General features: G+C 71.4%; 49 protein-coding genes, 1 tRNA gene and 1 pseudogene (2 of these 51 only partly in view). 27 read left to right on the top strand and 24 right to left on the bottom strand.

Features of this window, described 5'->3' with window-relative positions:
• A protein-coding gene (locus tag CPCC7001_RS05520) for an HDIG domain-containing metalloprotein (protein WP_006911617.1) crosses the window boundary here: on the bottom strand, positions 1-2,009 show its 5' portion. Its footprint begins 73 nt before the window's first position; the window shows 2,009 of its 2,082 coding nt (coding positions 1-2,009); its start codon is at positions 2,007-2,009; its stop codon lies off the left edge, out of view.
• A 137-nt stretch (positions 2,010-2,146) separates the two neighbouring features.
• Between CPCC7001_RS05520 and folD the strand changes: the two genes are divergently transcribed.
• Positions 2,147-3,028: a bifunctional methylenetetrahydrofolate dehydrogenase/methenyltetrahydrofolate cyclohydrolase FolD gene (gene folD / locus CPCC7001_RS05515; RefSeq protein ID WP_006909781.1), complete on the top strand. Its 882-nt coding sequence runs from the start codon at positions 2,147-2,149 to the stop codon at positions 3,026-3,028.
• A 12-nt stretch (positions 3,029-3,040) separates the two neighbouring features.
• On the opposite strand, the gene CPCC7001_RS05510 is transcribed toward folD, so the two are convergent.
• Complete coding sequence (locus CPCC7001_RS05510) at positions 3,041-4,399, bottom strand: hypothetical protein (RefSeq protein ID WP_006911439.1); 1,359 nt, start codon at positions 4,397-4,399, stop codon at positions 3,041-3,043.
• A 153-nt stretch (positions 4,400-4,552) separates the two neighbouring features.
• Between CPCC7001_RS05510 and crtE the strand changes: the two genes are divergently transcribed.
• From crtE to CPCC7001_RS05495, 3 genes are read left to right on the top strand one after another with little or no spacing between them, the layout of a single operon-like run.
• A complete protein-coding gene (gene crtE, locus CPCC7001_RS05505; protein ID WP_006910604.1) occupies positions 4,553-5,518 on the top strand; it encodes a geranylgeranyl diphosphate synthase CrtE in 966 nt (321 codons plus the stop codon).
• Positions 5,515-6,075: a divergent PAP2 family protein gene (locus CPCC7001_RS05500; RefSeq protein WP_083782582.1), complete on the top strand. Its 561-nt coding sequence runs from the start codon at positions 5,515-5,517 to the stop codon at positions 6,073-6,075. The genes crtE and CPCC7001_RS05500 overlap by 4 nt, the downstream gene beginning before the upstream one ends.
• 42 nt (positions 6,076-6,117) lie before the next feature.
• Positions 6,118-7,575, top strand: a complete 1,458-nt coding sequence (locus tag CPCC7001_RS05495; protein WP_006910350.1) for an ATP-dependent RecD-like DNA helicase — start codon at positions 6,118-6,120, stop codon at positions 7,573-7,575.
• On the opposite strand, the gene CPCC7001_RS05490 is transcribed toward CPCC7001_RS05495, so the two are convergent.
• From CPCC7001_RS05490 to CPCC7001_RS05465, 6 genes are all read right to left on the bottom strand, one after another.
• Positions 7,572-8,282, bottom strand: coding sequence for a GAP family protein (locus CPCC7001_RS05490; RefSeq protein ID WP_006909040.1), 711 nt, complete (start codon positions 8,280-8,282; stop codon positions 7,572-7,574). The two genes, CPCC7001_RS05495 and CPCC7001_RS05490, sit on opposite strands and share 4 nt — an antisense overlap.
• Positions 8,282-8,530, bottom strand: a complete 249-nt coding sequence (locus tag CPCC7001_RS05485; protein ID WP_006911386.1) for an acylphosphatase — start codon at positions 8,528-8,530, stop codon at positions 8,282-8,284. Before CPCC7001_RS05485 ends, CPCC7001_RS05490 begins: the two co-directional genes overlap by 1 nt.
• 2 nt (positions 8,531-8,532) lie before the next feature.
• Positions 8,533-10,032: a cobyrinate a,c-diamide synthase gene (locus CPCC7001_RS05480; RefSeq protein ID WP_006910414.1), complete on the bottom strand. Its 1,500-nt coding sequence runs from the start codon at positions 10,030-10,032 to the stop codon at positions 8,533-8,535.
• 36 nt (positions 10,033-10,068) lie between these two features.
• Complete coding sequence (locus CPCC7001_RS05475) at positions 10,069-11,379, bottom strand: glucose-6-phosphate dehydrogenase assembly protein OpcA (protein ID WP_006910053.1); 1,311 nt, start codon at positions 11,377-11,379, stop codon at positions 10,069-10,071.
• A gap of 50 nt (positions 11,380-11,429) precedes the next feature.
• Positions 11,430-12,953, bottom strand: a complete 1,524-nt coding sequence (zwf, locus tag CPCC7001_RS05470) for a glucose-6-phosphate dehydrogenase (RefSeq protein ID WP_006910241.1) — start codon at positions 12,951-12,953, stop codon at positions 11,430-11,432.
• 186 nt (positions 12,954-13,139) lie between these two features.
• Positions 13,140-14,318, bottom strand: coding sequence for a phycobilisome linker polypeptide (locus CPCC7001_RS05465; RefSeq protein ID WP_043369601.1), 1,179 nt, complete (start codon positions 14,316-14,318; stop codon positions 13,140-13,142).
• A 208-nt stretch (positions 14,319-14,526) separates the two neighbouring features.
• On the opposite strand from CPCC7001_RS05465, the gene CPCC7001_RS05460 reads away from it, so the two are divergent.
• Positions 14,527-15,045: an SRPBCC family protein gene (locus CPCC7001_RS05460; RefSeq protein WP_043368655.1), complete on the top strand. Its 519-nt coding sequence runs from the start codon at positions 14,527-14,529 to the stop codon at positions 15,043-15,045.
• 342 nt (positions 15,046-15,387) lie between these two features.
• Here CPCC7001_RS05460 and CPCC7001_RS05455 read toward each other — a convergent pair.
• Positions 15,388-15,460, bottom strand: a tRNA-Glu gene (locus CPCC7001_RS05455).
• A gap of 61 nt (positions 15,461-15,521) precedes the next feature.
• Complete coding sequence (locus CPCC7001_RS05450; RefSeq protein ID WP_006910594.1) at positions 15,522-16,679, bottom strand: histidine kinase; 1,158 nt, start codon at positions 16,677-16,679, stop codon at positions 15,522-15,524.
• A gap of 127 nt (positions 16,680-16,806) precedes the next feature.
• On the opposite strand from CPCC7001_RS05450, the gene CPCC7001_RS05445 reads away from it, so the two are divergent.
• The 3 genes from CPCC7001_RS05445 to pepN all read left to right on the top strand — a co-directional run bounded on the left by CPCC7001_RS05445 (position 16,807) and on the right by pepN (position 20,673).
• On the top strand, positions 16,807-17,334 hold the full coding sequence (locus CPCC7001_RS05445; RefSeq protein WP_225867179.1) for a hypothetical protein: 528 nt from the start codon (positions 16,807-16,809) through the stop codon (positions 17,332-17,334).
• Positions 17,335-17,384: 50 nt separating this feature from the next.
• The gene (locus CPCC7001_RS05440) at positions 17,385-17,873 is read left to right on the top strand and encodes a cAMP phosphodiesterase (protein ID WP_198006456.1); all 489 of its coding nucleotides are present in this window, start codon (positions 17,385-17,387) and stop codon (positions 17,871-17,873) included.
• A 64-nt stretch (positions 17,874-17,937) separates the two neighbouring features.
• A complete protein-coding gene (gene pepN, locus CPCC7001_RS05435) occupies positions 17,938-20,673 on the top strand; it encodes an aminopeptidase N (protein WP_006909152.1) in 2,736 nt (911 codons plus the stop codon).
• On the opposite strand, the gene CPCC7001_RS05430 is transcribed toward pepN, so the two are convergent.
• Positions 20,654-22,009 carry a glycoside hydrolase family 10 protein gene (locus tag CPCC7001_RS05430; RefSeq protein WP_006911047.1) on the bottom strand — a complete coding sequence of 452 codons (1,356 nt, stop codon included), beginning with the start codon at positions 22,007-22,009 and terminating at the stop codon, positions 20,654-20,656. The genes pepN and CPCC7001_RS05430 overlap by 20 nt on opposite strands.
• Positions 21,964-22,971, bottom strand: a complete 1,008-nt coding sequence (locus CPCC7001_RS05425) for a ribose-phosphate pyrophosphokinase (RefSeq protein WP_006909731.1) — start codon at positions 22,969-22,971, stop codon at positions 21,964-21,966. The genes CPCC7001_RS05430 and CPCC7001_RS05425 overlap by 46 nt, the downstream gene beginning before the upstream one ends.
• A 69-nt stretch (positions 22,972-23,040) precedes the next feature.
• Between CPCC7001_RS05425 and CPCC7001_RS14000 the strand changes: the two genes are divergently transcribed.
• The gene (locus tag CPCC7001_RS14000) at positions 23,041-23,598 is read left to right on the top strand and encodes a hypothetical protein (RefSeq protein WP_156796686.1); all 558 of its coding nucleotides are present in this window, start codon (positions 23,041-23,043) and stop codon (positions 23,596-23,598) included.
• Here the strand turns inward: CPCC7001_RS14000 and CPCC7001_RS05415 are convergent.
• Positions 23,595-24,629 (bottom strand): LCP family protein, encoded by a 1,035-nt coding sequence (locus tag CPCC7001_RS05415; RefSeq protein ID WP_198006455.1) that lies wholly within the window; start codon positions 24,627-24,629, stop codon positions 23,595-23,597. The two genes, CPCC7001_RS14000 and CPCC7001_RS05415, sit on opposite strands and share 4 nt — an antisense overlap.
• A 179-nt stretch (positions 24,630-24,808) precedes the next feature.
• Here CPCC7001_RS05415 and CPCC7001_RS05410 point away from each other — a divergent pair, with 179 nt between their 5' ends.
• Positions 24,809-25,954 (top strand): Coenzyme F420 hydrogenase/dehydrogenase, beta subunit C-terminal domain, encoded by a 1,146-nt coding sequence (locus tag CPCC7001_RS05410; protein WP_006911818.1) that lies wholly within the window; start codon positions 24,809-24,811, stop codon positions 25,952-25,954.
• Positions 25,951-27,486, top strand: a complete 1,536-nt coding sequence (gene malQ / locus CPCC7001_RS05405) for a 4-alpha-glucanotransferase (protein ID WP_050757075.1) — start codon at positions 25,951-25,953, stop codon at positions 27,484-27,486. Before CPCC7001_RS05410 ends, malQ begins: the two co-directional genes overlap by 4 nt.
• Here malQ and CPCC7001_RS05400 read toward each other — a convergent pair.
• Both CPCC7001_RS05400 and CPCC7001_RS05395 read right to left on the bottom strand, forming a co-directional pair.
• Positions 27,474-28,313 carry a helix-turn-helix domain-containing protein gene (locus CPCC7001_RS05400; protein WP_006910183.1) on the bottom strand — a complete coding sequence of 280 codons (840 nt, stop codon included), beginning with the start codon at positions 28,311-28,313 and terminating at the stop codon, positions 27,474-27,476. The two genes, malQ and CPCC7001_RS05400, sit on opposite strands and share 13 nt — an antisense overlap.
• An 89-nt stretch (positions 28,314-28,402) precedes the next feature.
• Positions 28,403-29,131: a pseudouridine synthase gene (locus CPCC7001_RS05395; RefSeq protein WP_006911504.1), complete on the bottom strand. Its 729-nt coding sequence runs from the start codon at positions 29,129-29,131 to the stop codon at positions 28,403-28,405.
• A gap of 73 nt (positions 29,132-29,204) precedes the next feature.
• Here CPCC7001_RS05395 and CPCC7001_RS05390 point away from each other — a divergent pair, with 73 nt between their 5' ends.
• Positions 29,205-30,212 (top strand): RpoD/SigA family RNA polymerase sigma factor, encoded by a 1,008-nt coding sequence (locus CPCC7001_RS05390; protein ID WP_006911573.1) that lies wholly within the window; start codon positions 29,205-29,207, stop codon positions 30,210-30,212.
• Here CPCC7001_RS05390 and CPCC7001_RS05385 read toward each other — a convergent pair.
• The 4 genes from CPCC7001_RS05385 to CPCC7001_RS05370 form a co-directional block, all read right to left on the bottom strand.
• Complete coding sequence (locus CPCC7001_RS05385) at positions 30,197-31,120, bottom strand: M48 family metallopeptidase (protein WP_043368653.1); 924 nt, start codon at positions 31,118-31,120, stop codon at positions 30,197-30,199. The two genes, CPCC7001_RS05390 and CPCC7001_RS05385, sit on opposite strands and share 16 nt — an antisense overlap.
• Positions 31,120-35,214 carry a hypothetical protein gene (locus CPCC7001_RS05380; protein ID WP_156796685.1) on the bottom strand — a complete coding sequence of 1,365 codons (4,095 nt, stop codon included), beginning with the start codon at positions 35,212-35,214 and terminating at the stop codon, positions 31,120-31,122. Before CPCC7001_RS05380 ends, CPCC7001_RS05385 begins: the two co-directional genes overlap by 1 nt.
• An 80-nt stretch (positions 35,215-35,294) precedes the next feature.
• The gene (locus CPCC7001_RS05375; protein WP_006911611.1) at positions 35,295-35,765 is read right to left on the bottom strand and encodes a hypothetical protein; all 471 of its coding nucleotides are present in this window, start codon (positions 35,763-35,765) and stop codon (positions 35,295-35,297) included.
• A gap of 27 nt (positions 35,766-35,792) precedes the next feature.
• A complete protein-coding gene (locus CPCC7001_RS05370; protein WP_006910599.1) occupies positions 35,793-37,385 on the bottom strand; it encodes an AarF/ABC1/UbiB kinase family protein in 1,593 nt (530 codons plus the stop codon).
• A gap of 218 nt (positions 37,386-37,603) precedes the next feature.
• On the opposite strand from CPCC7001_RS05370, the gene CPCC7001_RS05365 reads away from it, so the two are divergent.
• The 3 genes from CPCC7001_RS05365 to CPCC7001_RS05355 all read left to right on the top strand — a co-directional run bounded on the left by CPCC7001_RS05365 (position 37,604) and on the right by CPCC7001_RS05355 (position 40,556).
• Positions 37,604-38,959: a lysine decarboxylase gene (locus CPCC7001_RS05365; protein WP_006910142.1), complete on the top strand. Its 1,356-nt coding sequence runs from the start codon at positions 37,604-37,606 to the stop codon at positions 38,957-38,959.
• A 125-nt stretch (positions 38,960-39,084) separates the two neighbouring features.
• A complete protein-coding gene (gene cbiT, locus CPCC7001_RS05360) occupies positions 39,085-39,714 on the top strand; it encodes a precorrin-6Y C5,15-methyltransferase subunit CbiT (RefSeq protein ID WP_006909456.1) in 630 nt (209 codons plus the stop codon).
• A complete protein-coding gene (locus CPCC7001_RS05355; protein ID WP_006909037.1) occupies positions 39,711-40,556 on the top strand; it encodes a phosphatidate cytidylyltransferase in 846 nt (281 codons plus the stop codon). The genes cbiT and CPCC7001_RS05355 overlap by 4 nt, the downstream gene beginning before the upstream one ends.
• Here the strand turns inward: CPCC7001_RS05355 and CPCC7001_RS05350 are convergent.
• The 5 genes and pseudogenes from CPCC7001_RS05350 to rimI all read right to left on the bottom strand — a co-directional run bounded on the left by CPCC7001_RS05350 (position 40,553) and on the right by rimI (position 46,586).
• On the bottom strand, positions 40,553-41,188 hold the full coding sequence (locus CPCC7001_RS05350) for a DUF2993 domain-containing protein (protein WP_043368650.1): 636 nt from the start codon (positions 41,186-41,188) through the stop codon (positions 40,553-40,555). The genes CPCC7001_RS05355 and CPCC7001_RS05350 overlap by 4 nt on opposite strands.
• Positions 41,181-42,110, bottom strand: coding sequence for an alpha/beta fold hydrolase (locus tag CPCC7001_RS05345; RefSeq protein WP_006909623.1), 930 nt, complete (start codon positions 42,108-42,110; stop codon positions 41,181-41,183). Before CPCC7001_RS05345 ends, CPCC7001_RS05350 begins: the two co-directional genes overlap by 8 nt.
• Positions 42,107-43,283 (bottom strand): annotated as a pseudogene (locus CPCC7001_RS05340) (iron-containing alcohol dehydrogenase). The gene CPCC7001_RS05345 and the pseudogene CPCC7001_RS05340 overlap by 4 nt, the downstream one beginning before the upstream one ends.
• Before the next feature lie 95 nt (positions 43,284-43,378).
• A complete protein-coding gene (locus CPCC7001_RS05335; RefSeq protein ID WP_006910091.1) occupies positions 43,379-45,910 on the bottom strand; it encodes an ATP-dependent Clp protease ATP-binding subunit in 2,532 nt (843 codons plus the stop codon).
• Between the two features lie 175 nt (positions 45,911-46,085).
• A complete protein-coding gene (gene rimI / locus CPCC7001_RS05330) occupies positions 46,086-46,586 on the bottom strand; it encodes a ribosomal protein S18-alanine N-acetyltransferase (RefSeq protein ID WP_071778272.1) in 501 nt (166 codons plus the stop codon).
• 116 nt (positions 46,587-46,702) lie between these two features.
• On the opposite strand from rimI, the gene lysA reads away from it, so the two are divergent.
• The 12 genes from lysA to CPCC7001_RS05275 all read left to right on the top strand — a co-directional run.
• On the top strand, positions 46,703-48,121 hold the full coding sequence (lysA, locus tag CPCC7001_RS05325; RefSeq protein ID WP_006910298.1) for a diaminopimelate decarboxylase: 1,419 nt from the start codon (positions 46,703-46,705) through the stop codon (positions 48,119-48,121).
• Between the two features lie 20 nt (positions 48,122-48,141).
• Entirely contained in the window at positions 48,142-48,972 is an 831-nt protein-coding gene (locus tag CPCC7001_RS05320) for a diadenylate cyclase (RefSeq protein ID WP_006910049.1), read from the top strand.
• Positions 48,969-49,745 (top strand): isoprenyl transferase, encoded by a 777-nt coding sequence (locus CPCC7001_RS05315; protein WP_006910852.1) that lies wholly within the window; start codon positions 48,969-48,971, stop codon positions 49,743-49,745. The genes CPCC7001_RS05320 and CPCC7001_RS05315 overlap by 4 nt, the downstream gene beginning before the upstream one ends.
• Before the next feature lie 109 nt (positions 49,746-49,854).
• Positions 49,855-50,742: a biotin synthase BioB gene (gene bioB / locus CPCC7001_RS05310; protein ID WP_369699358.1), complete on the top strand. Its 888-nt coding sequence runs from the start codon at positions 49,855-49,857 to the stop codon at positions 50,740-50,742.
• Entirely contained in the window at positions 50,739-51,683 is a 945-nt protein-coding gene (locus CPCC7001_RS05305; RefSeq protein WP_006911307.1) for a rhodanese-related sulfurtransferase, read from the top strand. Before bioB ends, CPCC7001_RS05305 begins: the two co-directional genes overlap by 4 nt.
• Before the next feature lie 13 nt (positions 51,684-51,696).
• A complete protein-coding gene (locus tag CPCC7001_RS05300; RefSeq protein WP_006911508.1) occupies positions 51,697-52,698 on the top strand; it encodes a DUF952 domain-containing protein in 1,002 nt (333 codons plus the stop codon).
• Positions 52,695-53,219, top strand: a complete 525-nt coding sequence (locus CPCC7001_RS05295) for a hypothetical protein (protein WP_006910562.1) — start codon at positions 52,695-52,697, stop codon at positions 53,217-53,219. Before CPCC7001_RS05300 ends, CPCC7001_RS05295 begins: the two co-directional genes overlap by 4 nt.
• A gap of 21 nt (positions 53,220-53,240) precedes the next feature.
• Positions 53,241-53,390 (top strand): hypothetical protein, encoded by a 150-nt coding sequence (locus tag CPCC7001_RS15490; protein ID WP_006909478.1) that lies wholly within the window; start codon positions 53,241-53,243, stop codon positions 53,388-53,390.
• A gap of 156 nt (positions 53,391-53,546) precedes the next feature.
• The gene (locus tag CPCC7001_RS05290) at positions 53,547-54,173 is read left to right on the top strand and encodes a nitroreductase family protein (protein ID WP_006909183.1); all 627 of its coding nucleotides are present in this window, start codon (positions 53,547-53,549) and stop codon (positions 54,171-54,173) included.
• Positions 54,174-54,240: 67 nt separating this feature from the next.
• On the top strand, positions 54,241-54,513 hold the full coding sequence (locus CPCC7001_RS13995) for an SDR family oxidoreductase (protein WP_071778271.1): 273 nt from the start codon (positions 54,241-54,243) through the stop codon (positions 54,511-54,513).
• 204 nt (positions 54,514-54,717) lie between these two features.
• Positions 54,718-55,254, top strand: coding sequence for a GNAT family N-acetyltransferase (locus CPCC7001_RS05280; RefSeq protein WP_071778270.1), 537 nt, complete (start codon positions 54,718-54,720; stop codon positions 55,252-55,254).
• Positions 55,255-55,380: 126 nt separating this feature from the next.
• Positions 55,381-56,343 carry the 5' portion of a glutamate decarboxylase gene (locus CPCC7001_RS05275; protein WP_043368647.1) on the top strand. The gene runs 426 nt beyond the window's last position, so the window shows 963 of its 1,389 coding nt (coding positions 1-963); the start codon lies at positions 55,381-55,383; its stop codon lies off the right edge, out of view.

Raw genomic sequence — 56,343 nt, 5'->3', positions numbered from 1 at the left:
ACGAAGGCGCGGATCAGCAGCTCCAGCTCGGCCCGGCCGATGCCGCTGTTGTCCAGCTGGCCATCCCGCAGCCGGGCCTCCAGGATCCGCCGCACCATCTCCCGCGCCTCGGCCTCGTTGGTGCCGGGCGGCAGGGACCGCAGCGCCGCCTCGCAGCCGTCGGCCAGCATCAGGATCGCCGTCTCCCGGCTGCGGGGCCTGGGGCCGCGGTAGCGGAACAGCTGCTCCGGCACCGAGGGGTCCCGCTCGCGGGCCTGGTGGAAGAAGTAGCCCATCTTGAGGGTGCCCTGGTGCTCGGGGATGAAGTCGGCCAGGGGCCGCGGCAGGCGATAGCGCCGGGCCAGCTTCAGGCCCTCGTCCACGTGGGCCTGCAGGATCGCCGCGCTGGCGAAGGGGTCGTCGAGGCTGTCGTGGGGGTTGACCCCCTCCTCCTGGTTCTCGATGAACCACTGGGGGCCGTGCAGCTTGCCCACGTCGTGGTACAGCGACCCGGTGCGCACCAGATCCACATCGGCGCCGATGCTGCGGGCCCCCTCCTCCGCCAGCCCCGCGATCATCAGGGTGTGCTCGAACGTGCCCGGCGCCTCGCAGGAGAGACGCCGCAGCAGCGGCCGTTCCAGATCGGCCAGCTCCAGCAGCCGCGTGCGTGTCATCAGCCCGAAGAACGTCTCCACCAGCGGCGCCAGCAGCAGGCCGGCCATCAGCAGGCCGCCCAGCAGCAGGGCCTCGCTCAGCAGGTCGAACTGGCCGGGCTCGCCGCGGCCCTGCAGCAGCAGCCACTGCAGCAGAACGGCTCCGGCCGGCAGCAGCACCGCCAGCTGCAGCAGTTCCGCCCGGGTGCGCTGGCGGCCCGCCAGCACCGCCGCCACCGCCGCGGTGCCGGCGGCCAGCAGCAGCCGCAGCCCCAGCAGGCCACTCAGGGGGATGGGCCACAGCAGGGTGGCGGCCGCCAGCCAGGCCAGCCCGCAGGCCGTGCCCAGCCCCTGGGCCAGCAGCAGGGTGGGCGGCACCAGCAGCACCATCGGGCTGGCCAGCTGGTTCAGCCACAGGTGCAGCCCCTGCACCGCCAGCAGGGTGCCCAGGGCCAGCATCGCCTGGCGCGGTTCCAGGCTGCTGCGCCAGCGCCGCAGCAGCAGCACCATCGTGCCGGCGACGGCCAGGCTCTCGAGGAAGTGGCCCAGCCAGGCCAGGGGCCGCGGCCGCCGGTTCACCAGCCCGAAGTGATCGAGCACATCGAAGGCCTGGGGATTGATCGGCTCGCCCTGGTGCACCACCAGGTCGCCTTGCTCCACGGCGATGGTGGGGATGCCCTGCTGGCTGATCAGGGCCTCGATGCGCCGCTGGCTCAGGGCCGGATCGCTGCGCAGGTTGGTGTGGCCCTGCAGGGTCTGCACCAGCAGGCGGGCCCCGAGGCTGCGGCCCTGGTCGGAGAGGTTCTCCAGCTGCATCGTGGCCGCCTCCACCAGCTGCCCTTCGGACAGCCCCGGGGCCAGCCCTTGGCTGAGCATGCGCAGCTGGGCCTGGCGCACCTCCCGCGCCCAGGCCGTGAACTGCAGGCTGTCGAGCCCCCGCAGCCAGCGCCGCTGGCCCTCCGTGAGGGTCACCGGCTCCACGCGCGGCTGGTCGGTGACCAGCAGCTGCTCGATCGCCTTGATCTGCTGATCCAGCGAGCGACGCAGCCGTTCACTCGCCTGCTGGTCCACCACCTGCACCGTGGTGCGGGGCAGCATCTGCTGGCGCCGTTCCTCCAGGGCGGTGCTGTCCACCACCTCGGCGGCCTCCGGTGCCCGCACCGTGAAGGGGGCCAGCATGCCGGGGCGCAGGTTCGGCTCCGCCAGCCAGCGCCAGCTGCTGAGCAGCGCCACCAGGGCGCACACCACCAGCACCGCCGCCGCGTCCCGCAGCCGCCACCAGGCGGCAGGCTGGCGCGGCCGCTCGGCGCGGAGCCACTGCCGCCAGAGGCGACGCAGCCGGCGGAGGATGGGGATCGTCGACAGCCGCCAGCCCATGCATCGACGCTAGCGACCACGGCCCCGCCGGCAGGGCGGCTGCGGCCTGGCGTTGCAAGCTGGAGACGGGTCTCTCCCCCACGGCAGCCCGACCCATCTCCCCAGGCCACCGCCACCCCACACCCCAGCACCGCTCCATGGCCATCCGTCTTGATGGGCGCCAGCTCGCCGGCCTGATCGAGCAGCGCCTCGCCGCCGTGGTCGGCGCCCGCCAGGCGGCGGTGGGCAGGCCGCCGGGTCTCGCCGTGCTGCGGGTGGGGGACGACCCCGCCAGCGGCGTGTACGTGGCCAACAAGGAAAAGGCCTGTGGCCGCGTGGGCATCCACAGCCTCGGCTCCCATCTGCCCGCCACCACCAGTGCCGCGGAGGTGCGGGCCACGATCGAGCGGCTCAATGCCGACCCGGCGGTGGACGGCATCCTGCTGCAGCTGCCGCTGCCGGCCGGCCTCGAGGCCGCCCCGCTGCTGCTGGCCATGGACCCGGAGAAGGACGCCGACGGCCTCCACACCCTCAACCTCGGCCGGCTGCTCAAGGGGGAGCCCGGGCCCCGCAGCTGCACCCCCGCCGGCGTGATGGCGCTGCTCGACCACCAGGGGGTGGAGCTGGCCGGCCGGCGGGCGGTGGTGGTGGGCCGCAGCATCCTGGTGGGTCAGCCCATGGCCCTGATGCTGCAGGCCGCCGATGCCACCGTGACGGTGGCCCACTCCCGCACCCGCGACCTCGAGGCCCTCTGCCGCCAGGCCGACGTGCTGGTGGTGGCGGCGGGCCGCCCCCGCATGATCGGGGCCGAGCACGTGCAGCCCGGAGCGGTGGTGGTGGATGTGGGCATCCACCGCAAGCCGGAAGGGGGACTCTGCGGCGATGTGCGCTTCGAGGAGGTGGAGCCGCTGGCGGCGGCGATCACGCCGGTGCCCGGCGGCGTCGGCCCGATGACCGTGACCATGCTGCTGGTGAACACGCTGGTGGCCTGGTGCCGCCGCCATGGCCTCGACCACGGCCTGGCTGATCTGGTGGTCTGACGGCGCAGGGGCTCAGCGCTGCCGCTTCAGCTGCCGCTTGAGCCCACGTTTCAGCCGCTGCAGCAGCCCGGCCGGCTGGGGCGCCTCGCCCAGCAGCTGGCTGCCCTGGGCCGCGATCGCCGCCAGTTCGCCCCGCAGGCGGTTGCGCTCCTGCGCCCCGAGCTGCTCGGCATTCAGCCGGCTGAGCAGCTTGCGGCTCTGGCGCAGGGCCTTGAACAGCCGCTGGGGGCTCTGCTCCTGGCGCAGCTCCACCCGCAGCGTGTCCAGCACCTCCTGCACCGCCAGGGCCCGGGGCCTTCGCTGCCCTGGCGCGCCCGCCCGCCGGGCCACACCCCGCAGCCAGGCCTTCGGCAGGGTCCGCAGCGGCGCGGCCATTCCGGCGTCGTCGCCCGGATCGGGCCCCTCCCCGTCCCGCCCGCTGCCCAGCCCCCAGTCCTGCCCCAGCCGCAGCAGCGCCTCCACGGGCATCGAGGGCGCCACCGGGGCGCTGAAGGGAAAGTGCTTGGCCATCCCGGCATCCAGTTCCCGGCGCTGGTCGATCAGCAGGAAGCCCAGCTGCCGCCAGGCGCCCTGCAGGCGAGGCGGGAGGGCATCCAGCTGGGCCGTCAGCCCGGTGAACAGGGGCTCGGCGTCGCCCACGCTGGAATAGCGCCTGGGCTGCCCCAGAACGTCCTCCAGGTAGGCCTCCGCCAGGGCCAGTTCCGCCAGTTCCCGCTCCAGCTGGGCCGGATCCCCCAGCCGGTAGGCCTCCTGGATCCAGTCGTCCGCCAGGCCGAGGCGCTGGTGCTGCTCCCGCAGCTTCAGGCGCCGCTCCACCCAGCCGTAGGCCAGCTTGGTTTCGGGCGCCATCTGCAGGCTCGCCTCGAGGAACTCGAGATCGGCCCGGCTCACCTCCGGCGGCAGGATCGCCACCAGGGGTTCGTGGAAGCGGGCGTAGCGCTTGGGATCCTCCGCCAGCAGGCTGCGCATCGCCGCCAGCCGCCGGTTGCCGTTGATCACCACCCCGTCGGCGTCCACCAGCAGCGGCTCGGTCTGCACCGCCAGCCGCCGCAGCTCCTGCAGGATCGGCCCCCGGGCATCGCCGGCCTTGGTGAGCAGCAGGCTGTGCAGCAGGGCCTGGGTGTCGGGCCGGTCCTCCTCGCTGTGGAGCCGCCGCAGGCGGGCGGGGTCATCGCCGAGCCGTTCCTCCAGGTCGGCCAGCAGCCGGCCGTTGTCCACCCGGTACACCAGCAGCTCCTGGGCCAGGGGCGCCGCCGGCACCGTGCGGGCGCCGTCATGGAGCGTCACCCAGTGGTCGCGCACGGCCGTGGCGGCGGCGGCGGCGATCCGTTCGCGGCGCCGGGCCGCGGGGAGCAGGGAAGGCAGGGCCATGGTGCAGCCGTTGCGGTGCGGGTTCAGTGTCACCCACGTCCCCTGGCCCGCGGCCCGTGCTCCCGGCCCGGTCTTGCCGAGTGTGTGGCCTGGGCCATCGGCGCCGGCCAGCGCGGCTTCGCCTGAGAGAATCCCCGCAGATCCCATCTCCCCATGACCGCGGCGGTGCGCACGACCTCCGGCAACGCCGCCGGCGGCGACCCAGTGATCAGCGGCACCCAGGCCCCGGCCGGGTTCGATTTCCCCGCCTACCTGGAGGCCGCCCGCCTGAGGGTGGAGGCGGCGCTCGATGCTGCCCTCGGGCCGGAACGGCCGGAGTCGCTGCGGGAGGCGATGCGCTACTCCCTGCTGGCCGGTGGCAAGCGTCTGAGGCCCATCCTCTGCCTGGCGGCCTGTGAGCTGGCCGGCGGGGAGAGCGAGCGGGCCATGCCCACGGCCGTGGCCCTGGAGATGATCCACACCATGTCGTTGATCCATGACGACCTGCCCGCCATGGACGACGACGATCTGCGCCGCGGCCGGCCCACCAACCACAAGGTGTACGGCGAGGCCAACGCCATCCTCGCCGGCGACGCCCTGCTCACCCGCGCCTTCGAGATGGTGGCCCTGCGCAGTTCGGGGGTGCCGCCGGAGCGGCTGCTGGCGGTGGTGGGGGAGCTCTCCCTGGCTTCCGGGGCCCCCGGCCTGGTGGGCGGCCAGGTGGTGGATCTGGAGTGCGAGGGCAAGACCGTGGACCTCGACACCCTCGAGTACATCCACCTGCACAAGACCGGTGCCCTGCTGCGGGCCTGCGTGCTCTGCGGGGCCCTGATCGCCGGAGCCCCCGACGCCCTGCTCACCGCCCTGCGCACCTACGCCCGCGGCATCGGCCTGGCCTTCCAGATCATCGACGACATCCTGGATGTCACCGCCAGCAGCGAGGTGCTGGGCAAGACCGCTGGCAAGGATCTCACCGCCGACAAGACCACCTACCCCAAGCTGCTCGGGCTGGAGGAATCGCGCCAGCGGGCCCAGGCCCTGGTGCTGGAGGCCAAGGAGGCCCTGGCCCCCTTCGCCGCCGGAGGGCGCGCGGCGCCCCTGCTGGCCCTGGCCGACTACATCACCAGCCGTGACCGATGAGGGGAGTGCCGGGTCTGCTCAGCGCTCCCCATGACAGCCAGCCCCTGGTGGCGTTGCTCAGCAACGACGCCCTCTGGTGGGGCCTGGCGGCCTGCGGGCTGGCCCAGCTCTCCAAGCTGGCGATCGAACTGCTGGTGCACCGCCGCTGGCGGCCCGCCGTGCTGTTCGAAACCGGCGGCATGCCCTCCAGCCACTCCGCCCTGCTCACCGGCACCACGGCGGCGATCGGCTGGCAGCAGGGCTTTGCCGATCCCCTCTTCGCCCTGGCGGCCACCCTCTGCTTCGTGGTGCTCTACGACGCCTCCGGCGTGCGCCGCGCCGCCGGCCTCACGGCCCAGCGGGTGAATGGCCTGCCCGAGCGCCTGTGGGAGCCGTCCCAGCCGGAGCCGTCCCAGCTGCGGAAGCCGCTCAAGGAGAACCTGGGCCACACCCGCCTGGAGGTGCTGATCGGCAGCCTGATGGGGCCAGCCATCGCCCTGCCCGGGCTGGTGCTGCTCGGTTCGCCGCTGGACCTGGCCCAGCGCTGGGGTCTGCCGCTGCCCTTCCCCCTGGCCTGAGCCACCCGTTTGGGCCCCTCCTCCCCCTCCCCGCCCCTCCCGTTGACGCCCGGCCAGCTGCAGGCCAGCGAGCGCTTCGCCGCCTGGCTGGCCCAGCCGGCCGAGGGGGTGCCCTTCGTGCTCAGTGGCTACGCCGGCACCGGCAAGACCTTCCTCTCCATGGCCTTCCTGGCCCAGGTGGAAGCCCGCGGCCTGTGCTGGACCGTGGTGGCTCCCACCCACAAGGCCGTGGGGGTGCTGCGCAGCCATCTGGCCCGCGCCGGCCTCATGCCCACCTGGTATCCCTCCACGATCCACCGGCTGCTGCGGCTCAAGCTGCGGCGCCAGGGCGATCGGGAGCGCTGCGAGGAGACGGAGCAGACCGCCGGCGCCCTCGAACATCTGGGCCTGGTGCTGATCGACGAGGCCTCGATGGTGGACACCACCCTGCTGGAGATCGCCCTGCGCTGCGCTCATCCCTTCCGCACCCGGCTGGTGTTCGTGGGGGATCCGGCCCAGCTGCCGCCGGTGGGGGAGCCCAGCAGCGCCGTATTCAGCCTCGGCAGGGCGGCCACGGCCCACCTCACCGAAGTGGTGCGCCATCAGGGGCCGGTGCTGCGGCTGGCGCGGGGCATCCGCGAGCAGGTGCTCCCCTGCCGCCTGCCCCCCGAGCTCCCGCCGGTGCGCGCCGCCGCCGGCGAGGTGGCGCTGCTGCGGCGGCCCCAGTGGCTGGAGGCCGCCCAGGAGGCCCTGCGCCGCAGCGTGGCGGCGGACGATCCCGACCAGGCCCGCATCCTCTGCTACACCAACCGCTCGCTGGAGCAGCTGGTGCCGATCGCCCGCCGGGCCCTGCACGGCGCCATGGCCGACCAGCTGCCGGTGCTTCCCGGCGAGGTGCTGATCACCCGCAGCGCCGTGATGGCCCCGGCCTGCCGCGAAGGGGAGGAGGCCGGGGAGGAGCCCGACATGGTGCTTGGCTCCAACCGGGAGGTGGTGGTGCGCGATGTCACCCCCGAGCGCTGCGATCTGGCCGAGTTCGGGCTCACCGGCGCCGATCTGGGCGGCGCCGCCGTGCCGGTGATCGCCACCCTCAATGCCGCGGTGGACAGCGGCGACAGCCAGCTCAACCTGCGGCTGCTGCCCCCCCTGGGCTCCTCCGACCGGGCCGCGATCGAGGCGGTGCTGACCCAGCTGCGCCAGCAGGCCCGCCTGGCGGGGAAGCAGGCGGGCCGGGCCCTGTGGCGCCGCTTCTTCCTGCTCCGGGATGCCTTCGCGGCCCTGGGCCCCGCTGCGGTGCTCACCGTCCACCGCAGCCAGGGCAGCACCTTCGGCCAGGTGTTCGTGGACGGGGATGTGTTCCTGCCCCGCGATCCCCTGCTGCGGCGCCAGCTGCTCTATGTGGCCGTGAGCCGGGCCAGCACCTCGGTGGCGCTGGTGGCCCGGGCCACAGCCGATGTCCGCTCCGACGGCGAAGAGCAGGCGCTGTGGGCCCGCTGGCTGGAGGACGGGAACGGGGCCTAGAGCTGCAGCTGCAGGCCCTCGATTCCCTGCCAGCCCAGGTACACCGCCAGGGCCAGGCTCACCAGCCCCACCACGGCATCACCGCGGGCCAGCAGCCAGCTTTTCCCCCGCTGCAGCTGCGGCAGCATGCGCTCGGGGCCCAGCAGCAGCAGAGCCAGCAGCGGCCCCAGCAGCAGCAGGCCGCTCGTGAGGCTGAACAGCACGGTGGCCCCGATCTCCTGGGCCGGAGCCAGCCCGGCCTCCAGCACACTGGCGGCCGTCCTGGCGAACAGGAACAGGTCGTCGGGGCTGGCGATCTGGAAGGCCGAACTGAGCAGCAGCAGCAGAGGCAGGGGCAGGGCGCAGAAGCGGTCGAGCTTGTCGGCCCAGCCCGGTGTACCGCCTTCGGCGCTGCGGCCCAGCAGTTCCCGCAGCCCCAGGGCCAGCAGCCCGCCGGCCGCGATCAGGTCGAGGCCGGTGCGGTGGGCGCTGCCCCGCTCCATGGTGAGCAGCAGCCCGTGCCCCACCGTGAGCAGGCCGGCCACCACCAGGCCGCTGGTGGCCAGCCAGGCCAGCACGAACCCACTGCCTCGCAGCCGGGGCTTCTCCCCCAGCAGCACCAGCAGCAGCAGCACGATGTGGGCGGGGGAAAGGGCCACCGCCAGCCCGAAGGCCGCCAGCTCCCCCACCAGATGGGGCGTGGAGCCATGCACGGCGGCCAGCGTCATCAGCGGCGCACCTCGAACCAGTCCTCTCCCGTGGTGCCCACGGGCAGGGTGCTCACGCAGCGCACCTCGGCGTGGGGAGGGCCGATCTCACACCAGAGCCGCAGGTCATTGAGCTGCTGGCTGCCGCCCTCGGCCTCCAGCTCCACCCGGCCGTCGGGGAGGTTGCGCACCCAGCCGCCCAGGCCGAGATCCTGGGCGCGGGCGCAGCAGGCGGCCCGGTAGCCCACCCCCTGCACCCTGCCCTCCACGATCAGGCGCCAGCGCTCGACCGGAGCCCTGGATCCGGCAGCGCCCGCACTGACATCGCGCCGCTGGCCGGTGCCGGAGCGGCGTTCGCGGCTGCGGCGGCCAGCCGGAGTGGAATCCGCGGGCATCCAGCCCAGTGAAGATGCAGCCAGCTGGCGTGCAGGGTCGGTGTGGTCCATCCTTCGCTCCGGCGGGGGCTGCCCCAGCCTTCAAGCTGCCACAGCTCACCCCCGCCCGTCACGGTCTCCAGCTGCCAGCGGTGGAACTCATGGCCGCGGAAGCACTCGCCCCGGCGCACCAGCAGGCCGTCACCGCAGGCCTGGGCCTCGCGGTAGCCCAGGCTGAGGGCCCCGCGCCGTGCCGCGAACGGCAGCACCCCCGCCATCGGGTGCGCCCGCCCGGCCGGATCGCACAGGCTTTCGCCCAGCAGCAGCAGACCGCCGCACTCCGCCGCGATCGGCAGCCCCGCCCGCGCCGCCTGGCGCAGCGCCCCGAGGCTGCGACGGGCGGCCGCCAGCCCGGCCGCATGGAGTTCCGGATACCCCCCCGGCAGCAGCAGGGCCCTGGAGCCCGCCGGCAGCGGCTCATCGGCCAGGGGGCTCCAGGGCCGCGGATCCAGGCCGACGCCCCGCAGCAGTTCCTCCGCTTCCGGGTAGCGGAAGTGGAAGGCGGCGTCCTGGGCCACCGCGATCGGCAGCGGCTCCGAGGCCGAGCTCCGGGCCGCGGTTGGGGAGATGGGCAGCGATCCGAGCAGCCAGGCGATCGGATCCCCATGCTCTTGACCGTTTTCATGCCCGTGCCCTGGCCCGGAGCCGCTGGCCGGGGCCGCCGGGGCCAGCAGGGGCCAGAGACGCTCCAGATCCAGATGGCGCTCCGCCAGCGCCGCCCAGGCCTGCTGGCGCTCCGGCAGGTCGGCCTGCTCCTGGGGCGGCAGCAGCCCCAGATGGCGCGACGGCCACTCCAGCACCGGATCGCTGGGCAGCACGCCCAGCAGGGGCACGGCAATGGCCTCGAGGGCTTCCGCCAGCAGCTGCCGGTGGCGTTCGCTGCCCACCCGGTTCAGCACCACCCCGGCCAGACGCACCGGCGGCGGGCCATGGTCGCGGAAGCCCCGCACCAGCGCCGCCAGTGAGCCGGCCTGGCGGGAGGCCTCCACCACCAGCACCACCGGCAGATCCAGCAGGGCTGCCACCGCCGCTGAGCTGCCCTCACTGCCGGGTCCTCGCCCATCGAACAGGCCCATCACCCCCTCCACCACCGCCAGATCGGCCCGGCTGCCGTGCCACTGGAAGCAGCGCCGCACCCAGGGCTCGCCACAGAGCAGGGGGTCGAGATTGCGGCAGGTGAGCCCGCTCACCTGGCTGAGCAGCTGGGGATCGAGATAGTCGGGCCCCACCTTGAAGGGCTGCAGCCGCAGGCCCCGCCGCCGGGCCAGGGCCGCCAGGCTGAGGGTGAGCAGGGTCTTGCCGCTGCCGCTGCAGGGGGCCGCGATCAGGCAGGGCAAGGGCTGAAGGTGCGCAGGGCGGTGAGGTGCGGGGCGCTAGCTGGGGAGCAGCTTGGCAGCGATCGGCGCCGCGGCCGCCAGCAGCGGATTGGTGGTGTCGTGGCCGCCGGAGAGGAGGCGGGCCAGCTCCTCCTCCTCGCTCTCGTTCGGCAGCGGCACCACATCCTCCGCCAGTTCCATCGAGGCCATGCCGCCGGCCTCCAGCCGCATGCAGCCCCCGGATTCGGAGCAGAGGATCACGCACAGCGGCGGCCGCCCCTCCGGGGCGCAGATCAGGCGCAGGCCCACCAGCGCCCCCGGGTGGATCTTGGGGCTGCCCACCGGCACGGGCATGAGCCGGAACTGCAGCGCCGAGCCATCGCGGCGGCGGAACTCGGCCCCGATCCCCTTCTCCCGGCGGGTGCCGGCCCAGTCGGTCTCCACGCCATAGGACTCCACCAGCTCCCAGCCGAGCCGGTCGGCCAGCCAGGCCGCCAGCAGCAGGCCCTTGAGCGGATGGTCGCCCTCCACGTCGATGTCCAGCTGCACCACGTGATCAAGGGCGTTGCGGCGGGACGGCGGATCGAACACCATCGCCAGCGACTCGCGCCAGCTGCGCAGCCGCAGCCAGTTGAGGTCGTTCACGGCCTGGCCGCTGGCGATCCGGTCCACCAGCACGTCGATGCAGCGGCGCGGCTGGCCCAGGGAGCTGTCCACCACCAGCCGGCGCGGCGGCGGTGCCAGGGCCTCCAGCAGTTCCGGCGCCTCGTCGAGGCTGCTGTTCCACCACACCCAGCAGGGCAGGTCGTCGCTGATCAGGGGCAGCACCAGATCGAGCTTGCTCTTGAGCACCTCCCGGCCGCCCCGCAGCACCACCACGTCACCGCAGGCCGGTCCGCCGCCGCCCTCGTCCGGCAGGGGGCAGTAGGCCGCCACCAGGGTTTCCAGCGGCCGCGCTTCATCCAGGGTGGGGGCCAGGGTGATCAGCCGCCGCGGCATGTGGGCGCTGATGGCTCCATCCACGAACTGGCCGCGCAGATCCTCCGCCCTGGCATCCCCCGGCTGCTGGCCCAGCCGCCAGGCCAGCCGCTGGTCCATCACCGCCGTGCTGAAGGGCAGGTCCAGGGCCGGCACGGCCTCCTTGGCGGCGGCGATCAGGTCATGGTCGAGCAGGCCGGTGAGGGGGCCGCTCACCCGGCCGGTGCGGATCAGATGCTGCTGCAGCCAGGAGGGCTCGTACACCACCAGGCTGAAGGTGGCGGCGCCGCTGGTGTGCTGCAGATCCTCCCCCCACAGCTTTTCCAGGTAGGGAACCACATCGGACGGGGGCAGGGCCGTGGGGGCCTGGAGCGTGAGCTGGGCGGACATCAGCGGGGGCTGGCGGTGGGTGGGGAAGGGGGCATTGAGGCGAAGGGAGCTCAGGGCCGACGCCAGACCAGGTCGTCGTCGGCCAGCAGGTTGTCGGCGGCGGCCGGGCCCCAGGTGCGGGCCTCGTAGGGATGCACCGGCAGCTGCCAGGGCGATTCCTCCAGCACCTCCAGCAGCGGGGTGTAGAGCCTCCAGGCCGCTTCCACTTCGTCGCTGCGGGTGTAGAGGGTGGGTTCCCCCAGCATGGCGTCGGCCAGCAGCCGCACGTAGCCCTCGTCGCTCGGTTCGCCGAAGGAGTCGTCGTAGCTGAAGGCCATGTCCACCGGGCGGCTGCGCATGCCGGAACCGGGGGCCTTCACCTCGAACTTGATCTCCGCCCCCTCATCGGGCTGGATGCGCAGGATCAGCTGGTTGGGCGTGGGGGCGCCGGCCGCGGCGTCGAACAGGTGCACCGGCGCCTCCCGGAAGGTGAGCACCACCTCCGACAGCCGCTTGGGCAGGCGCTTGCCGGTGCGCAGGTAGAACGGCACCCCCTGCCAGCGCCAGTTGTTGATGAACAGCTTCATGGCCACGTAGGTCTCCGTGGTGCTGTTCGGGTCCACCCCCGGCTCCTCCCGGTACCCGGCGATCGGACTGCTGCGGCTGCCGCCGGGGCCGTACTGCCCCCGCACGCAGCACTTCCAGGGTTCACCGGGGTTGGCCAGCTGGGCGGCCTGCAGCACCTTGGCCTTCTCGTTGCGGATCGCCTCGGCGTCGAAGCGGCCGGGGGGTTCCATGGTGGTGAGAGCGAGCATCTGGGTGAGGTGGTTCTGCACCATGTCCCGCAGGGCACCGGAGGTTTCGTAGTAGCCGGCACGCTCCTCCACGCCCACCGTCTCGGCCGCTGTGATCTGCACGTTGGCGATGTAGTTGCGGTTCCAGATCGGCTCGAAGATGGTGTTGGCGAAGCGGAGCACCAGGATGTTCTGGACCGTTTCCTTGCCCAGGTAGTGGTCGATCCGGAAGATCTGCTTCTCCTTGGCGCAGCCCAGCACCACCCGGTTCAGATCCTGGGCGCTGGCGTAGTCGGTGCCGAAGGGCTTCTCGATCACCACCCGGCTGCGGTCCGGGTCGCTGAGCAGGCCGGCCGCGGCCAGGGCGCGGGTGCCGCTGCCGTAGAAGGCGGGCGACACCGAGAGATAGAAGGTGCGGTTGCCCCGCGTGGCGCGGGCCCGGTCGATGGCATCGAGCCGCTCGCCCAGCTGCACGATCGTGGCCGGATTGGAGAGGTCGGCGGGCTCGTAGAACAGCCCGGCCGCGAACTGCTCCCAGGCCTGGGGATCGGCGGCGATCGCGTCGGCCAGGGAAGCGGCCATGCGGGAACGGAATTCCTCGTCGCTCCAGGGCCGCCGGGCACACCCCAGCACGGCGAACTCGCTGGGTAGGCGCCGCTGGCGGTACAGCTCGAACAGGGCCGGCACCAGCTTGCGATGGGTGAGGTCTCCACTGGCGCCGAAGATCACGATGATCTGCGGCGGGATCACCCGTTCCTGGCGGAGACCCACCCGCAACGGGTTGGTGAGAACGGCGGCCATGGAGCACAGGCTGACCCCTCTGGTTTAACGGCGCCGGCGGGCTTTCCCATGCCCCCGGTGGCTTTGTGACCGTCTGTGTGTGCGAACACAAAAAAAGCCCGCCGGAGGCGGGCCTCGATCGGCCCACTCCCGGCGGGGGCAGGGCCTGGGGCAGGAGCGGGGGCCGGTGGCCCCGCTGGGGTGGGGTCAGTAGGTCTCGACGTGCCAGCGATCGGCCTTCTTGAGCTGGGGACGCAGTTCGCTCCAGTCGATGCCCTTGGCGGCGGCGGCGGCGGTCATCGCCTCGTCGATGCCGGGCTCCATGCCCCGCAGACCGCACATGTACACGTGGGTCTTGGGGTCCTCGATCATCGAGAAGATCTCGTCGGCGTTCTCCAGCACCCGGTCCTGGATGTACATGCGTCCGCCCTTGGCGTTCTTCTGCTCACGGCTGATCGCCTTGGTGTAGCGGAAGTTGTCGGGGAACTGGCTCTGGTAGTGCTCGAAGTCGGCGTCGTAGAGCAGGTTGGGGGTGGTGGGCACCCCCATGATCAGCCAGGCCTTGCCGCGGAAGGTCCAGCCGTTCTTCTCGCGCTCGGCGGGCTCGAACATGCGACGCAGGTAGGCCCGCATCGGCGCGATGCCGGTGCCGGTGGCCAGCATGATCACGTTGGCCTCCTCGTCATCGGGGAGCAGCATCTCCTTGCCCACCGGGCCGGTGATCTTCACCTTGGCGCCGGGCTCGATGTCGCACAGGAAGGTGGAGCACACGCCGTTGATGGTCTCGCCGTCCTTCTCGTACTGCAGCTGGCGCACGCACAGCGACACGGTGTGGCCGACCATGTTGTCGCCGTGGCGGGTGCTGGCGATCGAATAGAGGCGCAGCTTGTGGGGTTTGCCGTTGGCATCGGTGCCGTCGGGGATGATGCCGATGCTCTGGCCCTCCACGTAGTGAAGCTGGGGATCACCGCCGGCCAGGTCGAAGGTGATGTGGTTCACCCGGCCGATGGCACCCTCCGCCAGGAGGCTGTAGTTCTCGGTGACGGTTCCGATGAACGGATCCTTGGGCTTGTAGAGGTTGACCGGAACGGCGGCGTGGGACACAGCGGCTGGTTTCGATGGAGCGGTGGGGGCTGGGGCTGCGGCCGGAGTGGCCTGGGCTTCGGACGGCGCGGAGGAGGGCGCTTCCGGCAGCGTCCCGGCGACATCCACGGCTTTGATGCGACCGCCCTGACGGGCGATGGTCCGCATCGTGCTCTGGAGCTGGGCGAAGGGAACGGTGAAACGACGCTCAGCCTGACGTTGCCGGCCGATCCCGAAGGATTCGACCACCACGGTGACCATGCGGCTGTCGGACTGAGAAGCGCTGCCCGTTGAAACACGCATGATGGCTGGGTCCCTGGCAAAAATCCGGCTGATCATAGGAAACACACCAAGTCGTCGATCCCGGCCGGATCCGCTTAGGTTTGTGCCCCAGCACACACAGCACCCGTTGGCGCAGCTCCTTGCATCGCCCTCCGTTGCCCAGGTCCCGGCCCCTGCCCAGGTCCCGTCTGCTGAGACCAGTCCCTCCAAGACCAGTCAGCCCGTGCCGATGACCGCGCTCCCCGGCAGTTGCAGTCTCGACACCATCCAGCAGGAGATGGAGCGCCTCGAGCAGGGGGCCCGGCGCCTGGCGGTGCAGTTGCGCCTGGCCCTGGAGCCCGACTGGATCTGGGGTGTGCTCACCGACTACCCCAACCTCAGCCGCTTCATCCCGAACCTGGCCAGCTCGCGGCAGCTCTGGCGCCGCGGCAACCGCGTCTGCCTCGAGCAGGTGGGCACCCAGCAGTTCTGCGGCATGCGCTTCACCGCCACCGTGGAACTGGAACTGGTGGAGGACCGGGAGGCCGGCGAACTCCGTTTCGCGATGAACCGCGGTGATTTCCGCCGCTTCGAGGGGGTGTGGCGGATCGGCCAGGACGCCGGGGTGAGCATCCTGCTCTATGAGCTGATCGTGCAGGGGCGTCCCGGGATGCCGATCGGACTGATCGAGCAGCGTCTGCGTACCGATCTGGCCAACAATCTGCGCGGCGTGCAGATGGAGGCGATGCGGCGGGCCGGCCTGGCCTGACTGCGCCTCTTCGGCGTCACCCTTGGATCCCGCCGGAAACGCCATGGGCCGCCATGGCTGTGGCAACGGAACCCGTTGAGCGACTCCCCGGTCGAGCTATTCCCCAGTCGGGCTAATCCCCGGTGGTGCTATTCCCCGGTCGAGACAGTCCGCGACCCTGCACCAAACCTCTCTTTCACAACTTCAGCTCTGCTTCCCGAGCCCTACGTCCGGGACGCGACAAATCTGCATCGGATCGGCAAGAACAACGGGTGTTGAACGATGCATGCAACAGGTTTTCAGACGTCGTACACAGATCCTGAACGGCTCGCCTGAGCAGGTCTTCAGGCGCACCGTTCTGCATACCCCCAAGGGGATTCGAACCCCTGTCGCCTCCGTGAAAGGGAGGTGTCCTAGGCCTCTAGACGATGGGGGCGAGGCCACAGCAGGAGGGGCGTCAGAACTGGTTTCTGAGCCTTTGTGCTGATGGGAGGAAACTACGGGCCAGGGTGACCCTTCGTCAAGGCGGACTGGCCCTGGCCGCTCCACACCGGCACGGTCACATGAAAGCAGGCCCCCTCGCCCGGTTCGGACACCACCCAGATGCGCCCGCCATGCACCTCGGCAATCCGGCGGCACACGGAGAGCCCCACCCCGTAGCCCGAGGTGGTGTCGGCTGTCTGGGGCAGACGCACCCGCTCCAGGAAGATCCGCTGCTGCTGCTCCGCCGGTATCCCGGGACCGCTGTCCCCCACGCTGAGCTGCACCCACTGGTCGGTGCGGTGCAGCAGGGTGAGCGTCACCTCTCCCCTCTCGGGGGTGTACTTGAAGGCGTTCTCCAGCAGGTTGAGCAGCACCTGACGCAGCCGCCGCTCGTCGCCGTACACGTCCGGCAGGTCGGCGGGGATGTCGGTGATCAGCCGCAGCGAGCGGCCCACCCAGAGTTTCTCGAGTTCGAGGATCGCCTCGGCGGCCAGCTTGCCGAGGCTGAGCCGCTTGGGATTGAACAGGGCCTCCCAGCGGGTGGTGCCCACCTCCAGGAGGTCCTTGGAGAGCTCTTCGATGTCATCGAGGCGGCGCCCCACCACCTCCTGGTAGCGGCGCTCGTCGATCTGCCCGAGCCGGTGACTCTGGAGGGCCAGCTTGGCGGCGGTGAGCGGCGTACGCAGCTCGTGGGCCACCATGCGCAGCAGCCGTTCCTGCACCCCGATCCGCTCGATCAGGGCTTCGTTCTCCTGCCGCAGCACCAGCAGCTGGTCCTCCAGCTGCAGCTCGCGCCTGGAGTGGTGGGCCTCCATGTCGATGGTCTCGGCCTGGATCCCCAGGTCGTTCACCACGGCAAGCTGCTGCCAGCGCGGCAACCAGTTCTGCAGCCGCTGGCTGATCGGGCTGCCGGCGAACACCTGCTTGGGAGCGGGGGCGAGTTTCACCAGGGCCGGGGTCGCCAGCAGCCGGTGCAGCTCCAGCAGCTCCGGCTGGCGGCGCGGATCGGCCACTTCCAGGGTCACCTCGAAGCCCAGGTCGTCCCGTTTGAGCAACTGCAGCAGGGTGCGCAGATCCTGCCCGGCCAGCTGCTGGCGTGTCGCCACGAGGAGCAGGCGCAGCGCCTGGCGCTCACCGCCTGGCGCGCTCGTTGGCGAAGGGGTCTGGCTCACGCCGCAAGGCTATGGGGTCTGGGCAGTTCCGGCCCGTCCTGGCTATGAGGTGGGGGAGTCTCCTGCCCGGGCCCGCCAGCCTGTGATGGATCCGCGGCTCCGATCCCTGTCCCGGGCCCCCGATTCCATGTCCAGTGCTGTCTCCAGCCGCATCCAGCTCGACAGCAACCTGCGCCGCTGGTTTTCCCGCAACCTCGGGCTCTGGCGTTCGCGCCGCCTCTTCTACTTCGCCGACGGGGACACCCTGCAGGTGGACATGCTGCTGCGGGTGGAAGCCTTCTCAGAGCCGATCGAGGGTGAAGCGGCCTACCGCTTCACCTGGTGGCCGGAGCAGGACGGTGAGGTCTTCCCACGCAAGCCGGGCTTTGCGGCCAGCGGCACGATGGAGGCCTATCTGTGCGGTCACCAGTTGCGCCGCAGCCGCGGCTACCTCTGCGGCAGCCCCACCGAGAGCCAGATCCGCCAGGTGGATGAGCACGAGCTGATCTTCGAATCCCACGACCAGGAGTGGGCCATCCTCGAGCACATCCGTCTGGTGGATCAGGACCGCTACCGCGCCCGCTCGATCTATTCCTGGAAGGACGGGGATCTGGAGCTGGCCGAAACCCACCACGAGCTGCGGCTGGAGGCCGCCGGGGAGTCGCTCGCCAGCTGAGAGGGCCACTCGGCAGCGGTGGTGCAGCATGGACCGGTGCTCCCTGTGGCGTGGCTGTGCGAATCCGTTCCCGCTCCTGGTGGCTGGCCTCTCTGCTGGTGCTTCCCCTGCTGTGCGCCGGCCTGCCCGCCCTGGCGGCGACGCCGTCCTCCGCCCCCGCCGCCGCTGCGGCCAAGGAGGCCGACATGGCCCTCTATTCCCGCATCGCGGCCGTGAACGTGTGCATCTCCCGCGCCGCCGGCATCGCCTTCGACACGGCGGTGGGGGTGGCGGGCGAAACCATGGCCCAGGTGATCGAGCACCAGCACGGGGGCGTGATCGAGCAGGTGGGCCGTGAGCCCCTGGCCCTGGATGCCCTGCGCAAGGGATCGATCAACTCCGCGGTTCTCGGGGCGGCCGAGGTGTGTCCCGAGGAGGTGCCCGAAGGGGTGAGGAAGGAGGTGGAGGCGGCGCTGCAGCGCTCCGGTGGCGCCGAGGCGATCCCGCCCCCGCCCCAGCCCGGCCCCGTCCCGAAAGCCGCCGCCACGCCGACCCGCTGACACCCCCCCGGGCTGGGTGGGGTCTCCCCCGCCCGAGCCTCCTTCCTTCCACCCACCCCCTGCCATGCCCACGGTGCGTCTTGCCGACTACCGCCCTGCGGTCTGCCTGATCAACCGCACCGACCTCACCGTGCGGCTGTTCGACGACCACGCCGAAGTGGAGGCGCAGCTGGCCTTCGAACCCAATCCAGCCGCGTCGCCTGGGCCCCTGGAACTCAGGGGACTCGATCTCACCCTGCTGGAACTGCGCCTCGATGGCGAGGAGCTCGCCCCGGACGCCTACCGCCTCAGCGATGACGGCCTGGTGATCGCAGCGCCGCCGCGGCGACCGTTTCTGCTCCAGAGCCGGGTGCGGATCCACCCCCACACCAACACCACCCTGGAGGGGCTCTACGAGAGCGGCGGGATGCTCGCCACCCAGTGCGAGGCCGAGGGGTTTCGCCGCATCACCTTCCACCCGGACCGGCCCGACCTGCTCAGCCGTTTCCGGGTGCGGATCGAGGCCGATCAGCAGACCTGCCCGGTGCTCCTCTCCAACGGCAACTGCGTGGACACCGGCCTGCTGAGCGGGGAGGACGGCGCGCCGCCGCGCCACTACGCCGTCTGGGACGACCCCTTCCCCAAGCCCTCCTACCTCTTCGCCCTCGTGGCCGGCCGGCTCGAGGAGGTGCAGGACACCTTCACCACCGCCAGCGGCCGCCCCGTGCGGCTGCGGCTGCACGTGGAGCCCGGCGATGCGCCCTACACGGCCCACGCCATGGCGTCGCTGCAGCGGGCCATGCGCTGGGATGAACAGCGGTACGGGCTCGAATACGACCTCGAGGAGTTCAACATCGTGGCGGTGCGCCACTTCAACATGGGTGCGATGGAGAACAAGAGCCTCAACATCTTCAACTCCAAGCTGGTGCTGGCCGATGCGGAAACAGCCACCGACGCCGAGCTCGAGAGAATTGAAAGTGTGGTGGCCCATGAATACTTCCACAACTGGACCGGCAACCGCATCACCTGCCGCGACTGGTTCCAGCTCTCCCTCAAGGAGGGACTCACGGTGTTCAGGGATCAGAGTTTCAGCGCCGATCTCCATGGCCTGGCGCTCAACCGGATCGAAAACGTCGCGGTATTGCGCAACACCCAGTTCCGGGAGGATGCCGGCCCGACGGCCCACCCCGTGCAGCCCGATGCCTACCAGGCCATCGACAACTTTTACACCACCACCATCTATGAAAAAGGGTCCGAGCTGATCCGCATGCTCCACACCCTGCTGGGTGAGGATACGTTCATGGAGGGCATGGCCCTCTACGTGCGCCGCCATGACGGCAGCGCCGCCACCTGCGACGACTTCGTGCAGGCCATGCAGGACGCGGCCGAGGCCGCCTGGGCGCGGGAGGGTGTGGTTCCGGCCCCCTTCGAGTTCGCCCAGTTCCGCCGCTGGTACCACCAGGCCGGCACCCCCGTGCTGACCATCCATCGCCATTGGGATGGCACCGCCGGAGTGCTGGAGCTCACGGTGGAGCAGCACACGCCGCCCACCCCGGGCCAGCCCGAGAAGCAGCCCCTGGTGATCCCCCTGGCCCTGGGACTGGTCGATCAGGCCGGCCAGGCCCTGCCCGTGCAGCTGGAGGGGGAGCAGCCCGAGACCGCCGCCGCCGAGCGCAATGGGGCCTGGGGCGCCCACACCCGGTTGCTGGTGATCGACCAGCCCCGCCAGCAGCTGCGGCTGGTGGGCCTGCCGCCCCAGGCCCACCCTCCGGCCCTCTCCCTGCTGCGGCAGTTCTCGGCGCCGGTGAAGCTGGAGATGGGGCGCACCACCGCCGAGCTGGTGCATCTGCTGGCCCACGACAGCGAGGCCTTCGCCCGCTGGGATGCGGCCCAGGGGCTGGTGGGGCAGGCGGTGCAGGCCCGGGCCGCCGGCCATGCCAACGAGGAACTGGAGGAGCTGCTCATCGCCGCCTTCGGCCGCATCCTGGCCGACCCCCTGCTGTCGGAGGGCAGCCGCGCCGCCCTGCTCTCCCTGCCCGGTCTGGCGGAACTGGAGGATGCCAGCGACCAGCCCGATCCGCCGGCCCTGTTCGCCGCCCTGCTCGCCCTGCAGCGCCGGTTCGGCGAGGCCCTGGCCGAGCCGCTCCAGGCCTCGCTGGAGCGCTGCCGGCCCGCCTGGCCCCTGGCCTGGCCCGAGGGCAGCGGCGCCCGCCGGCTCACCGGCACCATCTGGGCCTGGCGCGCCGCCGCCGGCGATCCCGCCGTGATCCAGGCGGCCCGCGAGGCGGTGGACGGCGGCTCGATGACCCTGGCCCGGGCCGGCCTGCGGGCGCTGCAGTGCCTGCCCATCGCCGCCCGCCAGGAGGCGGTGGACGCCTTCTACCGGCGCTGGCAGGAGAAACCGGTGATCCTGGATGCCTGGTTCGCCCTGGAGGCCTCCGCCCCCTTCCCCGATGGGCTGGAGCGGGTGGAGCGCCTGCTGCACCATCCCCGCTTCGATCCGGCCGCCCCCAACTCGGTGCGCGCCGTGCTGGGGGGGCTGGCGGGCAATCCGCCGGTGTTCCACGCCATCGATGGCGCCGGCTACCGCTTCATGGCCCACCAGATCGCCGCCCTCGATCAGCGCAACCCGATCACCGCCTCCCGCATGGCCAAGGTGTTCAGCCGCTGGCAGAGCTACGGCCCTGAGCGGCGCGAGCGCATGCGCCAGGCGCTCACCGCCCTGGCCTCCGGCACGCTCTCCACCAACACCCGCGAGGTGGTGGAGCAGTGCCTCGCCACCGAGCTCAGTGCCTCCGGGCTCAGCGCCGCCGCCCGTTGACCTCCTGGTGCAGACGGCGGAAGGCGGCCTTGCGGGCGGCGGCGCCTTCGGGGCCGGCGTGCTCGCCCCAGAGCCCCTCCCAGTAGAAATAGATCACCCCGTGGCCGCGGCTGGTGGCCAGCTTCACCTTCTCGCGGATGGTGGCCATGGCCGGGGTGCGCCCCCCGAAGCCCGCCAGGATGCCGATCTCCACGGGCATCCCCCACTCCTTGGCCTTCACCAGGGCCGGCTGGTCGAGGTCCTTGGCGAAGCCCTTCACCGAGTAGGCGTAGTTCTGCACGATCAGATCGTCCACCAGCTCCCCCACGGACCACAGCTCCCAGTCCTGGAGCCAGTGGTTGTAGGCGAAGCGGAACGGCCCCGGTGAGAGGCTGATCACCCGCTCCGGCCGCCGCGTGCCCCCGGGGCCGATGCGCCGGTTGCGCTCCGCATCGAGCTGCCGCAGGCGCTGCCGCAGTTCCCTCAGCAGGCTGGTGAGCTTCTGGCGCCGCCACTTCATCCAGTAGCGATCGGTGTGGTTGGCGGGGGGTTCCCGGCCGGTCTCGGCGCGGTAGAGCGCGCGGGTGTAGGGGTCGTAGCCCAGCTCCACCGGCCAGGCGAAGTGGTCATCCAGCTGGATGCCATCCACGTCGCAGCGCTTCACCACCTCCTCCACCAAGCCGATGAAGCGAGCCCGCACCTCCGGATGGGCGGGGTTCAGCCAGGCCATCGTGGTGCCGTGCATGGGGTAGGCGGTGCTGCCGTCGCGGCGCTGCAGCACCCACTCGGGCTTTTCACGCACCACGGCGGCGCTGCCCGGCTCCATCAGCCCGTACTCGAACCAGGGGATCACCTCCAGGCCACGGCGCTGGGCGCTGCGGGTGAGACGGCAGATCGGATCCAGATTGGGATCGGCCTTGATCAGGGCCGCCTCCATCGGCGCATGCCGGGAGCGGTGGAACGTGGTGCCCCGGCTCCACACGTTGGGGTAGAGGGTGGTGAAGCCGCTTTCGGCCAGTTCGGCCACCGCCGTTTCGATGCGCCGCGGGTCGTAGTACAGCGGACTCGGACTGTTGGTGAGCCACACGCCGATGCGGCGGGGCTGGGGGGTGCGGGGACGCGCCGCCGCCAGGCCCGGCAGGCTCACGGCCGCCACCAGGAGCAGGTTGAGGCTCAGCGGCAGCAGGGCCTTGAGCCGGCTGAAGCGCTTCAGGGGCGGCAGGTTGGCCGAGGCTGGCCCGCCGCCGTTCCGCCGCTTGGCCGTCAGAGCACCCTGCAGCGGAGCCGTCAGCGGTCCAGTCAGCGGACGAGTCAGCGGAACATCGAGCTCACGGAGCTTTCCTCGTGGATCCGCCAAATCGCCTCCCCCAGCATGTTGGCTACCGATAGCACCCGCAGCTGGGGGAAGCGGCGCTCCTCGGCCAGCGGGATGCTGTTGGTCACCACCACCTCCTCGAACAGGCCGGGCTCGGAGAGCCGCTCGGTGGCCGGCGGCGAGAACACGGCGTGGGTGGCGCAGCAGAGCACCCGGGCGGCCCCGCTGCGGCGCAGCAGCCGGGCGCCCTGGCAGATGGTGCCGCCGGTGTCGATCATGTCGTCGATCAGGATGGCGGTCTTGCCGGCCACATCGCCGATCACCGTGAGGCTCTCGGCCACGTTGTGGGCCGCGCGGCGCTTGTCGATGATCGCCAGGGGGGCATCGTGCATCTGCTTGGCGAAGGCCCGGGCCCGGGCCACACCGCCCACATCCGGTGACACCACCACCACCTCGCCCAGGTTCCGGGTCTGGAGATAGTCCACCAGCACGGGCGATCCGTAGATGTGGTCGCAGGGGATGTCGAAGTAGCCCTGGATCTGGGAGGAGTGCAGGTCCATGGCCAGCACCCGGTCCACCCCGCTCATGGTGAGCAGGTTGGCCACCAGCTTGGCGGTGATCGATTCGCGCCCGGCGGTCTTGCGGTCGGCCCTGGCATAGCCGTAGTAGGGGATCACGGCGGTGACCTGCCGGGCCGAGGCCCGTTTGCAGGCATCCACCATGATCAGCAGCTCCATCAGGTGGTCGTTCACCGGCGCGCAGGTGGGCTGCACCAGGAACACATCACAGCCGCGGATGGATTCCTGGATCTGGATGTAGGTTTCTCCGTCGGCAAAGCGCTTGATCACCCGGGGGCCGTCCGGCACGCCCAGATAGGCGCCGATCTCCCGGGACAGCTCCTGGTTGGAGGTGCCGCTGAACAGCCTCAGCCGGCGGGTGTCGTGGGGCGTTTCCGACGCTGCGCGCTCCTGAGCCAGCCGATCAGCGGTGAGGAAACTGGTCACGGCGAGCGCAGACGCGTCGGCTGAACTCCGATGGTAGAAGCGAGCCCGCCCGCTGGAGTGCAAACAACGATGACGGTTTCCGGAGTGCTGCCGGCCAGCCTGGTGCTCCTGGCCGCCGGCCCGCCCGAGCCCCAGCGGCGATTGCTGGAGGCGGCGGCGCCGGCGCTGGCCGCGGCCCTGGGCCTGGAGCTGGCTGCGGCGCTCGACCCCGCAGTGCCGGTGCCGCAGCTGATGGCTCTGCACCGGCAGGTCCCTGCCCCGGGGGCGCCGCCGCAGCTGGTGCCGCTGCCCGTGGATCCCGGCCGCACCCTGGCGGACGGCAGCTGCTGGGCCGAGGCGGTGGGGGCCTGGCGGCAGCCGGCCCTGCTGCTGCTGGATGCCGACCAGCAGGAGAGCGGCCTGCCTGCGGCGATGACCGCCCTGCTGCGCCAGGCGGCCGTGCCGCTGGTGGGCCTGGTGCAGTGGGGACTGCCCTGGCAGGGGGGCCTGCGCCGCCGCGACGGTCTGCCCTGGCTGGGGGTGCTCCCGGCCGCTGGTGAGGATGGTGAACACCTGGCCCTCGCCCTGCCGGCGGCCCTGAAGCTGGGGTGCGCCCAGCTGCGGGCCGCGGGCTGGGAGGCGCCCTAGGAGCCCGCCGGCGCCGCCGGGCCGGAGGGCTCGGGCCACAGCGGCCTGGGGGCGGATTTGGCCAGCTCCCGCAGGTCGGCGCCGGCCGGAGCGTCCCGGGGGGGTTCCAGCGGCACCACCGCGAAGGCCACGGCCTGGTCGGGCTTGAGCACGGCGGCCATCAGGCTCAGCACCTCGGTGGGGGTGAGGTTGCTCTGCACCTGGCCCCGCAGCTTCTGCACCAGCGGAGGGAGCATCTCCACCCGGCTGCTCTGGCTGAGCTCATTGAGCAGGCTGCGGATCACCGCCTCCTGGCTGCTCAGCCGGCTCTGCAGGGGGCTGTCGGGGCTGCGGTAGCGCAGCAGGTGCTCCACCTGGGTGCCCTTGAGCCGCTGCAGGCCGCTCTGGATGTCGATCGTGAGGCCCTGCCGCTTGTCGCGGTATTTCATCGTGGCGTTGGGATTCACCTCCAGCGAGCCCAGTTCGTCCACCAGGGAGCGCAGCGCGCCCCGGCTCAGCACCAGATAGCGATGGGGCTCCTGGCGCGGCAGGCCCACCAGCTCCCGGGCCGCATCGGCCGTGAGGGCAGCGCCCCCGGTGCGGTAGAGGCTGCCGAGCGACTGCAGCCCCGGTCTGCCCGGCAGCTTCACCGCCAGGCTCGGAGGCAGGGCCAGCACCTGCAGGGGCCCGCCCGGATTGACCCGCAGCAGCAGCAGGGCATCGGCGTTGGCCGGCCCGGGCGGTGCCGCCTTGTTGGTGGCCTGGCCGAGCTGATCCGCATCCACCCCGATCACCAGCACGGTGATGGGCCGGTTCGGGGGCTTGGCCAGATCACTCACGCTCCTGTCGCCCTGGTTCTCCAGGCCGGGGTCGGGCTTGGGCCAGATCAGGCCCAGCAGGCTGAGCCCGCCCACCATCCCGGCCGCCACCAGAGCCAGCCTCAGCAGCACCCTGGCGTTGGAGCTCCTGCTCCGGCTCCGCCGCGCCGGAGCGGCCGTGCCGCCTGGGGCGGCGGAGCTGCGGGGAGAGGGAGTCGCAGGGCGGGGGGGCATCGGGATCGCTGGGCGCCCGTTCATGACAGGGCCACCACTTTGACCCACACCCCGGTGGGGAGCACCCGATAGGTTGTGGACCAGTGATAGGCCTTCCCTTGCCGGCCGCCCCCACCCCACCCCCTGCCGGCCAGGTCGCGGCTCCCCACGAGCGAGCCCGTCCCCTCGCCAAAGGGAGCGTGTACCCCGCCAAGGACCTCTGCAGCCAGTGCGGCCTCTGCGACAGCCGCTGGGTGGCCTACGTGAGGCAGAGCTGCGCCTTCCTGCATCAGCGCTTCGAGGCGATGGAGGCGGCCGCCCACGGCCGCAGCCGTGACCTCGACAACGAGGACGAGCTCTACTTCGGCGTGCACCAGCGGATGGTCACCGCCCGCCTGGCGCGGCCGCTCGAGGGTGCCCAGTGGACCGGCATCGTGAGCCGCATCGGCGTGCGGGCCCTCGAGACGGGCCTGGTGGATGCGGTGCTCTGCGTGGGGCAGAGCGAGCACGACCGATTCACCCCCGTGCCCCGGCTGGCGCGCACGCCGGAGGAGGTGCTCAGCGCCCGGGTGAACAAGCCCACCCTCTCCCCCAACCTCGAGGTGCTGGAGCAGCTGCCGGGCAGCGGCATCCGCCGGCTGCTGGCGATCGGCGTGGGCTGCCAGATCCAGGCCCTGCGGGCGGTGCAGCCCACCCTCCCCCTCGATGCCCTCTACGTGCTCGGCCTCCCCTGCGTGGACAACGTCTCCCGGGCCGGCCTGCAGACCTTCCTGGAGAGCACGGTGAGCTCACCGGAGACCGTGGTGCACTACGAGTTCATGCAGGACTTCCGCATCCACTTCCGCCACAGCGATGGGCGTACCGAGACGGTGCCCTTCTTCGGCCTGGACACGCCGAAGCTCAAGGATGTGTTCGCGCCCAGCTGCCTCAGCTGCTTCGACTACACCAACGCCGGTGCCGACCTGGTGGTGGGCTACATGGGAGCCGAGTTCGGCCGGCAGTGGATCACCGTGCGCAATCCCCTCGGTCAGCAGCTGCTCGATCTGGTGGAGCCGGAGCTGGACGTGGCGCCCGTCACCAGCCGCGGCGACCGCCGCGCCGCCGTGCAGCAGGGCATCGAGGCCTACGACAAGGCCGTGAAGCTGCCCCGCTGGCTGGCGGAGCTGATCGGTGTGTTCGTGCAGCGTTTCGGTCCGAAGGGGCTGGAATACGGCCGCTTCTCGATCGACTCCCACTTCACCCGCAACGCCCTCTGGGTGCGGCGTCACCACCCTGAGAAGGCCGAGGCCCACATCCCGGCCTTCGCCCGCAGGATCGTGAGCCGTTACCGGCTGCCCTCGGCGTGAGTCCACTCCATCCGCCCGCCCGGCGTCGCTGCGGCGTGCTGCTCCATCCCACGGCCCTTCCCGGTCCCGGCCCGTGCGGCACCTTCGGCGCGGCCGCGCGGGACTGGATCGATCTGCTGGCCCGGCACCGCATCGGCCTCTGGCAGCTGCTGCCCCTGGCGCCCACCGACAGCACCGGCTCCCCCTACAGCTCCCCCAGTGGATCGGCCCTCAACCCCTGGCTGCTGGACGGGGACCTGCTGGAGCAGGAGGGATTCCTCAGCAGCGAGGACCTGCAGGCCCTGCCCGACCCCGCCGCCACCGAACGGGTGGACCTGGCGCTGATGCCCCAGCGTGCCGCCGCCCTGGCGGCGGCACTGGCCCGCCGCTGGCCGGAGCAGTCCGCCGAGAGTCAGGCCGCCTTCGCGGCCTGGGCGCACCGCCAGCGCTCCTGGCTGCCCGACCACTGCCGCTTCATGGTGCTGCGGGAGCAGCAGGGCGGCAGGCCCTGGTGGGAATGGCCCAAGCCCCTGGCCCAGCGGCATCGCGACAGCCTGCGGCGGCTGGATCGCGACCTGGCGGGACCGCTGCTCGAGCAGGCGCTGGTGCAGTGGCAGCTGCAGCGTCAGTGGCAGGCCCTGCGCTCCCAGGCCCACCGCTGCGACGTCGATCTGGTGGGCGACCTGCCCTTCTACGTGGCCCACGACAGCACCGATGTGTGGTGCCATCCCGAGCTCTTCTCCCTGCGCCGAGACGGCTCCCTGACGGAGCAGAGCGGCGTTCCCCCCGATTACTTCTCCGAGACCGGCCAGCTCTGGGGCACGCCGGTGTACCGCTGGTCCCGCCACTGGCGCAGCGGCTTCCGCTGGTGGCTGTCCCGCCTGGGCCGTCAGTTAGAGCTCTTCGACCGGCTGCGGCTCGACCACTTCCGGGCGTTGCAGGCCTACTGGAGCGTGCCCGGTGGTGACGCCACCGCCCAGAACGGCTGCTGGCAGCCATCCCCCGGGCGGTTGCTGCTGAGCCTGCTCTGGCTCCGTTGCCGCCTCAAGGGCCAGCTGCGAGAAGGGCGCCTGCCCCTGATCGCCGAGGACCTCGGCGTGATCACCCCCCCGGTGGAGGCCCTGCGCGATCGCTTCGCCCTGCCCGGGATGAAGATCCTCCAGTTCGCCTTCAACGGCGATGACGACAACCCCTACCTGCCGGCCAACATCAACGGCCCCCACTGGGTGGTGTACACCGGCACCCACGACAACGCCACCACCACCGGCTGGTGGGGAGATCTGGGCGATGAGGAGCGGCGGCGGGTGGAACAGGTGCTCGGGGTCACGGTGACCGCGCCCGCCTGGCAGCTGCTGGAGGCCGCCCTGGCCAGCGAGGCCGAACTGGCCGTGGCACCGCTGCAGGACCTGCTGGAACTGGATGACCGGGCCCGTTTCAACACGCCAGGCACCAGCTCAGGCAACTGGACCTGGCGCCTAACCGACCCGATCGCCAGCCTGGACGGTCCGCTCAAGGGGCTGGGCGAGATGGCCGGCCGCCATCAGCGCGGCTGAGCTGCCGGAGGCCGGAAGCTGCCGGGCTCCCCTGCCTCCGGGGCCAGGCTCTGGCCCCGCCACCGCACCGCACCGTCTCCGGTGGGCGCCGGATTCACACGCAGGCTCCACGGGGTGGTGAGGCCGAACTCGAGGCGTCCGCCGCTGGTCTGGAAGCGGGTGCTCTCGCCGTTGCCCCGTTCCAGATTCACCTCCGACACGCCGCCGAGCTGCAGCACCAGGGTTCCTTCCTGACGCGTCACGGGAGTCTGGCTGCTGCCCCCGCCCTGGTCCCCGTCCTGGCCGTCCAGCAGTTTCAGCCCCTGGCCCCGGGCCGCCACCTGCAGGGGACGCAGATCCGGCTCGATGGCCAGCAGGACCTGTCCCGCCTCCGGACGCCGGGTCTGTTCCCCCGGGGGCAGCGGCGCCACAGGGCTCAGCGTCAGCACACCCTCCTGGGCCAGATGCTGCTGCTGCAGGTTAAGGCCGTAGATCAGCCCCAGGGTGAGCAGCCCGTAGAGCACCGTTCCCTGCCAGGTGGTGAACACATCGATCGAGCCTGGCGTGAAGCGGCGCAGCAGGCCCTGGCGCTGACGCCCCGGGCTGGGTGGGGTCGTCTCGGGCAGCACCACCTCCAGGCTGCCGGGGGCCAGGTCGAGGTGGCGCTCGATCAGGGGCAGCATGGTGCGCAGGTAGGTGGCCTCCGGCAGGCGATCGCGCCAGCCCCGCTCCAGCGCCTCCAGCACCGGGGTGCTGATGCGGGTTTCCAGCGCCAGCTGCCGCAGGCTCAGCTGGCGCTCCTCGCGGCGCTGCCGCAGCTGGCGGCCTGCCGCCACCAGGGGATCCACCCCAACGGCGTCATTGTGCGTCGTCTGGCGGCCACGGCCCCAGCGCCAGAACCGGCCGAATCGCGCAGGCAGGGGGGCAGGGGGGCGGCTCAGAGGGGAGGGTCGGCCAGGGCCTGCCATTCTTGGTGATCGAGCGCCCGCCAGCACCCCTCAGCCAGCGACCCCAGGCGCAGAGGACCGATCCCCACCCGCTGCAGATCCAGCACGGGATGGCCCAGAAGGGCTGCCGTGCGGCGGATCTGCCGATTCCTTCCCTCCCCCATCGCCAGTTCCAGCCGGGTGCCGCGCTTGCCCCGCTGCAGCACCCGCACATCCACGGGCTGGCTGGCCACACCGTCGAGAGGCACCCCGGCCGCCCATCGCTCCAGGGTGGTGGCGCTGGGGGTCCCGGAGACCCACACGCGGTAGAGCTTGCGGTGGCCGTAGCGCGGATGGGTGAGGCGCAGGGTGAGATCCCCCTGGTTGGTGAGCAGCAGGGCGCCCCTGCTGTCGGCGTCAAGGCGGCCGATGGGATGCAGCCCCTGGCCCTGGCGCAGCTCGGGGGGCAGCAGATCCAGCACCGTGGGCCTTCCCTGGGGGTCGCTGCAGCTGCAGAGCACCCCCAGGGGCTTGTTGAGCAGCAGCAGCACGGGCCGGGCCGGCCGGTCAAGGGGCCGGCCGTCCACGGCGATGCTGTCACGGTCGGGATCGGCGCTGTCCCCCAGTCGGGCGGCGGCGCCGTTCACTTGAATACGCCCCTGCCGCAGCAGCTCCTCGGCATGGCGTCGCGAACAGACCCCGGCGGCGGCGATCAGTTTCTGCAGGCGCTGGCTGGCCATCGGCCCATGCTGGATCAGCGCCGGAAAAGGGTGATAGGTTTACGAAACAGAACCGTTTCGTAACTCAATCGTCATGCCTTCCCTGCCAGTGGCCGTGACCGCCGATGGCTCCGCCCAGTCCGGGGGTGGCGATCTGGTGCGCAGCTACCTGCGGGACATCGGCCGGGTGCCGCTGCTGACCCACGAGCAGGAGATCACGCTGGGCCGCCAGGTGCAGGAGCTGATGGCGCTGGAGGAGATGGAGCAGGAGCTGACGATGCGGGCTGGGGGAACGGCACCGAGCGCGGCGGAGCTGGCGAAGGCGGCGGGCCTGAGCCCGGCGGTGCTGAAGAAGCGCCTCCAGGCGGGCCGCCGGGCCAAGGAGCGGATGGTGGCGGCGAATCTGCGCTTGGTGGTGAGTGTGGCGAAGAAGTACACCAAGCGGAACATGGAGCTGCTGGACCTGATCCAGGAGGGAACGATCGGTCTGGTGCGGGGCGTGGAGAAGTTCGACCCGACGCGGGGCTACAAGTTCAGTACGTATGCGTACTGGTGGATCCGCCAGGGGATCACGCGGGCGATTGCGGAGAAGAGCCGCACGATCCGTCTGCCGATCCACATCACCGAGACGCTGAACAAGCTGAAGAAGGGCCAGCGCGAACTGAGCCAGGAGCTGGGCCGCACGCCGACGGTGACGGAGCTGGCGGGGTATGTGGAGCTGCCGGAGGAGGAGGTGAAGGACCTGCTGTGCCGCGCGCGTCAGCCGGTGAGTCTGGAGACGAAGGTGGGGGATGGGGAGGACACGGAGCTGCTGGATCTGCTGGCGGGGGATGGGGAGCTGCCGGAGGAGCGTGTGGACGGGGAGTGCCTGAAGGGAGACCTGCGGGCGCTGCTGGAGCAACTGCCGGAGCTGCAGGGGCGGGTGCTGAAGATGCGCTACGGCCTGGATCCCGAGGGTCAGGGCCTCACCGAACCGATGAGCCTCAGCTCCATCGCCAAGAACCTGGGCATGAGCCGCGACAAGACCCGCAATCTCGAGCGCAAGGCCCTCGAGGGAATCCGCTCCCAGTCGCGCCGGCTTGAGGGCTACCTGGTGGCCTGAGTCCCCTCCTGGCCGCTTGCCCATTCTTCGGCGTGCTCCCGCTGCCTGAGGGTGCGGCGTTCTCTCAGGTTGCGGGTGCCGCGGTAACGCCGCTGGCTCCCGTGGCTGTGCCACCAGGCCCGGGCACGTTCGGCATAAAGCTGCCGCCTGAGCTCCGAGGGTGGATGGCTGGCGGAGAGCTCGCCCAGCAGCCCCACCGGCCGCGCGTGTCCTCGGTCGGCGATCAGGGTGCGGAACCCCCTGGCCAGGGCCGCGGGGTCGTAGAGGCTGTCGAGCAGGAGCGCGAAGGCATAGGCGTCGCTCTCGCTCTCGGCCGCCTGGCTGTAGCGCCGGCGCACCAGAATCCCGACCATCTGGTCGGCGAGGCGGCCCAGCAGCACCGTGCGGCTGCGGCGGGCCAGCAATTCGCCCCGTACCAGATCGAAGCCGTGACCGAGCTCCAGGTGGCCGATCTCGTGGGCCAGAACGCCCACCACCTCCGCTTCGCTGCCCATGCCCTGCAGCAGCTCGCGGCACACAAGCACAATCCCGCCGGGCAGCGCCGCGGCGTTGATCGTGCCGCAGGGCCCCACGGCGTAGGCGCGGTAGTGCAGCGGGCGGCGCCGATGGGGTTTCAGGTCCTCCATCAGGGCGTCGAGGTAGGCCTGGTCGGGATCCCCCGCCTGGATGCGGGCGGCGTAGCGGGCGTGGAGCACCGTGCCCAGCTCCCGCTCGTCCAGGGCGTCCACCGGCACCATCCGGCTGGCCAGGCGATCGGCGAGCTGGAAGGGGGTGCCCAGCAGCCGGGCCGCCGGAGCGAGGGATGGCCGCAGCCGCTGGGGCTGGCCCTGCACCAGCAGGGCGATCAGGCCAGCACCTGCTCCCAGCAGGGTCAGCAGCACGGCCAGACGGGGGGACGGCCGCCGCATCACGGTTCGGGCTCCGGGCCGCCGCTCTCGAAGCGGCTGCGGAAACGGTTGTAGAGGGCATTCATCCCCAGCATCAGCAGGCCGACGCCGATGAACACCACCGCGCGGATGCCGAGATTGGCCTGGGCCATGTCGATGGCCACCAGGCGCAGCAGGCAGGCCCCCAGGGCGATCAGGGCCAGCAACCGGAACTTGCCGTCGCGCAGCACCGCGCTCAGCCCGTAGATGACGAAGGCTTCCGCCGTCCACAGCAGGGTGAGCAGGGCACGGTCGTACCGGAGCCAGAGGTAGTAGGCCACCACGGCGAACAGCGGCAGGTAGAGCCAGCGGTGGGGCCGGTGGCTCACCCGTTCACCGATCCAGCGCAGCGGCCCCCAGGCTTCGCAGGCGGCCAGCTCGGCCGGATCCAGCTGCCCGTGGGTGGTGAGGATGAAGCCGACCTGCAGGGCCATCGTCACCAGGGCGATCTGGCCCGGCTGGAGATACCAGGCCATGGCCGGGGACTGCAGCGTGCTCAGCACGGCGAGCAGGGTGCCCAGGCTCAGCCAGTAGAGCAGCACCGCGTAGATCTGCAGCCGCACGGCGAACAGCCGCCGCACCGGGCGGGTGATCAGCAGCAGGGCCAGGGCCGCCCAGGCCGCCGGCCGCCAGAGCACCGCCAGCTCGCTGAGCACGGTGACCACCAGCGTGAGCAGCAGGGCCTCCAGCAGCAGGGGGCGCAGCCGCTGCCACAGTCGCAGTCTGGCCAGGCCGGAACCCGCTGGGATGAACCACCCGTAGAGCAGCACCGCCAGGGCCAGCAGCTCGATGCCGAGGCGGCCGGGCAGGCTGAGGGCACCGAACTGCACCAGGGCGGGGCTCTGGCTGATCAGCAGCACGTAGCCGATCGCGAAGGCGAGGAGGTAGCCCACCCCGCAGAGCAGGGCATGGCGGGCCTGGGCCACCGGCAGCCGGGCCGCCAGCTCGAGGGCAAGCGGTGCCAGCAGCAGCCAGGCCACCGGAGGAATCAGATTCGAGACCGGTGCCAGCAGCAGCCAGCTCGCCAGCCCGGCGCCGATCCCCAGCAGGTCCACCGCCAGCGGGTGGGGCGGCGTGCCATCGGCAACGGCGCGGCGCCGATCTACCAGCCACAGCAGCAGGGCCAGGGCCGCCAGGGGCGCCTGGATCCGCAGCACCGCAGCCGGGGGCCAGGGCTGGAAGCGCAGCAGCCACAGCCAGAGCAGGCCATGCAGGAGGGCCACGCCGCTGGCGCTGGCGGCTGGAAGACCCGCCGGCCGCCAGCGCCCCGCCTGGCCGAGCAGGCTGCCGAAGGCCACCAGACCCCCCACACCCCGCCAGGGGGCCGGCAGGGCCACACCCACCCCAACGGTGGTGAGGGCCGCGGCCTGCCAGGCGAAGGCCTGGGGCAGGGGCTGGGGGATGGCCGCCGCCTGCAGGCGCCACGCCAGCAGGGCCAGCAGCTGGCCGCCCACCACCAGCGTGGCGGCGCGGCTCTGCACCACCTCGGGCCCCTCCAGCCAGGCGAGCCCCGCGCTGAACAGCAGGGCCAGAGCCGTGAGCTGCAGCAAGGTCCAGGCGCATCGACGGGGGCCTGGGCTGTGGCGCAGGAAGAGGCCCTGGATCACGAGCACCAGGGGCAGCAGGTGCGGCAGCAGCGTCCGCCAGGGCCACACATCCGGCGGCAGCATCCACAGCCAGGTGCCCAGCACCAGCACGGCCGTGGCGGCCATGGCACCGGCCAGCAGCCCCGCCGGTCGACGCCAGCGCCCCAGCAGCAGCGTCAGCTGCAGCAGTGCCGTGGCGCCGATCTCGGGCCAGGGTTGCGGCAGGCAGCCGAGGCTGCCCACCAGCAGCAGGGCCGGGGCCAGCCAGCCCATCAGCTGGGGCCCGGGAACCTCCAGCCCCGCCTTCTGGATCGCCAGCTGCACGCCCAGCAGCGCCGTGCCGCCCGCCAGCAGCAGCACGGCATGGCCCACCAGCTCCTGTGGGGCCGGGCCAGGCCCCAGCACCACCAGCGTCTGCAGGATCCACACCCCGCCGCTGAGGGTGAGCAGCACCCAGGCCAGAGCCCGGCAGCCCCCCCGCTGCCGGTCCCACAGCAGCAGGAGCGCCAGCAGCAGGGGGGGCAGCGTCAGCGCCGCCAGGCTCCCGGGCGGCCAGGGAAGCTGGCTCAGCAGCCGGAGCCAGCTCTGGAGATGGAGCACGGTGATGGCGGCCGCCAGCCCCGGCACCACGCCGGCCAGCTGCCAGTGTCGCCCCAGCAGCAGGGCACCAGCCAGCACGGCCACGCTCAGCGGCGGCTGCCAGGCGGAGGGGGCGATCACGCCCGCGCCCAGCCACAGCAGGGTTGCCGCGATCCAGCCCAGGGCCGGTGCGACCGGCAGGGGTTCGGTCCGCAGCCGTCTCTGCATGGCCAGCGCCAGGCCACCGCAGCCCAGCAGCACCCCGCAGTTCTGCAGGCGCAGCACCAGCACAGTCCCCGGATCCCGGCTGGGCACCCCCGAAGCCAGCAGCACCAGGTGATCCCCCAGCGCCACCAGGGCCAGGGCCGCTCCGGCCACCAGGCTCAGCCACCAGCCCAGTTGCCGGATCACCCCGTCGGGATCGCCATGGCTCAGCAGCAGCACGGCCAGGCACTCCAGCAGCACCACCGCTGCCAGCAGGGTGGCGTTGGCCACCCAGGGCCCCAGGCTCAGCAGGGCAGCGAGCACGAAGACCTGGGCCACCAGCGCGTTGCAGCGCCGCAGCCAGGGCAGCTCCGTGCTCCGCGCCCGCCGGCTCAGCAGGGCCATCAGCCCCGCGGCCATGGCCAGGCCCAGCCCCCGCCCGCCGATCTGGGCCGGCTCGAACAGCAGGGCCAGTCCCAGTCCGCCACTGTTCACCAGTTGCACCGCCAGCGGCAACCCCAGGCCGTGCTGGCGTAGCCGCTGGGGGCGCTGCAGCAGCACGGTGCCGCCGGCGAACACCAGGGCAGCGGCCAGGGCCGCCTGGTTGCGCAGGGAGGCGTCCTCCGTCAGCTGGGGCAGGGCGCGAACCACCCAACTGCCGTGGAAGGTGCCGTAGGCCAGGGCCACCAGCAGCCGGTGCCCGTACCAGGGCCGCCCCAGGGGGAGCACCACCCCCACCACGGCCACCAGGCTGGCCACCGCCAGGATCAGGCCGTTCTGGGGGACCAGCGTGAGTGGCAGCAGGCACACCACCACATGCAGACCGGCCACCGTCTGCTGGGCGGTGGTGGTGGCCAGCAGCAGGTTCACCGCCATGGCCAGGCAGAGCAGGGCCAGGCTCTGGGCCGGATCCTCGATCCACTGCATGCCCAGCTGGGGCAGGCCGCCCGCGGCGGTGCAGGCGAACAGCAGCAAGCCACCGCCACCGCTGCGCATCCAGCTGCTGAGCCGATGCCAGCGGGAGCCCGGCCGCGTCAGCAGGGAGGGCAGGGCCAGGGCGGCGGCGATCAGCAGCGTGGCGACGAATCGCTGCCAGGCGTTGAACTGCAGGGCGACGTTGATCGCGCCGAAGGTCACGCCCACCACCACAACCACCACGCCGAGCAGGCCGGTCCAGTTGGCGATCAGCTGCCGTTCCAGCCGCCGCCAGCGGGCTCGCCAGCGGGGAGGCGGCGTTCGGGGCGCGCGGGGGCGATCCGGTGGGGGCGGAGCCATGGCGGCCCGACGCGGGGCTGGGGTGCCCGCCGGCTCGGACCGCCTGGGCGGGGGTGGAGGCGGTGGCGGCGCTGGTTCGACGGGTCGTACGTCCTGTTGCGCCGGTGGGGGGAGCTCCGGCAGGTAGGCCGTCGGTTCTGTCGGTTCGGCAGCGGCGCTGGCCATCGCGCTGGAGCGGGCCGGTCCGCTGCCCCCCGCCGTGAGCTCATCGAGCTTCAGCTCCAGCCGCTCGAAGCGCATCACCAGCGCCGCCAGCGCCGCCTCCTGCCGTTCCAGGCGCTGCTCCAGCCCCCGCAGCGGGCCTTGGCGATCCTCCCCCTGGGCGGCAGGGAAACGGCTTGGGGTCCGGCTTGGGGTCCCGCTTGGCCGTTCCAGCAGCGTGATCAGTCCGACGACGATCGCCAGGCCGACCAGAAGCACCACGAGGGCCACCGGAGCGCCATCCACACTCCCCCTGGGTTAGGTGGCTTCGAAGCCGCCGGCCAGCCTTGTTACGCCGTACGGGGCGAACGTCAGAAGAATTGGTCGAAGTTGTCGAAGTCCACGGCGCTGAAGGTGCCGTTCTCCACCTGGGCCATCAGCCGCTCCAGCTGCACCCAGAGGGCTCCGGCGGTGCCGATCGAGAGCACGAACGACACCAGCAGGGCAGCACCGGAGGCAAAACCGAACACCTGCAGGCTGCCACCGATGAACAGCGTCACACCGATCACCACACCGATGTAGGGGAGGGTGGTGCTGGCGGTGCCCAGGGGCAGCAGGGCCAGACGGTCCTGTTTCCAGCTCTCGAGCCGGTCCTGCACCAGCCGGGCGAAGGTGAGGCCGCAGAGCACGCCGATCGCCAGGCCCAGCCCCGCCACCAGGTAGGGGGGCTGGATCAGCGGCGCGTACTCCAGCAGGATCTCGCTGGGGTCGAGATCGCCGTAGAACCCGCTCGCCGCATCGAGGCTGGCGTCCTGCAGGTCGATGGGCGCAGGGTCGATCACGGCACGAGCACAGGGGTGGGGCCGACCCTAGGCCGCGGCCAGAGGGTTCAGTCTGGCCAGCAGGCCGCTCGCCAGTTTGCGGGCACTGAAGGTGCGCCGCAGCAGACCGGCGAGGGCCCGCAGATCCTCGGTCTGGAGCCGATCGTCCCGCACCAGGGTGAGCAGCAGCCGCTGCCGCAGGCTGTCCCCTTCCGGGCCGAGCAGGAGCTTCAGGCCAGAGCCCATCACCGGCAGCAGATCAGGGCCCGGCCCGTCGTTCTCCAGCACCGCCAGCAGGCTTTCCAGCCGCTCGATCTGCAGCCTGCCGTCACGGTCGAACAGCACGTCCAGGAGCTTGTCGCGCATCTCGGCGGTGTCGCCGGCCAGCAGGCGGCGGGCCACGTAGGGGTAGGCCACCCGGATGATCTTGAAGTCGGGGTCGAGCCGCAGGGCCAGACCCTCCTGGCTCACCACCGCCCGGATGATCAGGGCGAAACGCACCGGCACCCGGAAGGGGTAGTCGAACACCAGCTCCGAGAAGCGGTCGGTGACCGCCTTGAAGTTGAAGTTGCCCACGTTCTCCCCCAGGGCTCCACCCAGCACTTCCTCCAGGGCGGGGATGATCGGTTCGAGGTCGGCGTCGGGGTTGAGGAAGCCCAGGGCCACGAAGTCCTGCGCCAGGGCCCGGAAGTCCTTGTTGATCAGGTGCACCACCGCGCCGGTGAGGGTGAGCCGGTCGGCATCGCTGATGGAATCCATCATGCCGAAGTCCACGTAGGCCACATGGCCCAGCGGCCCGGTGCGGCCCGGCAGGGCGAAGAGGTTGCCCGGGTGGGGATCGGCGTGGAAGTAGCCGAACTCCAGCAGCTGACGCAGGCCCGCCACCACGCCGGTGCGGATCAGGGCGGTGGGATCGAGATGGCGCGCCTCGAGCACGTGCCGTTCCTGCAGCTTGGTGCCGTGGATCCAGCTGGTGGTGAGCACCCGCCGGGTGCTGAGGCTGCGCTCCACCGCCGGCACCGTCACCTCGGGGTTGTCGCTGAACAGGGCCGCGAAGCGGTCGGCGTTGTCAGCCTCCTTGCGGTAGTCGATCTCGTCGAACAGGGTCTGGCCGAACTCGTCGATGATCTCGTCCAGCCCGAAGCCCAGGTTCAGAGGCAGCAGCGGCGCGCAGAGCACCGCCAGCAGACGGATGATCACCAGATCGCGCCGCAGGATCAGCGGCAGATTGGGGCGCTGCACCTTCACCGCCACCCAGTGGCCGTTGTCGAGCCGGGCCTTGTACACCTGGCCCAGACTGGCGGCCGCCACCGGATAGTCCGGGAAGGTGGCATACAGGGTGCTGGCTGGAGCGCCCAGCTCCTCCTCGATCGTGCGCAGGGCCACCGCCAGGGGGAAGGCGGGCAGGTTGTCCTGGAGCTGGATCAGCTGCTCGAGCCAGTCGCGCCGCACCAGGTCGGGACGGGTGGAGAGGGCCTGTCCCACCTTGATGAAACAGGGGCCCAGGTTGGTGAGGGTCGTGAGGATGCGCTTGCCGAGCCGCTGCTGCACCTGACGGTCGCTGCTGTTGGCCTGCACCACCAGCACCAGGGCGAGGCTGAGCAGCTGCCAGAGCACCGTGCTGAGCCTGCTGACGAACATCCAGGGGCGCGCCAGCAACCAGCGGCGATCCGCCCGGGGGTCGTAGGCCGGTGGCTCCGGAGGCGCCCCAGCGGGCCTCACAGCGGTGGTCAAGGGGATGGCCATGTGGATGGGCAGACTCTAGGAACCACGGCCGGCGCTGGGTCCGCCCCTCGTCCTGACCCCACTGCGCCCCTGCCGTGCACCCCGCTGCGCCCGATGGCGGCGCCCCCACGCTGGTGTTCCCCCGCCTCTCCGTTTCCCATCCTCTGGCGCTGCACCTGCCGGCCCACGGCCGCGGCCGTGGGCTCACGCCGGCACTGGCCCGTCTGCTGCGGGAACGGCCCGGCAGCTGGGATCTGCCTGAGCTGCCGGAGATCGGAGGCCCGCTGGAGGCCGAGGGGCTGGTGGCCGAGGAGCAGCGGGCCTGCGCCGCCCTGCTCGGGGCGGAGCGCTGCTGGTTCGGGGTGAACGGCGCCAGTGGCCTGCTGCAGGCGGCCCTGCTTGCCCTGGCCCCTCCCGGCAGTCGCGTGCTGCTGCCGCGCAACCTGCACCGTTCCCTGCTGCACGCCTGCGTGCTCGGCCAGCTGCAGCCGGTGCTGTTCACGCCTCCCTTCGATCCAGCCACCGGGCTGTGGCTTCCCCCCCGCGCCGAGCACCTCAGCCGGGCGCTCCTGGCCGCCCTGGCCGATGGGCCGCTTGCGGCGGTGGTGCTGGTGAGTCCCACCTACCAGGGATTCGGCGCCGATCTGGAGGCGCTGGTGCCGTTGGTGCATGGGGCCGGCCTGCCGCTGCTGGTGGACCAGGCCCATGGGCAGGGGGAGGCCCTGGCCGCCGGGGCCGACCTGGTGGTGCTCTCCTGCCAGAAGGCTGGCGGCGGCCTCGCCCAGAGTGCCGCCCTGCTGGCCCAGGGGCCGCGGCTGGATGCCGATGCCCTCGCCCGGGCCCTGCTGTGGCTGCAGACCTCCAGTCCGAGCGCCCTGCTGCTGCATTCGGCGGCGATGAGCCTGCGCCATCCCCACAGCGGCGCGGGGCGGCGGCAGCGGAGCCGCGCCCTGGCGATCGCTGCCCAGCTGCGCCGCCGCCTCCGTGCCCTGGCCCTGCCCCTGGTGGACGGCCAGGATCCGCTGCGGCTGGTGCTCCACACCGCTGCCCTCGGCATCAATGGCCTGGAGGCGGATGCCTGGTTGCTGGCCCGGGGGGTGATCGCGGAGCTGCCGGAACCCGGCACCCTCACCTTCTGCCTGGGCACGGCACCGCCGCGGCGGGTGGTGTGGGAGCTCCCCCGGGCCCTGGTGGGCCTGCGCCAGGCCCTGGGGGGCGACCCGCTGCCGGCCTTCTCGCCGCCACCCCTGCCGCCGGTGGCGGAACCGGAGCAGCCCATCGCCACCGCCTGGCGTGCCCCTGCCGAGACGCTGCCCCTGGCAGCGGCAGCAGGGCGCATTGCCGCTGAACCCCTCTGCCCCTATCCGCCGGGGATTCCCCTGCTGATTCCAGGGGAACGGCTGGATGGGGCCAGGGTGGTCTGGCTGCAGCAGCAGCAGCGGCTCTGGCCGGGCCAGATCGCTGATACGGTGAGGGTTGTGAGGAGCTGAGGCCGCGCTGCCGAGCCTGATGGGCCCCGCTCGGCCTGCCAGTGCCCGGCACGGCCTGGGGCCCAGCATGGCCCGACGCCCTGTGCCACCCTGAACCTGCTCCGCCTGTTCTGAAGTCCTGGCCGGTGATCGACGACCCCAGCGCTGCGTCCTCGACCCCGCCCTACCAATGGGACTTCGTCACCCCCGGCCTGCCCGATGGGGCCTTCGACGCGGCACCCGGGTTCAGCCCCACCCCGATGGAACTGCGGGTGATGCTGCTGGCCCACCTGCGGCCCCGGGCTGATTCGCTGGTGTGGGATGTGGGCGGCGGCACCGGCGCCCTGGCCCTCGAAATCGCCCGCCTCATGCCCCGCGGCCAGGTGCACACCCTCGAGCGCGACCCCGAGGCGATCGCGCTGCTGGAGCAGAACCGCCAGCGCTTCGGGATCACCAATCTCCACATCCATGCCGGGGCGGCGCCGGAGGACCTGGCCGCCCTGCCGGGCGCCCCCGACCGGGTGCTGCTGGAGGTCGGCCGCCCCCTCGGCGATGTGCTGCGGCAGGTGTGGGGGGTGCTCCAGCCCGAGGGCAGGCTGGTGATCAGCACCGCCAGCCTGGAGGGGCTGGTGGATGCCACCGACACCCTCGGACAGCTGGCGGCCCGCGACGTGCAGGTGGTGCAGGCCACCGTGCACCGCATGCAGCGACGCGGCAGCCAGGCCAAGCTGGCCGCCGCCGAGCCCCTGTTCCTGATCGCGGCGGAGCGGCCGTGATCCCCCAGCCCCGCACCACCACGTCCCTGCCCCGCCTGGTGAGCGGCTGGGCCGCCGGAGCCTTCGGCTTCGTGGTGGTGATGCTCGGCGGCTGGTGGTTCACCGTGGCGGTGGGGGTGATCGTGCACCTGGGCCTGCTGGAGTTCTTCCGCATGGCCCAGTTCAAGGGCATCCGGCCCGCCACCAAGACCACCCTGGTGGCGGTGCAGCTGCTGCTGGTCACCACCCAGCTGGCCAGCGGCGGCAGCTGGCTGGCGGGCGACGTGGCGGCGGCGGTGCTGCCGGCCTCCGGCGCGGTGATCTGCGGCTGGCTGCTGCTGCAGCCGGTCACCGGCACCATCGCCGACATCGCGGCGTCGGTGTTCGGGCTCTTCTACCTGGGCTTCCTGCCCAGCCACTGGATCAAGCTGCGCGATCTGCCCGAGTCCGGCCTGGCCCTGACCCTGCTGGCCTGCTTCCTGATCGTGGCCACGGACATCGGCTCCTATGCCATCGGCCGGCGCTTCGGGCGGCGGCCCCTGTCGCCGATCTCGCCCGGCAAGACCGTGGAGGGCGCCCTGGGCGGGGTGGGCTGCGCCATGGCCGTGGGGGCCGTGGGCGGCACCTGGATCGGCTGGAGCTGGGGCTGGCTGATCGGCGCCGGCCTGGGCGCCGTGGTGGCCCTCTTCGCCCTGGTGGGGGATCTCACCGAATCGATGATGAAGCGGGACGCGGGCCTGAAGGACTCCGGCGACGCCATCCCGGGCCATGGCGGCATCCTCGATCGGATCGACAGTTACCTGTTCGTGCCGGCGGTGGTGTACTCCCTGGTCACGCTGGTGCTGCCGCTGCTCGGCGCCTAGGGCGTCACCAGGGCTGCTCCTTCCAGCACCACCAGCCCGCCCTCCACCGCGGCGCGCTCGATGGTGATGGCCGGATCCATCGGCAGCAGCAGGGCGGTGGTGCCGTCGGCGCGCCTCAGGGCAATGCTGCCCTGCTCCGCCTGCAGCCGGGTCTCCAGCTCCCGCTCGGGGGCGGCGGCATGGCTCCTGAACACCAGAGAGTCGGGCGGCAGCAGCGTGACCTGCAGGGGCGGCTCGCTGCCCAGCAGCGTCTCGGACAGGCTCACCGCCAGGGGGCGCCAGGACTCCTGGGCCAGCGACCGCTCCAGCCCCTCCGGGCTGAACTGCACCAGGCCCCGGATGCCGAAGGGGTGATCCAGCTGCAGGGGCTGTCCCCGCAGCACCTGGCCCAGCTGCACCTGGATCGGCTCGCTCCGCAGCGTCACGCTCTCCAGCTCCAGCCCCTGGTACCGCACCCGCCTGGCCTGCAGGCGCACGCCCTCGAGATGGCCCCGCAGCAGCTGCAGGGCCGATCCGTCCAGGGCCAGCTCCAGCTGGTCGATGGCGTCGCACTGCTGCCGGATCCAGAGGCGCAGCGCCGCCGCCAGCAGCTGCAGGGCCGGGCCGCTGCGCCGCAGGCCGGCCTCAGCCATGCCCGGCGGCCACGGCGGCTGGCGCCGGGTCGGGACTGTGCCAGGTGCTGGCCACCCGCTCGGGCTGGTCGATGTGGGGGAGATGGCCGCAGTCGGCCAGCTCCTGCACCCGCTCGCCCAGCAGGGCCAGGGCCGCCCGCTTCTGGGGTGGGCGCAGGATGCGGTCGTTGGCGCCCCACAGCACCTGGATCGGCAGTGGCGGCAGCGGCTGTCCGCAACCGGCGAAACCGCCGGAGCGGGCGAAGCGCCGCAGAGCCTCGCCCCATCCCGGCGTGGCCAGGTGCAGCGAGGCGATCTCCAGTTCGGCAGGGCCCACATCCCGATCGGGCTGGGCGAAGGCGCTGCGGCAGAGTCCGCGCCGTACCCCAGGCGAGGCCAGGAAGCGCACGCCCAGCCCGTCGAGCACCGGTGGCAGCGGCATCGGCCGGCCGGTGAGACCGGCTGGAGCCAGCAGCAGCAGCCTGCTGAAGCGGCCAGGCCGGCGCCGGGCCAGTTCCACGGCTACCGAGCCTCCCATCGAGGCCCCGATCAGCCCCAGGGGTTGGGCCGCTTCCCCCTCACCGGCGAGCCCCCGGGCCTCCAGCCCATCGAGCAGGGCCTCCAGATGGGCCAGCACCGCGGCGGGGCCATACGCCGCCTGGGGATCGCGCGGGCAGAAGCCGAAGCCGAACAGGTCCGGGATGATCAGCCGGTGCCGCTCTGCCAGCAGCGGAGCCAGGCGGCGGAACTCCAGGAAGGAGCTGTCGAAGCCGTGCAGCAGCAGCACGGGCGGTCCCTCCCCCAGCACCGCCACGGGCCAGAGCTCGTCGAAGCCCTCCAGCGGCCACCACTGCACAGCCCCGGCCAGACTGCGGCCGAGGGGATCGAGGAGCCGGTGGGCCGCCCGATCCACCAGCTCGCGGCTGGCCTGGTGGCGGATCACGCCGGCCTCCGCTCGCCGCTGCAGGTGCTCACCAGAGCGGCCAGCAGATCGCCGCTGGCCACCGGGAAGGGCAGGTGATGCAGGTCGGAGCCGGGGGCGCAGGCGAAATCACAGGCTGCTGCAGCTCTGCAGGGTGGTGTGGCCCAGCCCCAGCGCGTTGAGGCTGCGGGGAATGCCGAGGCGCTCGAACAGTGGCAGCAGCTGGCGCCGCGCCTGGCCGGCCAGCTGGTTCTGCCCCAGCACCTCCTCCAGCCGCAGCTGCACCAGGATGCCGAAGCCCACCTTTTCGCCGTGGAGGGCGCCGTGGCTGGCGGCCAGCTGGGTGAGGCCGTTGTGCACCGCGTGGGCGGCCACGGTGCGGCAGCGGGCACCGCCGAGGCCGCCGATCAGGCCGGCGCTGAGGGCGCTGGCTTCGGCCACCCGCACCCAGGCCTCACTGGCGGGATCGGCCAGGGCGGTTTCGGCATCGAGCAGGAGCTGGTCGCGCAGCACCCGGGCCATCTGCACCGCCTGCTGAATCAGCCCGTCGCTGCTGCCCCCGGAACTCACCGAGGCTTCGTACCACTTGGCCAGGGCGTCGGCGATGCCGCTGGCCAGGGTGCGGGGCGGGGCCGTGCGCACCAGGGCGTGGTCGAACACCAGCAGCTCCGGACAGCGCCGCAGTTCCACATCCCGCAGAAAGGCCCCTTCCGGGCTGTAGATGTTGGCCAGCGCGGTCCAGCCGGCACAGGTGGCGGCACTGGTGGGCACGGTGATGCAGGCCAGGCCGTGCCGATCGGCGAGCAGCTTGCCGGCATCGAGCACCTTGCCCCCGCCGCAGGCGATCACGGCATCCAGCGGCGGCCCACCCGCCGGATTGCAGAGGGCGGCGCCCAGCCGCTGCAGGTCCGGTTCGCAGCAGTCCCACTGCAGCCGCTCGTGGCGGGCTTCCAGCCCGGCCTGGCGCAGGTCGTTGGCCAGCTGCTCCCGCAGCGGGGCGGTGGCTTCCCCCCGGCCGAGCAGGAGAGGCCGCTGGCAGAGGGCGGTGATCCGCGGCAGGGAGCGCCGCCAGGCCCCCTCGCCTCGGATCACCGCCGCCGGCGCGATGTGGTGGGTCTGACCGTTGGGGGACGCTGCCTGCTGTGGGGTGTGGGTGGCGGACTGGCCGGCCGTGCGCCTGGAACGCTGGGGCATGGCTCAAGTGTAAAGATCCCCCCGCTCCGCCTCAGGCCTGGGGTCCTGTGGCATTGCGGGGGGATGGGGCTGGGCCGCCGGCGTGGCTCGGCGACTCAGGCGCCGGCGCCGGCCAGCTCGGGGATGGCGGGGATGGCGTTCTGCTTGAGGATCACCACCTGCTTGTCGTCGTTGACATCGACAACAGCGGAATCGCCTTCGCCGATCCGGCCGGAGAGGAACTCCTCGGCCAGGGAATCCTCCAGAAGCCGCATCACGGCACGCCGCAGGGGGCGTGCGCCGTAGGAGGGGTTGTAACCCTCCTCCACCAGCCGCTCCTTGAACGCCTCGGTGACGGAGAGGTGGATGCCCTTCTCGTCCATGCGTCCGAACACCTCCTTCAGCATGATCTCGGCGATCTCCTTGACCTCATCGCGGGTGAGCTGGCGGAAGACGATGATCTCGTCGAGCCGGTTGAGGAACTCAGGGCGGAAGTACTGCTTGAGCTCTTCGTTCACCAGGGAGCGGATCCGGTTGTACTGCGTTTCCTCGGCATCGCTGCCGGAGAACTCGAAGCCCAGGCCACCGCCACCTTTCTCGATCACCTTCGAACCGATGTTCGAGGTCATGATGATCAGGGTGTTCTTGAAGTCCACCGTGCGGCCCTTGGAATCGGTGAGGCGGCCGTCTTCCAGAAGCTGCAGCAGCAGGTTGAACACGTCGGGATGGGCCTTCTCGATCTCGTCGAACAGCACCACCGTGTAGGGACGGCGCCGGACGGCTTCGGTGAGCTGGCCCCCTTCGTTGAAGCCCACGTAGCCAGGGGGGGAGCCGATCAGCTTGCTGACCGTGTGGCGCTCCATGAATTCCGACATGTCGAGGCGGATCATCGCCTCCTCGCTGCCGAAGAAGTAGGCCGCCAGCGACTTGGTGAGCTCGGTCTTGCCGACGCCGGTGGGGCCGGAGAAGATGAAGCTGGCGATCGGACGGTTGGGGTTCTTCAGGCCAACCCGCGCCCGGCGGATGGCCCGGGACACGGCCTTGACGGCCTCGTCCTGGCCGATCAGACGCTGGTGGAGGGTCTCCTCCATGTTGAGCAGCTTGGCCGACTCGCTCTCGGTGAGCTTCTGCACCGGCACGCCGGTCCAGGAGGCCACGATGTGGGCGATGTCCTCTTCCGACACCATCGGCGAACGGTCGGCGTCGTCGGTGGCGACCGGAGCGGGAGTCTCGCCGGAGGCTTCGGCAGTGGCCGGTTCCTCATCCTTGCGGGCCTGCAGGATCGTGCGGATCTGCTCCCGCAGCTCCACCTCCCGGTCGCGCAGTTCACCGGCCTTGGTGAAGTCCTGCTCGCGCACGGCCTCCTCCTTCTGCTTCTGCACGGCGCGCAGCTGCTTGTCCACCTCCTTGGCGGCCGGAGGCAGCTTGGAATTCATCAGCCGCACGCGGCTGCCCGCCTCATCGATCAGATCGATGGCCTTGTCGGGCAGGAACCGGTCGGAGATGTAGCGGTCGCCCAGGGTGGCGGCGGCGATCAGGGCCTCGTCGGCGATCTTGAGGCGGTGGTGCTCCTCGTAGCGCTCCTTCAGACCCCGGAGGATCTCGATGGTGTCCTCCACGGAGGGTTCACCCACCATCACCGGCTGGAAGCGCCGCTCGAGGGCGGCGTCGCGTTCGATGTGCTTGCGGTACTCGTCGAGGGTGGTGGCACCGATGCACTGCAGCTCGCCGCGGGCCAGGGCCGGTTTGAGGATGTTGGCGGCGTCGATGGCGCCCTCGGCGGCGCCGGCGCCGATCAGGGTGTGCACCTCGTCGATCACGAGGATGACATTGCCGGCACCCCGGATCTCCTCCATGATCTTCTTGAGGCGCTCCTCGAACTCGCCCCGGTACTTGGTGCCCGCCACCAGCAGGCCGATGTCCAGGGTGAGCACCCGCTTCTCCTCGAGGATGTCGGGCACGTCGCCGGAGTTGATGCGCTGGGCCAGGCCCTCGGCAATGGCGGTCTTGCCGACGCCGGGCTCGCCGATCAGCACGGGATTGTTCTTGGTGCGGCGGCCGAGGATCTGGATGACCCGCTCGATCTCGTGCTGACGCCCCACAACGGGGTCGAGCTTGCCGTCGGCCGCCTGCTGGGTGAGGTTGCTGCCGAACTCATCGAGGGTGGGGGTCTTGGTGGAGCCCTTGCCGCCACCGCCGGCCGCCACCTCGGCGGTCTCGCCGAGCATGCGGATCACCTGGGTGCGCACCTTGGCGAGATCGACGCCGAGGTTCTCCAGGACACGGGCGGCCACACCCTCGCCCTCACGGATCAGGCCCAGCAGCAGATGCTCGGTGCCGATGTAGTTGTGGCCCAGCTGGCGTGCCTCCTCCAGGGACAGCTCCAGCACCCGCTTGGCCCTGGGGGTGAAGGGAATCTCCACGGCCACGAAGCCGGAGCCTCGGCCGATGATCTTCTCCACCTCGACCCGGGCGTCCTTGAGGTTCACGCCCATCGACTTGAGCACCTTGGCGGCGACGCCGGTGCCTTCCCCGATCAGTCCCAGCAGGATCTGCTCGGTGCCCACGAAGTTGTGCCCAAGGCGGCGGGCCTCTTCCTGGGCCAGCATGATCACCTTGATGGCCTTCTCGGTAAACCGCTCGAACATGGGGCGGGGCCTGGTGCAAGTTGAACCAACCTATCAGGGTTGGACGGATGGTGTGGTTGCCGGACGACCAATGATCAAAAGCCAGTGATTGCAGGCCAGGAGCGGCTTTTCATTGCAACTCAGATCGGCGGATTCAGCCGATTGAGCAATACAAAACGGCGGTTATCCGCACTGCTTAGGCGTGTTGTCCAGCCGTGTTGTCCAGCTCGTGTCCTGCGGACTCCGTCAGGGTGGCCCATTGGATCAGGGCGTCCGCCCCGTCGCGGTAGTAACCGCGACGACGGCCCAGGATCCGGAATCCCAGCTGGCTGTAGAGGCCCAGGGCAGCCGCATTGGTGGCCGCCACCTCGAGGGTGGCGGCCCCGGCCCCCCGTCGCCGGGCTTCGCGCAGCAGGTCCTCCAGCACGCGGCGTCCCAGTCCCTGACGGCGCTGAGAGGGCCGCACCGCCACCAGGGTGATGTGCAGTTCATCCAGCACGAGCGAGCCGCAGGCCATGGCCACCAGCTGCGGGCCGCGCCAGAGGGCCCGCTTCAGCCGCAGGCCGTCGCCGAGTTCCTGCCGCCACTGTGCCGGGGTCCAGAGCCTATCAAGGCTGGCCTGATCCAGCTCCAGGCAGGCCTCGAGGTGATCGGGGCCCAGGGAACCCGGCTGCAGAGCCGGCTGAAGAGGTTTCACCCCAACGTCCTCCCCGCCCGCTTCCGCATGGCCTGTGGGCACGCTCCCACCCAGACCGCTGCCTGGCGCATCACTTCCGTACATTCTGAGGGCAGGAGCGAGCACGGCGGAAGCCCATGGTGATGTCCAGCGAATCCGCCGCCGCGGTGGAGGCCCCCCCGGTTCAGGCAGCCGGACCCGAGCCCTTCGAGCCCGGTCGGGATCCCGCCAGCCCCAACCGCAACCTCACCCCCATCACCACGGAGGTGGATGTCAAGGGCCGCCTGCAGGTGGGTGGCTGTGTGCTCAGCGACCTGGCCCGCACCTTCGGCACACCGTTGTATGTGCTGGATGAGGCCACCCTGCGGGCCAGCTGCCGGGCCTACAGCCGGGCCCTCAGCCAGGCCTACCCGGGCCCCTCGCTGGCGCTCTATGCCTCCAAGGCGAACAGCTCCGTGGCGATCACGGCCCTGGTGGCCCAGGAGGGGCTGGGCCTCGATGCCGTGTCGGCGGGAGAGCTGCTCACGGCCCTGGCGGGCGGCATGCCCCCCGAGCGGATCGTGCTCCACGGCAACAACAAGAGCCTCGAGGAGCTGGCCCTGGCCGCCGACCGCGGCGTCACCGTGGTGGCTGACAACTGGCGTGACATCGAGTTGCTCACCGAGCTGGCCCCGCAGCTGAGGCAGCCGGTGCGGCTGATGCTGCGGTTCACTCCCGGCATCGAGTGCCACACCCACGAGTACATCCGCACGGGCCACCTCGACAGCAAGTTCGGCTTCGACCCCGACCAGCTCGAGACCGTGCTTCAGCACCTGGCGGCCTGCGGCTGGGCGCGCCTCACGGGTCTGCATGCCCACATCGGTTCCCAGATCTTCGAGCTCCAGCCCCATCGCGATCTGGCCGGCGTGATGGCCGACGGCCTGCAGCTCGCCCGCAGCCTCGGCCACCCCGTGACGGATCTCAACGTGGGCGGTGGCCTCGGCATCCGCTACGTGGTCAGCGACGATCCGCCGACCATCGAAGACTGGGTGCGCACCGTGGCCGGGGCGGTGGCCCAGGCCTGCCGCGACCGCAACCTCGAGCTGCCCCGGCTGCTGTGCGAGCCGGGCCGCTCGCTGGTGGCCACGGCGGGACTCACCCTCTACACCGTGGGCAGCCGCAAGACCATTCCCGGCCTGCGCACCTATCTGGCGGTGGATGGGGGCATGAGCGACAACCCCCGACCGATCACCTACCAGTCGCCGTACACAGCGGTGCTGGCCGACCGCCCCGGCGCCGAGGCCAGCGAAACGGTCACCGTGGCCGGCAAGCACTGCGAGTCGGGCGACGTGCTGCTCAAGGACATCGCCCTGCCTCCCGCCACCAGCGGCGACCTGCTGGCGGTGTTCGCCACCGGCGCCTACAACGCCTCGATGGCCTCCAACTACAACCGCATTCCACGGCCGGCGGCGGTGCTGGTGCATGACGGCATGGCCGACCTGGTGCAGCGGCGGGAGCAGCCGGAAGACCTACTGCGCTACGACGTGCTGCCCGCCCGCCTCACGCCGGTAATCTGAGCCGAGGATTGGGTTCAGGCGTGACCGGGCCGTGGCTTGGAGGTTGGCTTCGGCTCGTTGATCTGCGCCTGCTCCTCGACCTGGTCTGCGCCACGGCCCTGGGCGTGGTGGTGCTCGGGCGCGTCACCGAGGCCCGCACGCTCTGGTTGCTGCGGGGCTACCTGCTGCTGGTGGCGATGGCGTGGCTGGTGCAGCGCTACGCCAACCTGCCCCTCACCACCAAACTGGTGGATGCCCTGGTGCTGGCCTGCAGCCTGGCCCTGGCCATCCTCTGGCAGGGGGAACTGCGCCGCCTGATGGAACTGCTCGGCACGGGCCGGCTGGGGGTGCTGTTCGGCAGCCGCCGGCGTGACCAGCTGGCCTCCGGATCGGTGGCGGTGCTCAGTGAGGCGGCGGGACGCCTCTCGCAGGCCCGCCGCGGCGCCCTGATCGTGGTGGATCTCGGCAGCGATCTGCGCCCCGAGGACTTCCTCAACCCGGGCCTGCCGATCGACGGTCAGCTCTCGGTGGATCTGCTGCTCAGTCTGTTCGCGGCGGATACGCCGCTCCATGACGGCGCCGTGCTGGTGAAGGGCAACCGGATCCTGGCGGCCGGAGTGATCCTGCCCCTCTCGCGCCAGGGGCTGAACCGCTACGGCACCCGCCATCTCGCCGCCATGGGCCTCACCGAGCGCTTCGACCGCTGCCTGGCGATCGTGGTGTCCGAGGAAACGGGCACCCTGGCCCTGGCGAGCCAGGGCCGGCTGGAGCGGCCGATCACCAGCAGCCGCCTTCACGATCTGCTCACCCAGTCGCTGGCCCTGGCGGGCGGGCGTAGCGTGGCCAAGGACACGCCGGATACCCGCGGATGAGTCGCGCCCTGGCGACCAGCACCCCCAGGCAGCAGCATCCGTTACCAGCGGGGCTGGACCCTGCCCGTCTGCCCTCCCATGTGGCCGTGATCATGGATGGCAACGGCCGCTGGGCCCGGCGCCGCGGTCTGCCCCGGGTGATGGGGCACCGGGAAGGCGTGGAGGCCCTCAAGCGCACCCTGCGCCTCTGCAGCGACTGGGGAGTGGGAGCCCTCACGGCCTACGCCTTCTCCACCGAGAACTGGAACCGGCCCGGCGAGGAGGTGAACTTCCTGATGGCCCTGTTCGAGCGGGTGCTCGAGCGTGAGATCGAGGGTCTGGAGCGCGAGCAGGTGCGCATCAGCTTCCTCGGGGATCTCGAACCCCTCCCCCACAGGCTGCAGCATCTGATCGCCGATGCCACCGTCCGCACGGCCGGGAACGGCGGCATCCGTTTCAACGTCTGCACCAACTACGGCGGCAGGGCGGAGCTGGTGCGGGCGGCGCGGCGCCTGGCCGAGCGCGCCGCCCGGGGTGAGCTCGATCCAGCCAGCATCGACGAAGGCTGTTTCGCCGCCGAGCTGCACACCGCCGGCCAGCTCGACCCCGATCTGCTGATCCGCACCAGCGGCGAGCAGCGGATCAGCAACTTCCTGCTGTGGCAGCTGGCCTATGCCGAACTGCACATCACCGAGGTGCTCTGGCCGGACTTCAACGCCGAAGCCCTGCTCTCGGCCCTGCTGGATTATCAGAACCGTCAGCGTCGTTTCGGCGGTGTCGACCCGGCCTGCTGAAGGGCCCGGCCCTCCCCTACCCCCCTTGCCTTCCGCTTTGACCACCCGCCCTGCCACGCGGCACGACTGGACCCGCGCCGAGATCCAGACCCTGCTGGAGCTGCCGCTGATGGACCTGCTCTGGCAGGCCCAGCAGGTGCACCGCGCCGCCAATCCCGGCTACCGGGTGCAGCTGGCCTCCCTGCTGAGCGTGAAGACCGGAGGCTGCGAGGAGGACTGCGCCTACTGCCCCCAGTCGATGCACCACAGCAGCGACATGAGCGGCCGGCCGGAGCTGGAGGTGGAACCGGTGCTGGCGCGGGCCCGGGCGGCCCGCGATGCCGGCGCCCACCGCTTCTGCATGGGCTGGGCCTGGCGTGAGATCCGCGATGGGGCCCCGTTCGAGGCGATGCTGCAGATGGTGCGGGGCGTGCGCGAGCTGGGGATGGAGGCCTGCGTCACTGCCGGGATGCTCACCGATGCCCAGGCGGCCCGGCTGGCGGAGGCGGGCCTCACCGCCTACAACCACAATCTCGACACCAGCCCCGAGCACTACGCGCGCATCATCACCACCCGCACCTACCAGGAGCGGCTCGAAACCCTGGCCCGGGTGCGCCGTGCCGGGGTGACCCTCTGCTGTGGCGGCATCATCGGCATGGGCGAGGGGGTGGCTGACCGGGCCGGCCTGCTCCAGGTGCTCGCCACGCTCGATCCCCATCCTGAGAGCGTGCCGATCAACGCTCTGGTGGCGGTGGAGGGCACCCCTCTGGAAGACCAGCCTGCGGTGGATCCGCTGGAGCTGGTGCGCATGGTGGCCACCGCCCGCATCCTCATGCCCCACAGCCGGGTGCGGCTCAGCGCCGGGCGCGAGCAGATGAGCCGGGAGGCCCAGGTGCTCTGCCTGCTGGCCGGGGCTAACTCGATCTTCTACGGCGACACCCTGCTCACCACCGCCAACCCGGCGGCGGCGGCCGACCGGGAGCTGCTGGCCGCAGCGGGCGTGCAGGTGGCGGCGTGAGCCTGCGGGTGGCGGCGTTCTACCGCTTCGCCCCGTTTGCGGCGGCGGAGCTGCCGTCCCTGCGGCGGCGCCTGCTGGCCTGCGGTGAGGAGGCCGGGGTGAAGGGCTCGGTGCTGCTGGCTCCCGAAGGGGTGAACGGCACCGTGAGTGGTCCTGAGGCCGGGGTGGAGGCCCTGCTGCAGGAGCTGCGCGCCGATCCCAGGCTGGCGGCGCTGCGGGAGAAGCGGGCCGCGGCACCGGTGCAACCGTTCCACCGCTTCAAGGTGCGGCTCAAGCGCGAGATCGTCACGATGGGGGACCCGGCCCTGCAGCCGTACCTCGCCACCGCGGTGGGTGCCCATGTGGATCCGCAGGAGTGGGATGCCCTGATCACCGATCCCCGCACCCTGGTGATCGACACCCGCAATGCCTACGAGGTGGCGCTGGGCCGCTTCGAGGGGGCGATCGACCCCGGAACCACCAGCTTCCGGGAGTTCCCCGCCTGGGTGGAGCGGGAGCTGAAGCCCCTGGTGGACCAGCAGCGCCCCGAGGCGATCGCCCTCTACTGCACCGGCGGCATCCGCTGCGAAAAGGCCACGGCCCACCTGCTGCAGCAGGGCTTCGAGGCGGTGCATCACCTGCATGGCGGCATCCTGCGCTACCTGGAGGAGCGGCCGCAGGCCGGCAGTCGCTGGCAGGGCGAGTGCTTCGTGTTCGACCAGCGGGTGGCGGTGAACCACCGGCTCGAGCCGGGTGAGGCCCGCCTCTGCCATGCCTGCCGCCGTCCCCTCACCCCCGCTGACCGCCAGCTGCCCAGCTATGTGGAGGGGGTGAGCTGCCGCCACTGCGAGGGGCAGCGGGGACCCCTCGACCGAGCCCGCTTCGCCGAGCGCCAGAAGCAGATGGCCCTGGCCCGCAGGCGTGGTGAGGCGCACCTCGGCCGGGCCTTCCCGCAGCGATGACCGTGCCCCTGCCGTGACGGCCCAGCTCCAGCTCTACAGCTTTCGCCGCTGTCCCTACGCCATCCGCGCCCGGTTGGCCCTGGCGGCGGCGGGGCTGCGGCCGGGCCGCGGTCTGGAGCTGCGGGAGGTGAGCCTGGGGAGCAAGCCTCCGGAGCTGCTGGAGGCGTCGCCGAAGGGCACGGTGCCGGTGCTGGTGGAGCCCTCGGGGGCAGTGCTCGAGGAGAGCCTGGCGATCATGCGCTGGGCCCTGGCCCGCCGCGATCCCCATGGCTGGCTTGCGTCCGGTGGCGATGCTGCGGCCGCCGAGCAGGAGGCGCTGATCGCCGAGAACGACGGACCCTTCAAGCACCATCTCGATCGCACCAAGTACGCCAGCCGTTTCGGCGCGGAAGGGGACGCGCGGCGAACGGAGCATCGCCAGGAGGCCCTGAGGATCCTCAGCGGCTGGAACCGGCGTCTGCAGGGCGGTGGCTGGCTGCTGGGCCCGCGTCCCAGCCTGGCCGACTGGGCCCTGCTGCCCTTCGTGCGCCAGTTCCGCCTGGCCGACCCGGAAGGGTTTGATGCCCGATCCGATCTGGCGGTGCTGCAGGCCTGGCTGGCCCGATTCCTGCAGGGCCCCGAGCTGGCGGCGGTGATGGCTTCGCCCTGGGCCGAACGCCGGCCCTGGCGCTCGCCCCGTTGGCTCTATCACCTGGCCCTGGAACCGGAGTGGCGCCAGGCGCACCAGGCCGGGATGTATGCCCGTTCCACCCGCGGCCTGGCGCTGGAGGAGGTGGGCTTCATCCACGCCAGCTACGCCCACCAGGTGGAGGCCACGGCGGAGCGCTTCTTCCGGGATGCAGGCCCGCTGGTGCTGCTCACCCTGGATCCCCGGCGGCTGGAGGAGGCAGGCGTGCCCGTGCGGGCCGAGCCCGCCCCCGGCGGTTCGGAGCTCTTCCCCCACCTCTATGGTCCGCTGCCGCTGGAGGCGGTGCTGCGGGCCGATCCCTGGCGCCGCGAACCCCTCCAGCCATGAGCCCTGCCGCCCCCAGCCTCGAGCAGATCGAGCAGGAGGCGGGCCGGCGGCAGCTGCTGCTGCGCCTGCAGGTGGGGCGTCCTGGCGGCGTGGCCTGGAGCCTGCGGGCGGGGGTGGCCCGCCGCGAGGACTCCAGGCTGATCCTGCTGGGGGAGCTGAAGGGCTGGGCCCTGCCCGTGGCGGATGGGCTGCGGCTGGACACGATGCGGGTGCAGGGCGAACGCACCGCGGCGGTGGGGGCACTGATCTGGGCGGCCACCTTTGCCTGGGCGCTGGAGAGAACGCCCTGCCGGCAGGCCCGGCTGCTGGCGATCCGCGATGGCGACCGCCAGCATCGCCGGCTGGTGCGCTACTTCCGTCAGCTGGGGTTCCGGCCGCTGCGGGAGCTCGGAGCCGGCCCGGCCGATCTGCCCGCCAGGCTGGTGTGGGGCGGTGCCGGCCTGCTGATGCAGGGCAGCTGCGCCGAGGGGCTGGCCCGCAGCGGCCGACGCCTGGGGCTCCGGTGTGGCGTGACACAGTGAACGTCCCTGCGCGCCTGGCCGGTGACGAACAACAGCGATGCCCTGAAGGCGGGCCTGATCAGGGTTCTGGTGGTGCTGGGCTCCCTGGCGGGCCTGGCCGTGGTGGTGTGGTCCACCGTGGTGATGCTCGATCTCAAGCACCTCAACACCTCGGGGTTCACCCTGCCCTGATCAGGATCTGCGGCGCTACGACCTGGATCGCTGCGGCCGCCCGGTCCTGGGTTGGATGCGACCTGCTGGTGGGGAGCCCTGACGACAGCGATGGCAATGGTGGCAAGAGGCGATAGCGGTGGTATTGAGTGGGTGTGACCAAGTGGATGTGATCCCGTGGATGTGATCGAGGCGATCGACGCGCGGCGCTCGGTGAAGCAGTTCGATCCGAGCCACCGGTTCAGCGCCGAGGAGGAGCGCCGGTTGCTGGAGGCCACGATCCAGGCCCCCACCAGCTTCAACATCCAGCACTGGCGCTTCGTGATCCTGCGCGATCCGGAGCTGCGGGCCAGGATCCGCCGGGATCACGGCAACGACCAGGCCCAGATCACCGACGCCTCGCTGCTGGTGCTGTTCACGGCGGATGTGAAGGCCTTTGCCAAGAACCCCGAGCGCTACTGGGCCAACGCCCCCAGGGAGGTGGCCGAACTGCTGGTGGGGTGGATGGGTCCGTTCCACGAAGGCCGTGAGTGGCTGCAGCGCGATGAGGCCCAGCGCTCGATCGGCCTGGCCATGCAGACCCTGATGCTGGCGGCCACCGGCATGGGTTACCAGAGCTGCCCGATGATCGGCTTCGACATCGAGAAGGTGGCCGAGCTGATCCAGCTGCCTCCCGATCATGTGATGGGCCCGATGGTGGCGATCGGCAGGGGAACCAAGGAGCCCTGGCCCAAGCCCGGCCAGCTGCCGCTGGAGGAGCTGGTCGTGGAGAACGGTTTTTCCGCGTCCGCCACGACGACGTAGGGCCCAGCGCCTCCCCCCATGTCAGGCCTGTTTGACCTCAGCGGCCGCGTCGCCGTGCTGCTCAACAATGCTGCTGGAAGAGCGCCTTTTGGGGCGAATCATCGACACGTCCTCTCTATTCGCGTTCACATCGGTTGCCGGACGACGTGTGCCCTCAGCCACGAAGAGTGCCCTGCTTGGGCTGGCGCGCGCCAATGCCATCAAACTCGGGCCGTTCGGCATCACAGTGAACTGCCTGGCCCCCGGACCGATTGCCACGGCGTTGTCGGCCGTGAACTTCAGCGAGCAGGCCCTGGACCGCTTCGCCGAGCGAACCGCTCTGGGTCGCTGGGGTGAATGAACCCCGCGAACTGGTGCTGCCCGCCCTGCTTCTCGTCAGTGAGGCCGGCAGCTCCATCACCGGCACGGCTCTTGTCGTGGACGGCGGCGCGATCGTGAAAACGTTCTAGATGGTTGGTGGTATGAAGTCGGCAGTCGACAAGAAGTTGTCAACAAGGATTGAGGCGTTGGGCGATGGTGATCCCGTCGTGGTCATGTCATGAGCATGACCATTTCCTCCTGCGATCGCTGCGATGCCGATGCGGTGGAGCAGCTATTCGTCAGAACGTTTTCCGATTCAGAAGGCGAGGCTGAGGGACGGGCTGTGGGTGCCCTGGCCGGAGAACTCCTGAGGAGCACGCCACACTCCGACCTCTATGGCTTCGTTGCCCGAGACCAGGACGAACTGGTCGGCAGCATCATCCTGTCGCGCATCAGGTTCGAGAGCGCCATCACGGCGTTCCTGCTGGCTCCGGTGGCGATCCGCACCGATTATCAGCGCCGGGGCCTCGGTCAGAGCCTGATCCGGCACGGTCTGGCGGTGTTGAAGCGCGACGGCATCGAGCTTGTGCTCACCTACGGCGATCCCCGCTTCTACGGGAAGGTCGGATTCGCTCCGGTTGACGCGAGCAGGGTGCCAGCTCCTTTCCCCCTGTCCCAGCCGGAAGGTTGGATGGTTCAGTCTCTGTCGGGCGATCCGATCCCGCCGATCCCAGGGTGTTCAAGCTGTGTTCCTGCTCTCTGCAGAGCGGAGGTCTGGTGAGCAGGGCAGCGGCTCCCGGGGCCAATACCCGATGGCCCGCAATCCAGCAGGCGGCAGGCCGGCCCTGCCCACGGCCGGATCGGGCAGGTCTGCATAGCTTGAGGCCAGTGGATCCCCCGCGGACGGATGGCCCTGCACCTCACGCATCCCAACCGCGCTGACGCGGTGCTTCACAGCGAGGAGTCCACCCGCCCCCTGCCCCGCGACCGCTTCCCCCAGCACGGCCAGGAGCCCGCGGCCACCGCGGAGATCATCAGCGACGAGCTGCTGCTCGATGGCAACAGCAAGCAGAACCTCGCCACCTTCTGCCAGACCACCGAGGGCGCCCAGGTGCATGCCCTGATGGATCTGGCCATGGACAAGAACCTGATCGACAAGGACGAGTACCCGCAGACGGCGGAGCTGGAACGCCGCTGTGTGGCCCTGCTGGCTGACCTCTGGCATGCCCCGGCCGGCGCCATCGGCTGCTCCACCATCGGCAGCAGCGAGGCCGCCATGCTGGGTGGGATGGCCGCGAAGTGGCGCTGGCGCGCCCGCCAGCAGGCCGCCGGCAGGCCCACGGACAACCCCAACATGGTGTGCGGCAGCGTGCAGATCTGCTGGCACAAGTTCGCCCGCTACTGGGACATCGAGCTGCGCGAGATCACCATGGAGCCCGGCAAGCTTTGCCTCACCCCGGAGGACGTGCTCAGCCAGGTGGATGAGAACACGATCATGGTGGTGCCCACCCTGGGGGTGACCTATCACGGGCTCTATGAGGATGTGGCCAGCCTCAGTGCCGCCCTCGACGGCCTGCAGCAGCGCTCCGGCCTCGACATTCCCATCCATGTGGATGCGGCCAGTGGGGGCTTTCTGGCGCCCTTCACCGCTCCCCACCTGCCCCCCTGGGATTTCCGGCTGGAGCGGGTGAAGTCGATCAACGCCTCGGGCCACAAGTTCGGCCTCGCCCCCCTGGGGGTGGGCTGGGTGCTGTGGCGGCAGGCGAGCGACCTTCCCAGCGAGCTGGTGTTCAAGGTGAGCTATCTGGGTGGCGACATGCCCACCTTCCAGATCAATTTCTCCCGGCCCGCCGGTCAGGTGATCGCCCAG

The organism is Cyanobium sp. PCC 7001, assembly GCF_000155635.1.
Classification (GTDB): Bacteria; Cyanobacteriota; Cyanobacteriia; order PCC-6307; family Cyanobiaceae; genus NIES-981.
This window is presented reverse-complemented; position numbering and strand designations above follow the sequence as displayed.

What these genes read in the sequence shown, in the direction of transcription:
- folD (WP_006909781.1), top strand. Translation starts at nt 2,147, where the DNA reads ATGGCCATCCGTCTTGATGGGCGCCAGCTCGCCGGCCTGATCGAGCAG.
- CPCC7001_RS05510 (WP_006911439.1), bottom strand. Translation starts at nt 4,399, where the DNA reads ATGGCCCTGCCTTCCCTGCTCCCCGCGGCCCGGCGCCGCGAACGGATC.
- crtE (WP_006910604.1), top strand. Translation starts at nt 4,553, where the DNA reads ATGACCGCGGCGGTGCGCACGACCTCCGGCAACGCCGCCGGCGGCGAC.
- CPCC7001_RS05500 (WP_083782582.1), top strand. Translation starts at nt 5,515, where the DNA reads ATGAGGGGAGTGCCGGGTCTGCTCAGCGCTCCCCATGACAGCCAGCCC.
- CPCC7001_RS05490 (WP_006909040.1), bottom strand. Translation starts at nt 8,282, where the DNA reads ATGACGCTGGCCGCCGTGCATGGCTCCACGCCCCATCTGGTGGGGGAG.
- CPCC7001_RS05475 (WP_006910053.1), bottom strand. Translation starts at nt 11,379, where the DNA reads ATGTCCGCCCAGCTCACGCTCCAGGCCCCCACGGCCCTGCCCCCGTCC.
- zwf (WP_006910241.1), bottom strand. Translation starts at nt 12,953, where the DNA reads ATGGCCGCCGTTCTCACCAACCCGTTGCGGGTGGGTCTCCGCCAGGAA.
- CPCC7001_RS05465 (WP_043369601.1), bottom strand. Translation starts at nt 14,318, where the DNA reads ATGCGTGTTTCAACGGGCAGCGCTTCTCAGTCCGACAGCCGCATGGTC.
- CPCC7001_RS05460 (WP_043368655.1), top strand. Translation starts at nt 14,527, where the DNA reads ATGACCGCGCTCCCCGGCAGTTGCAGTCTCGACACCATCCAGCAGGAG.
- CPCC7001_RS05445 (WP_225867179.1), top strand. Translation starts at nt 16,807, where the DNA reads ATGTCCAGTGCTGTCTCCAGCCGCATCCAGCTCGACAGCAACCTGCGC.
- pepN (WP_006909152.1), top strand. Translation starts at nt 17,938, where the DNA reads ATGCCCACGGTGCGTCTTGCCGACTACCGCCCTGCGGTCTGCCTGATC.
- CPCC7001_RS14000 (WP_156796686.1), top strand. Translation starts at nt 23,041, where the DNA reads ATGACGGTTTCCGGAGTGCTGCCGGCCAGCCTGGTGCTCCTGGCCGCC.
- CPCC7001_RS05415 (WP_198006455.1), bottom strand. Translation starts at nt 24,629, where the DNA reads ATGCCCCCCCGCCCTGCGACTCCCTCTCCCCGCAGCTCCGCCGCCCCA.
- CPCC7001_RS05395 (WP_006911504.1), bottom strand. Translation starts at nt 29,131, where the DNA reads ATGGCCAGCCAGCGCCTGCAGAAACTGATCGCCGCCGCCGGGGTCTGT.
- CPCC7001_RS05390 (WP_006911573.1), top strand. Translation starts at nt 29,205, where the DNA reads ATGCCTTCCCTGCCAGTGGCCGTGACCGCCGATGGCTCCGCCCAGTCC.
- CPCC7001_RS05385 (WP_043368653.1), bottom strand. Translation starts at nt 31,120, where the DNA reads ATGCGGCGGCCGTCCCCCCGTCTGGCCGTGCTGCTGACCCTGCTGGGA.
- CPCC7001_RS05370 (WP_006910599.1), bottom strand. Translation starts at nt 37,385, where the DNA reads ATGTTCGTCAGCAGGCTCAGCACGGTGCTCTGGCAGCTGCTCAGCCTC.
- CPCC7001_RS05350 (WP_043368650.1), bottom strand. Translation starts at nt 41,188, where the DNA reads ATGGCTGAGGCCGGCCTGCGGCGCAGCGGCCCGGCCCTGCAGCTGCTG.
- CPCC7001_RS05335 (WP_006910091.1), bottom strand. Translation starts at nt 45,910, where the DNA reads ATGTTCGAGCGGTTTACCGAGAAGGCCATCAAGGTGATCATGCTGGCC.
- lysA (WP_006910298.1), top strand. Translation starts at nt 46,703, where the DNA reads ATGGTGATGTCCAGCGAATCCGCCGCCGCGGTGGAGGCCCCCCCGGTT.
- CPCC7001_RS05315 (WP_006910852.1), top strand. Translation starts at nt 48,969, where the DNA reads ATGAGTCGCGCCCTGGCGACCAGCACCCCCAGGCAGCAGCATCCGTTA.
- bioB (WP_369699358.1), top strand. Translation starts at nt 49,855, where the DNA reads ATGGACCTGCTCTGGCAGGCCCAGCAGGTGCACCGCGCCGCCAATCCC.
- CPCC7001_RS05295 (WP_006910562.1), top strand. Translation starts at nt 52,695, where the DNA reads ATGAGCCCTGCCGCCCCCAGCCTCGAGCAGATCGAGCAGGAGGCGGGC.
- CPCC7001_RS13995 (WP_071778271.1), top strand. Translation starts at nt 54,241, where the DNA reads ATGCTGCTGGAAGAGCGCCTTTTGGGGCGAATCATCGACACGTCCTCT.
- CPCC7001_RS05280 (WP_071778270.1), top strand. Translation starts at nt 54,718, where the DNA reads ATGACCATTTCCTCCTGCGATCGCTGCGATGCCGATGCGGTGGAGCAG.